The following is a 55,816-nucleotide window of genomic DNA, read 5'->3' as shown; positions in this document are numbered from 1 at the left end:
GGGGTCGACATCGATGTCAACGCCCTCGACCTCGAGGAGATGCGCCGGTTCCGTTGGGACAAGATCTCGATGGTCTTCCAGGGCGCGATGAACGCGCTCAACCCCGTCACCACCATCGGCGCCCAACTCGACGACGTCTTCCGGGTGCACCGCCCCGACCTGAGCCGGCGGGAGCGCCGGGCCGCGTGCGAGGAACTCCTGGAGCTGGTGGCCGTGGGCCGCGAGCGCATCCGCTCGTACCCGCACGAGCTCTCCGGCGGCATGCGCCAACGCGTGATGATCGCCATGGCGCTGGCACTCCGCCCGCAGCTGATGGTCATGGACGAACCGACCACCGCCCTGGACGTGTTGGTGCAGCGCGAGATCCTGCGCCAGATCTCCCAGCTGCGCCACGAATTCGGCTTCTCGGTGATCTTCATCACCCACGACCTGCCGCTGCTGCTGGAGATCAGCGACCGCATCGCGGTGATGCGTGAGGGCGAGATCATCGAACTCGCCCCCGCACGAGACCTCTGGGAACACCCGCAACACGAATACACCAAGACGCTGCTGGCGTCGTTTCCCCGCCTCACCGGCGAGAGGGGAGTGCTGGTCCGATGACCACGCTCGAGTTTGTCAACGTCTCCAAGCGCTACCGGGTGCGCGGCGCCTCGTCGATGCTCGCCCTCGACGACGTGAGCTTCACCCTGCACGACCGCGAGACCATCGCCCTGGTCGGCCAGTCCGGCAGCGGCAAGTCCACCATCGCCAAGATCCTCACCCAGCTGGAGACGCCCACCAGCGGGCAGGTGCTGCTGAACGGCCAGCCCATCCCGCGCCACGGCAAGGGCCTCCGCCGCTACCGGCAGACGCTGCGGATGATCTTCCAGGACCCGTTCGCGTCGCTGAACCCCTACCACTCCATCCGCTACCACCTCGAGCGTCCCCTGCAGCTCGACAACGTCGTGCCCAAAGCCCAGATCGAGGCCGAGGTGCGGCGACTGCTCGAACGGGTGCGCCTGGACCCGGGCGCGGTCATCGACCGGCGCCCGCACGAGCTCTCCGGCGGGCAGCGCCAACGCGTCGCCATCGCCCGCGCGCTGGCCTCCCGGCCGGCGCTGCTCGTCGCGGATGAGCCGGTGTCGATGCTCGACGTCTCCATCCGTCTCGGGGTGCTCACCCTGCTCGCCGATCTACAGCGCGAGGAGGGCCTGGGCGTGCTCTACATCACCCACGACCTCGCCACCGCCCGGCACTTCAGCGACCAGATCATGGTGCTGCACCACGGCCGGGTCGTCGAACACGGCCCCGCTGACGACGTCATCCTCAACCCCCAGCACGAATACACCCGGGAGCTCCGCGCGGCCTCGCCCGACCCGGAAAAGCACTTCGCCGCATCCGGCCGCCCCGAGGGAGGTGTCGCATGAAGATCCCGGTACGTTTCATCGCCAGCCGCACCGCGTTCTACCTGTTCACGGCGTTCGCGGCGATCACCATCAACTTCTTCCTGCCCCGCATGATGGCCGGCGACCCCGTCACCGCCTACATGCAGCGCAACGCCGGCCAGATCACCCCCGAGGCCGAACGCTCCCTGCGCATCCTCTTCGGCCTCGACGAGAACACCTCGGTCTGGGACCAGTACACGAGCTACTGGGGTCTCCTGTTCAGCGGAGACCTCGGCCGTTCCTTCTCCAACGGCCTCGCCCCGGTGGGGGAGGTCATCTCCTCGGCCCTGCCGTGGACCCTCGGCCTGGTCGGCATCGCCACCATCGTGTCGTTCCTGCTCGGCACCGCCACCGGTGCCCTGATCGGCTGGCGCCGCGGCAGCAAAGCCGACGTGATCGTGCCGATTTCCACGTTCTTCAGCACCGTGCCGTACTTCTGGCTCGGGCTGATCGCCATCGCCGTCTTTTCGTCGACCCTGGGCTGGTTCCCCGCCTCGCACGCCTACGACAAGGGCGCCTCACCCGAGCTCACCGCCGACTTCATCGGTCAGGTGATCGCCCACGGCGCGCTGCCCGCGATCACGATCGTGATCGCGTCGCTCGGCGGCTGGATCCTCGGCATGCGCAACATGATGCTCACCGTGCTCGACGAGGACTACATCACCGTGGCGCAGGCCAAGGGCATGCCCAACCGGCGGGTGCTCTGGAACTACGCCGCCCGCAACGCCATGCTGCCGCAGCTGTCCAGCTTCGCGCTGTCGATCGGTTTCATCGTGGGCGGCACCATCGTGATGGAGATGGTCTTCTCCTATCCCGGCATCGGCAAGCTGTTGCTGGATGCCACCAACGCCAAGGACTACCCGCTCATGCAGGGCGTCTTCCTCATCATCACGATGGCGGTGCTGTGTGCGAACATCCTCGCCGACGTCGCCTACGCCATCCTCGATCCCCGCACACGCCAGACGGAGGCCTGAGATGACCATCCCCACAATCCCCACCGGCCCGGCCAGTCTCGGCGCCCCCGAGACCTCCACAATGCGTGCCCCGGTGTCCCGCCAGGTGCCGCAGAAGAAGACCTTCTGGTCGCAGCTGCTTATGTCGTTCGCGATGTTCCGCAACCCCAAGTCGCTCACCGGCATCATCATCCTCGGCGTCTTCGTCGTCGTCGCGCTGCTCGGTGACGTGATCGCCCCCTACGGCGCACTGGAGAAGGACTTCACGGCGCTGCGACAGGCGCCGTCCCTCGCCCACCTGCTCGGCACCACCCACATGGGCGAAGACATCCTCAGCCAGATCATCTACGGCACCCGCGGTGTGCTCATCGTCGGCTTCCTGGCCGGCATCATCGGCACCGCCATCGCCGTGCTGATGGGCGTCGTCGCCGGGTACACCCGAGGCTGGCGCAGCGAATCGCTGTCCGCGATCACCAACGTGTTCCTCGTCATCCCCGGGCTGCCGCTGATCATCATCGTCGCCTCCCAGTTCGAGAACCCGCCGCTGATCCTCATCGCCGCTGTGCTGGCCGCCACAGGCTGGGCCTGGGGAGCCCGGGTGCTGCGCGCACAGACCATGTCGCTGCGCAACCGCGACTTCATCCAGGCCGCCCGGGCCAACGGCGAACCGCTGCACCGCATCATCCTGGTGGAGATGCTGCCCAACCTGATGGCGATCATCGCGTCAAGCTTCGTCGGCACCGTCACCGCGGCCGTGCTGGGCCTCACCACGCTCGCGTTCATCGGGGTGATCCCCATCACCAACCTCAACTGGGGAACGATCCTGTTCTGGGCGCAGCAGAACGGTGCCTTCCCCGACTTCTGGTGGTGGTACATCCCGGCCGGGCTCTGCATCGCCATCCTCGGGGTGGCGCTGTCGCTGATCAACTTCGGCATCGACGAGTACGTCAACCCCCGCCTGCGCTCGGCCGGCGAGCGCGCCCGCGCCATGAAGAAGAAGGGTCTCGACGTCAACGACGCGATGACCGCTGTGCGCACCCCCACACTTGAGACTGCACCCCAGAAGAAGGCACCACAGACACCATGAGGATTTCCCCCACCACCACCGCCACCTTCCTGTACCAGGATGCGTCCCGCCCGGTTCCCGAGCGCGTCGCCGACCTCCTCGGCCGGCTGTCGCTCGAGGAGAAGATCGGCCAGATGCTGCAGCTTGACGCGCGAGAGGAACTCGACGACCACGTGCTGCAGAAGCACGCCGGCTCCGTCCTGCACACCTCACCCGAACTCATCCGCCGGGCGAACGACCTCACCGCCCAGACCCGGTGGCGCATTCCGCTGCTCATCGCCGAGGACGCCATCCACGGGCACTCGTTCCACGAGGGCGCCACCATCTACCCGACGCAGCTCGGCATGGCCGCCTCCTGGGACGCCGAGCTGGTGGAGCGGGTCGCCCGGGCCACCGCGGTGGAGGTGGCGGCCACCGGCATTCACTGGACCTTCTCACCGGTGCTCTGCATCGCCCGCGACCTGCGCTGGGGGAGGGTGAACGAGACCTTCGGTGAAGACCCGTTCCTCATCGGCGAACTCGCCAGCGCCATGGTGCGCGGCTACCAGGGCGACGGCCTGGCCGATCCCACCGCGATCCTCGCCACCGCCAAGCACTTCGCCGGTTACTCCGAGACCCAGGGCGGCCGCGACGCCACCGAGGCCGACATCTCCCGGCGCAAGCTGCGCTCCTGGTTTCTGCCGCCATTCGAACGGGTGGCCCGGGAGGGCTGCCGGTCGTTCATGCTCGGCTACCAGAGCATGGACGGCGTGCCCATCACGGTGAACGACTGGCTGCTCAGCGACGTGCTGCGCGGCGAGTGGGGCTACACCGGCACCCTCATTACCGACTGGGACAACGTGGGCCGCATGGTGTGGGAGCAGAAGGTGCAACCCGACTACACCCACGCGGCGGCCGCGGCCGTGCGCGCCGGCAACGACATGATCATGACCACCCCCAAGTTCTTCGAAGGCGCCCAGGACGCCGTGCAGCAAGGTCTGCTCGAGGCGGATGCCTTCGACGCCGCCGTGGCCCGCATCCTCACCCTCAAGTTCGAGCTCGGCCTGTTCGAGAACCCGCGCGGGCCCCAGGCCGACCTGACCGGCACCGTGGGCACCACCGCGCACGCCGAGCTGAACCTCGAAATGGCCCGCCGCTCGATCGTGCTGCTCGAAAACGACGGGCTGCTGCCACTCTCCGCGGCCGCGCCCACCCGCGTGGCCGTCGTAGGGCCGCTGGCCGACGACGCGCAAACCCAGCTCGGCGACTGGGCCGGCGGCTCCGGCCAGGTGGGCTGGCTCGACGGGCAGCCCCGCGAGATGATCACCACCGTGCTCGACGGCCTCCGCGGCATCGCCCCCGACACCTTCACGATCACCCACGCCCGCGGCGCCGACATCCTCACCCTCGAGCCGGACCCCGCCGGCGCGACCTTCCCCGACGGCCAGCCCCGCCCGCCGCACGTGGTGCCGTGCGAGCCCGATCAGGCCCTGATCGACGAGGCCGTGGCCGCAGCCCAGAACGCGGATGTGGTGGTGGCCGTAGTCGGCGACCGGATCGAACTCGTCGGCGAGGGCCGTTCCACGGCCACGCTCGAGCTCATCGGCGGGCAGATCGCCCTGCTCGACGCCCTCATCGCCACGGGCAAGCCGGTGGTAGTGGTGCTGCTCGCCTCCAAGCCCCTCGTGCTGCCGGCTTCGGTGCAGCACGCCGCCGCCGTGCTCTGGTCGGCCAACCCAGGCATGCAGGGCGGCCGCGCCCTCGCCGAGATCCTCGTCGGAGCCGTGGAGCCGTCGGGCCGACTGCCCATCTCGTTCGCCCGCCACGTGGGCCAGCAGCCCACCTATTACAACCAGCTGCGCGGCCAGCACGGCGACCGCTACGCCGACCTCACCCAGTCGCCCGCCTGGGCGTTCGGCGAGGGCCGCAGCTACAGCACGGTGGAGTACGCCGACCTGGTACTCGAGCAGACGTCGCTCACGACAGCCGACACGATCGTGGCGCACGTGACCGTGCAGAACACCGGCACCCGCCCGGCATTGGAAACCGTGCAGGTCTACGTACGCGATGTCGTGACGTCGGTGAGCTGGACCGACAAGGAGCTCAAGGCCTACCGCCAGGTGTTGATGGCTCCGGGGGAGAGCGTGCGGGTGCGGCTCGACCTGCCCGTGGCCGACTGCAGCATCGTGGATACCGCAGGGCTCCGCGTGGTGGAACCGGGGGAGTTCGAGCTTCTGGTCGGCCCATCGTCACGGGACAGTGTGCTTCTCGAAAGCGCCTTCACGGTCACGGCATAGCTGTTTGGCGATCGGGTAACACTGTCGGGATAACCCCCGCCTTCTAGAGCGTCGGCGACCGAGATGCTGGGCTGCTTTCAGTGCGGACTCACGGAGCCCGGAGCCTCCGACGACCTGCGCACGGGCCCGCTCGGCCCCCGACAGGGGCTTATTAGGCATATGCGTGGCAGTGTTGGCTGGGAGTGATCCGGCCCAGCGCCAGACGGAGGATTCGCGATATTTCGCATCCGAAGTGGCGTCGCTGGGCAACGGAGTGGACGGTGAACGACGAGGTCCAGCAGATTGGTAACGGGCATGGTCTGGCGGCCATTGGCGAACCGATGGTTATGGAGTCCGTCCTCCAGCCGGAAGGCGTGTCTTCGCAGGAACTCGCGCTTCAAAGTTCAAACCGGCGATGTTCGCGCTCGGGAAGGCCGGTGCGTTCGCGGAGGGTGGCGGTCGGAGAGTGAGGCTTTCCATTATGGGACCCGCGGCTTCGCCTGGGTACGTCCCAATGGCTGCCAAAGTGCAGGCGGCTCTTACGACCCTTGACACCTCGAGGTCAGGACCTGATAAGCACGGTTCAGAAGGGCCTGATCCGTTACAGTCGAGGTGTGTGCCCGCGTCCGGGCGCGGAAGTTGAGGGTTGGCATTTGGCGACGGAGTCTTGGCTGTCGGCTGACGAAGTCGCTTCCGAGCTCGGTGTGCCAAAGACATGGTCTACGCCTTTACCGCGGACAAGGGCATGCCGCCTAAAAAGTTGGCCGCCGCTGCGAGTTTCAGGCGAGCGTGATGACTGGGTGGGCGGTGACATTGCGGCAGAGTCCAAGTGGGCACCTCTAAGGTGAGTCCGCCAAATTCGCTGCCTGCTCCCTCTATGAAGAAGATGAACGAAGGTACGCCATGGTGAAGCTCAACCTCAAAGCAGTCCAGGAGCGCGTAGCTCTTTTGGGCGGACGAGAGACCTACGATCGAGACTTCATCTTTGAACTACTCCTCGCCTACGGCCGGTCCCAGGGCAACGTCACGAGGCTCCGGAATGGTTCGCTCAACGTCGCTGAGGACAAGGCGACCGACGTTGCGCAGAAGAATGTTGTCTATTTCCACGAGACAACCGGTGATCCGCTGGCCTCGTTCGAATCACTGCGGACTTCGCCGGCCATAGTGCGCTTCAACACACGTTTTGTAATCGTCACCGACTACACCGAACTGATCGCCGTCGACACTAAGACTGGCGAGAACTTGATGATCTCGATACGGGACATCGACAAGCACTCCACGTTTTTCCTGCCTTGGGCCGGTATGGAGAAAGCACAATACGTTGCCGAGGCCCACGCCGACGTCAAAGCCGCCGAGCGAATGGGGAAGCTCTTCGACGAGCTGCTCAGCGCCAACCCGCACTTGCTGAACCAGACAAATGGGCGACACTCGCTGAACGTGTTCTTCACACGGTTGCTGTTCTGCTTCTTCGCTGAGGACACCGGGATTTTCGCTGAGGGACAATTCACTAATTCCGTGGGCTCCCATACCCAGTCCGACGGCTCCGACGTAGCCGGGTTCCTTACCACTGTCTTCACTGCGCTGGACACGGAGCATGCAAACGACAAGCCCGCTCACCTGGCAGCGTTCCCCTATGTGAACGGACGACTTTTCACAATGACAACAGATCATGTGGTTCCGGAGTTCACAAAAAAGTCGCGCGACCTGCTTATCGAGTCCGGCAAGCTGATCTGGCGAGAGATCAACCCAGACATCTTCGGGTCGATGTTCCAAGCGATCGTCACCCCAGGTAAGCGTTCGGATCTCGGACAGCACTACACCTCGGTGCCGAACATTCTAAAGACGATCGAGCCGCTTTTCCTGGATTCGCTCAAGGCGGAGTTCGACGGCGCGTACAACACGCCAAGAAAGCTCGAGTCGCTCCTCGATCGAATCGGGCAGATCAAGGTCTTCGATCCGGCGTGTGGATCGGGAAATTTTCTAGTCATTGCCTACAAGGAACTGCGCCGGCTAGAACACGCAATCCTCGAGCGTCTCACGGAGATCGATTCTAAGCATCAGGTACTGTTCGCTGACTCCAAGATCAAGATCGAGAACTTCTTTGGAATCGAGATCGACGATTTTGCGGTCGAGGTTGCAATACTTTCGCTTTGGATCGCGAAACATCAGATGAATCAAGAGTTCTTGGCGAAGTTCCGAGTCGATCTGCCGCTCATCCCGCTCAAGGAGACTGGGCAAATTCATCGCGGAAACGCAGCTCGCATCGATTGGCAGCAGGTTTGCGTCAACTCTGGAAACGAGGAGATCTACCTCATCGGGAACCCGCCATACAAGGGTGGGAAGACGCAAAACGCTGACATGAAGGCGGACTACCCGTTTGTATTTCAAGGACGCACTTTTTCGTCAGATCTCGACTACATCGCATTGTGGTTCGTCAAAGGTGCTGACTACATCGAAGGAAGTCGCGCAGAGCTTGCCTTCGTGAGCACTAATTCGATTACCCAGGGAGCGCAGGTGGAACTACTGTTCCCGATAATCTTCGCCAAGGATATCGAGATTGGATACGCGTACACCTCGTTCAAGTGGGTGAACAACGCCAAGCGGAACGCAGGTGTCACTGTCGTCGTTATCAACCTGCGTGCGGCTAGCTCCAGGCCGAAGCATATATACACTGACGAAATTCAGGTCGATGCTAACAACATCAATGGCTATTTAACGGACGCGCCCAACGTAATGCTGAGACGTAGTTCTAAGCCAATGTCGTCAGCCCTGCCGCCGATGACGCTTGGCTCATTCCCAAAAGATGGAGGGGCGCTCCTTCTCTCCGACGCTGAGAGGGAAGAGGCACTTACTAGCTATCCAGAAGTGGGCGCGTACATCAAGCGGTTCATGGGACCAGATGAGTTCATCAACGACAAGGCGCGGTATTGCCTCTGGATCCCTGACGAAGAGGTAGATAATGCACGGCGCATAGATTTTATTGCCAGCCGTCTCGATCGAGTTGCGCAGGTGCGTCGGGCGAGTAAGAAGGTTGCCACTCAGAACTACGCACGGATACCGCACCGTTTTGTGGAGATCCGCTATAGGCCGACGGATTCGATAATCATTCCGCGCGTCTCTTCCGAGCGGCGAGAGTATATGCCGATGGGATATCTCGATGCATCAATCGTCATCTCAGATGCGTTTGCCATTTACGACGCGGAGCCGTGGGTATTCGCCCTATTGACGTCGAGAATGCACATGACGTGGACTCGCGCCGTGGGCGGTCAGCTTGAGACCCGTCTTCGCTACTCAAACACCATCGTCTACAACAACTTCCCGGTTCCGCCGCTCTCGGAAGCACTAAGAGAGCGGCTTTCGGCTGCAGCGCTACGAGTGCTCGACGTGCGCGAGTACCACTGTCAGAAGACACTCGCCGAGTTGTACGACCCAGATTTTATGCCTGCGGATCTGAGTGCCGCGCATTCAGAAGTCGACTCATTGGTCGACGCGATCTTCTCCAAGCGCGGGTACGAAACGGACGAACAGCGGTTGTCGGACCTTTTCAGCATGTATGAACTGATGACTGCTGACGAAGCAATTATGGGGAGCTAAGAAATTGAACCAGCCGCTTAACATCGTTGACGTAACGTACGCCCGCACAGGTGCGTCGGTAAACACTGACGCCATGGGGATGCGCGAGATGCAACAGCGTGTCTTCGCGAAGCGCGACGCCCAGCATCTGCTGGTCAAGGCGCCGCCTGCATCGGGCAAGTCGCGAGCACTCATGTTCGTGGCACTTGACAAGCTTTACAACCAGGGCCGTAAGAAGGTCATTGTCGCAGTCCCGGAACGTTCGATCGGCGCATCGTTCTCTTCAACAGATCTGACCGCCCACGGGTTCTTTGCCGACTGGAATATCAAGGCCGAACACAACCTCTGCACGCCGGGAACTTCGGCGGGCAAGGTCGCTGCGTTCATCAAATTCCTGGAGGGTCCGGATGCGACTTTGGTCTGCACCCATGCCACTCTGCGGTTCGCCTTCGAGAAGATCGCGCCGGATGCCTTCAACGGGACGGTGCTCGCGATCGATGAGTTCCACCACGTCTCCGCCGACATCGGAGGGAACCGGCTCGGGGCGCTGCTTCGTGACGTTATGAATGGCTCGGACGTGCACATCGTGGCAATGACAGGCTCCTACTTCCGTGGCGACTCTGTGCCCGTGCTTTCCACTGAGGACGAGGCCAAATTCACCCCGGTCACGTTCAACTACTACGACCAGCTCAACGGGTATGAACATCTCAAATCGCTGGGCATCGGCCACCACTTTTACCAGGGGCGCTACACGGAAGCGATCGGCGAGGTTCTTGATCTCGATAAAAAGACCATTCTTCACATCCCCAACGTGAACTCGGGTGAATCCACCAAAGACAAGATCGAAGAAGTCGGATTCATCATCGATTCGATCGGCGAGGTCATCGACACGGAGGACACCGGCATCATCCGGATCCGCCGCAAAGACACCGGGCAGATCCTCCGCGTCGCGGACCTGGTTGATGACGCCGACCAGAAGAAACGCTCCGAGACCCAGCACTACCTTTCGACAGTCGCTTCAAAGGATCGCGATGGAGTGGACATCATCATCGCGCTTGGCATGGCGAAGGAAGGGTTCGACTGGCCGTTCGCCGAGCACGCCCTGACCGTCGGCTACCGCGCTTCACTGACCGAGGTCATCCAGATCATCGGTCGCGTTACCCGCGACAGCCCGGGCAAGCAGCACGCGCAATTCACCAACCTCATCGCCCAGCCTGACGCTGCGACTGACGAGGTGAAGTATTCGGTGAACAACATCCTCAAGGCGATCACCGCGTCCCTGCTCATGGAGCAGGTGCTGGCGCCGAACTTCGTATTCAAGACCAAGACAGGCAATGACGATGCACCGAAGCCCGGAGAACTGAGGATCAAGGGCTTCAAAGAGCCCTCCACTGCGAGGGTCCAGCAAATCGTCGCAACCGACCTGAATGAGCTCAAAGCCACAATCCTCCAGGACGACACCTTCACTAAAGCGGCCGCTGGCAGCCTGGACCCCGAGGTGACCAACAGGGTACTCATCCCGAAGATCATCCGCGAACGGTACCCCGACCTCGACGAGACTCAGGTTGAAGAGCTTCGCCAACAGGTCGTTGTGGACTCTGTCATCAAGAACGGTGAGGTCCGCGAGGTCGGCGACAAACGGTTCATCAGAATGGCCGACAAATTCGTCAATATCGACGAGATCGACATCAACTTAATCGACTCCGTAAACCCGTTCCAGCGGGCTTTCGAGGTTATGAGTAAGTCAGTCACGCCGAGCGTCCTGCGAATCATTTCCGACAGCATCACCGCGACGCGCATCGAGATCACTGAGGAAGAGGCCATCATTCTGTGGCCCAAGATCCAGGTCTGGGCGAAGGTCAATGCGCGTAAGCCCAACGTGCGCAGTGAGGACCCCACGGAGAAACGCTACGCCGAAGGACTGCTGTTCCTCCAGAGGAAGAAGCAACAGGTCCTCGCAGCCCAGCGAGCAACCGAGATGGTGGTTGAGTCATGAGCAGGGCCGATTCGAACAAGCGTATCGACGAGCCTGAGCCAGGCACAGACATGCAGTGGCTGATCGATTCCGACGTCGATGGGCTGTTGGACGCGGCAGTTAAGCCAAAGAAAGTCACTTCGAGCGATCGGTTGGAGCGAGCGTTCCTTGAAATCGTGGAGTTCCGTCGCATCCACGACAGGAACCCCAGTTCGACGACGCAGGAAATCGCCGAGCGAAAGCTAGGGGCTCGACTCGACGGGATCCTCGCGGCCGAGGAGAAGATCGCCGCGCTGAAGCACTTGGACGAGTTCGGTCTCTTAGAACTCGCAGACATTCCGGCATCGATCGACGAACTGCTCGGCAGCGATTATTTGGATCTTCTCGGCGACGATCTAGGGCTGTTGGACACCTCCGATCTGCCGGCCCGAGCTCGTCGCGTCGCGCCGGATAGGGTGGAGACGAGGCTGAAGTCCGAGGGCTTCGGCGAGTACGAGCACCTCTTCGTACAGAAGCATGATGAGTTACGGGCCGGCACATCAAAACTCGTGAGGTTCGCCGAGACGGGCGGGCAGCAGTCGATCCAAGAGGGTAAGTTCTTCGTCCTCTCAGGGGTCATGCTCTTTGTGGCGGAGATCACGGACCCTGAGCCGGCCCCCGGCGTGCGAACTCGATATAAGCCGCGCACGTTGACCATCTTTGAGAACGGGACCGAGTCACGCATGTTTCGGCGTTCACTCGCCGGTCAGCTCCTCGAACAGGACGGCCTTGCTGTGGTACACGCAGGTCCCGCGGAGATCTTCCCCGATGACGAAGCCACCGGGTACATCTATGTGTTGCGTTCCCTCAGTGAAGATCCTCAGATCGCGAACAGACAAGATCTGTACAAGATCGGCTTCACTCGCAGCTCCGTCGAGAAACGCATCGCGGGTGCGGAAAAGGACGCCACCTACTTGATGGCCCCAGTGGAAATCGTGTCCACTTATCGGACTTACAACCTTAGGGCCTCTGCGCTTGAGGACCTCTTGCATCGCGTCTTCGCCAAAGTGCGACTCGATATCAATCAAGTTGCCGGGAACGGACGCAGCTACGATCCCTCGGAATGGTTCGTCGTGCCAGTGAACATAATCGACCAGGCGATCAGCCTGATCATGTCCGGAGACATCATCGACTACGTCTATGACGCCCAGCTCACCAAACTCGTGGAGCGTGCCTGATGGGCGTCGAGATGGGGCTCTGGCGCGCGGATGGGGACAAGCTCACCCGCATCACCGCCACGGTCATCGGCCTCGAGGCGCAGCTGGAGTCGTACATCGAGTCAGACCCATCGATGTTGGGTGAGACGCTTCTGATCATCGGCCGCCAGGTAACCACCGCGCATGGCGGATATATCGATCTCCTCGCCATCGATGAGACCGCGGCGGTCCACGTGATTGAACTTAAGCGGGACAAGACGCCCCGAGATGTTACGGCCCAGACCCTCGACTACGGTTCTTGGATTGCGACGTTGGGACGCACCGAAATCACGAGCATCTTCGCTGGCTACCGGCCCGGAGTCGCGCTGGAGGAAGCCTTCGAGGAACAGTTCGGCGATACACTGCCGGACCTGGTCAACGCAACGCAGGTCTTTACCATCGTCGCTGCATCCGTTGACGCAGCCACTGAACGTATCGTGCGGTTCCTCAACGAAGACTTTGGCATCCCGATTAACGTCGTCTTCTTCCGTCATTTTCACGATAACGGGGCCGCTTACCTCGCTCGCACGTGGCTCGTTGAGCAGGACGCACAGATGGCACCTACGCCTGCGACTAAGCACAAGACAAAGTCTCGCGAGCCCTGGAACGGGCAGGATTGGTATGTCTCCTTTGGAGAATCGCCGGCCGGCAGGCACTGGGTTGATGGAATGACATACGGCTTCATCTCCGGTGGCGGCGACAAGTGGTTCTCTCGGACGCTGAAGAACCTCACCCCCGGATCGCGCGTCTTCGCCTGCATCCCTAAGGCTGGATATGTCGGCGTCGGAACGGTTCTCGACGAAGCGCAGCGGTTTGATGAGACATCGGTGCTGCACAATGGAGTTTCAACCGCATTGAACTCGCTCCCGCTGCAGGGGAAGTACCGCCATGAGGGGGATGAGGATGATGACATGGCTGAATGGTCAGTGCCTGTCGAGTGGACGCACGCCATCCCGCGTGAACAGGCCTTCTGGAAGCTCGGGATGTTCGCCAACCAAAATACGGCCGCGAAGATGCGCAACCAGTTCACCATCGACCAGGTCTCTGCGGCCTTCGGTCTCGACGATTAGACGATCATTTATTGGCGCTCTCTCATCTGTCAGTTGACACTTCCGGGCCGCTCAATTCCTGACGCCGATTGGTTCTGGCGATCGAGTTCCAGAACCCTGTTTGCGCTATCTACGCAAAGTGTAGGACGACGAATAGAGTGACAACAACGCCCTTGAAACGTACAGCAGCTGGTAACTGATGAGCCCTGCTGCGACGCCCGTGGTCCACGCGCTGGCTTTCGCTGCTCCCACGTTGATGGCAACACCAGCCAGAAATGCCGTACTGACGATTCCTGCAAATACCGTCCAGAGAAGTAATGTTTTCATGTCATCGAGGGTATTTCGACGTTTTTCGTCGAAAATCAAATCCGGGTCTGATCGTGCATCAAGGCTTCTTTCCCAGAACCGCATTGCCATTGTGAATACTAGGCCGGTCATGATCGATGTCGCGGTCAGCAACGAACCCATCGCGTCCGTCTCGATGCCCAATAGCCACACAGTCGCGGCGACTGCTGTGGCGATGAACACCAAGACGATGAAGACACCAAGCTTTCTTGGCCGTTCATTTTTGAACTGCGGAGATAACGCTAAATGGTCACGAACTACTTGCAGCGGTGTGATCTGGTTCATTCCAAACCACCTTCCAGTTAGGGGGACACACTACAGGTTCGTGACCGGCCGGAACGTAACAATCACTAACAGTGTTGAGTGGAATAGTAAAGCTACCGCTCACGTCTGACACTACTTCTCTGGCCACACGCAAGAAATCCTCAACTGATGGTCGATCGACGGATTCTTGCTGCACTCCCGTGCTGACGGTGTGGTGCGATGTGCTCTGCTCCGCCTCTAAGGCATAGACCAAAGCAGGTCCTTCTTGAACGCCAAGGGTGAATGTGCGGGTATTTCCCGAAGGCAGAGTTACGTTCAATTTGGCTTTGACTCCAAGCTCCTTCAAGTTGTCACCCGATCCGTTGAGACCCGCCGCGGTAAGTGCGGGATTCAGGACGCCGAACACTTCGGACGCGCTCAATTTCTCGCCGTCCTTACCGACATACCTCGACAGTTTTCGAGCCTTCCGGAATCTGTAGCGAAGCGAAAATATGCCATCCAGGCCCGATACGTCCATGAACTTGCCGTCAGGGTCCGTCTTGCTCGGGAACTCGAAATTCACGGCGTTCAGCAGGAGAGGGACATTGTCAAGATCTGCTGCGGTCACCAAAGCCGTATGTGAGAAGATTGAACCCTCAACAGCCGCTTGAATTGTGTCCTTCAGTAGCTTCTCGTTGAACGCCGCTATCCCCCTGCCGCCAATCCGCTCGGTCAGAAGCAGAGCGTAACTGGCGCCCTTCGGAAACAAGACTAAATTACGGAACTCGATGCTTTCCACGTGCTTGGTTTTGCGATCGAAGATCTCATCTTCGTCCGAAGCTCCGATTGAGGACTCAATCCCGCGGCTGCCGTGACTAACTGTGTAATAGATTGCGCTCTCTCCGACGCGGAGGCCGGAAACGTTGAAGGACACATCGTTCTTCTTCGGAAGTTGGAATGAGCGTGTGCCGATGGAAGCGGCTAGCGCATAGCTGACTAAGTCCAGGAGCCTTGTGCCCCTGCCATCCACGTCCTTCAACGGTCGGACGTCCCCCGCGGATCCCTTCGGCCGAATAAAGATCAAGTAGGGTGCCATCTGATACGTCGTCATTGTTGACTATTCATTCCTCATCGCTGAACCGCTTGTTCGAATCCTACTGATTGATCTTGTGGCTCGTTACAAGATCGCGACAGTCGAGGCGCTCAACCTTCGAATGGCTTCTCAGCGTTGAAAGTGCCGAGCATAAATGACGGGCATTCCGGATGGTGCTGGTACTGGACAGTGCCCGTTCTTGGAGCTGAGGCGCGGCGCCTTCGCCGCCAAGGGGAGGCTACCGGGGTCAGAGTGGGACGGTGGTCAGCACGAGTTCATGACCTGCGACGAGTTGGATTCAACATATTTGCGACTCCTCTCGCGCGCCCGGCTATAGAAGCACAGCGATTTTGGCCCTTCAGCCCGGCGGCTTCGGCAATAGGGAGCCCACAGGCGGATTCGACGGGCGAAGGCGGACGTGCCAATAGACCTCGCAACCTCTGCACGCATTCGTCTGCGGTTAGGCCACGGTGCCGCTCTTGATGATGATTTGCTCCGCAATGAATCTCATGAGGATTACTTCCGGTTCCAATGCCTTGTCATCCTTGAACGGAACGAATCGGCTTCTATCACCGTTCTTTCTGTGCACCAGCGCATTCCTCGTCTTATAGATGCGCTTAGTCAGCGCCAGCAAAACTGCTTCGTGGTTGTTGCTCCCCAAATCGAATACGTCGCCTTTTGAGAACGAGACATCGGAGTGCGAATAGTGCTCGACGAGTGTGTCGTCGAAAGAATCCAAGACGGCGCGAAGGTCGATCAGGTCCAAGTACAGCTTCAGAGTTAGGTGCAGCGCGGTCATCTCATTGATCACGAGTTCGTCATTTCGAGTTTGGATCTCACGGCTCACCATTCGGATGAGCTTGCGAAGGTCTTTCATGCGTTTATAGGAAAAGTCAGGCGAACTAATCACTGACTGAAGCTTCGCGGCAATGTCATTCTGAATAACCTCATCGAACCAATGCTCGGCCACGTGGTAGAACGAGAGGAATGCGAGCATCGGGCTGTCGGTCGACACCGCTAGTTGGTAGTTATGGACGAGGTCAGGGATATACCGGCGATGAGGGGCGTCAAGTTCTGCAGCGTTCGTCCGTCGAACGTTCTGAATCTTGGTGCTCCGTAACATTTCCTTAAGTGTCGGCTGAGGAATCACTGGGTAGTCCAGGTTGTACCCCACGTGGAAGTAGAAGGCGTCGGCGAGAGGCTGCCACGACGAAGCTGATAGCTGTCTTTCCGAACATATCTCAAGGGTCGTAATGCGTAGCGTGTCCACAAACATCTCGAGCACGGTCGATTCGGCCAGATCGAACAAGGGGCGCGCCGCCGCCGAAACGAACCGGAAGGGTCTCATGCCGGTTCGGGGCAATGATAGGAGTCGGTCCGTGATGAATATTGCGAAGGCGATTGATGGTTTTCCGAGCCGGTATGTCAGCATTTCGGTTGCATCGGTTAGCTCGACCACTGGTCGGAACCGCGCCGGGCGCGGGGGGCCAGAAAAGCTAACCAAGTACTCTGCAGAAGTCCCCCGTAATCGCGGTTGTTTCATCAACAGCAGACATCAACGAAACTGAGGCGGCGAGTTCCTCAATTTCCTTGACAGGCATCGTTGCCAACCACTCGACGTGAGTTCTTAGCGTGAAGTTGTATTGATCGCCAATCCTCTCAATCTTCATTCGAGTTACTTCACGCAAAATCTCGATCACTCGTTCGCTGTCCACAAATTCCTCATGTCTAAAATGGCCCTTGACCTGCCACAAATATGTATGAAGGCCTAAGCTACTGCATTGCCGAAGACGGTGCCGGTGGCCGAATTCAGGTCAGTGTGAGCCCTAGGAAGGACCAGCTTGACGCGTGAAGGCTCCTGGCTCTTAGGAAGCTGGCCCAGTGGGGTCGTCCGCCGAGTCTCAGCGAGGTCGACCTGCGCGAATTCGCACTGGCGAGGCGTCGACCTCGCGTAGCAGCTCTAGTAGGCGATGTCGTGGATAGTGGGGGTGCCGTTGGAGAGCAAGGCCGAACTGCCGGAGACCCCGAGGCGGTTCGCGCCGGCCTCGAACAAGGAGAGGGCCCCGGCAAAGCTGCGTACGCCACCCGACGCCTTCACCTGGGCCCGATCGCCCACGGTTTGCTTCATTAACCGAACGGCGTGCACGGTCGCGCCGCCGGCGGGGTGGAAGCCGGTGGACGTCTTGACAAAGTCGGCGCCCGCGGCCACGGCGGCCTTGCAGACGGCGACGATCTCGGCATCCGTCAGCGCTGCGGATTCGATGATCACCTTGAGCACCTTCGGGGCCGGGATGCTGGCGCGCACTGTGGCGATATCGGCCTGCACGTCGGCGAAGCGACCGGCCTTGGCGGCGCCGATGTCGATGACCATGTCGATCTCGTCGGCGCCTTGCGCGATGGCCAGGGCGGCTTCGGCGGCCTTGATGCTGCTGTGGTGCTTGCCGCTGGGGAAGCCGCAGACGACGGCGACCTTGAGGTCGGCGCCGGCGGGGATGGTCAGCGGCAGCATCGAGGGGGAGACGCAGACTGAGTAGGCGCCCAGCTCGATGGCCTCGGCGATGAGGGCGGTTACGTCGGCGGCGGTGGCCTCGGGCTTGAGCAGGGTGTGGTCGATCATGCGGGCCACGGTGGCGGCGTCGGGGGAGAGGGAAGTCATGGCGTGTGTCCTTAGTTGGTGACGAGCTCGGCGGTGCCGTGCGCTGCGGCGGGGGTACCGGTGGTTGTGGCGAGGGTGGTGTGGGCGGCGGCGAGGACCGCGTCGAGGTGAATGCCGCGTAGGCGCAGCACCTCGGGGCCGCTGCCGGATTCGCCGAACTCCTCGACGGAGACGACTTGGCCGTCAAGGCCCACCCAGCGGTACCAGGCGTCGCCGCGGCCGGCCTCGACGGCCACGCGGGCGCGGAGGCCCGCCGGCAGCACGGACTCGCGGTAGTCGGCGGTCTGCTCGGCGAACCACTCGACGCAGGGCATCGAGACCACGCGGACGTTGATGCCCTTGTCGGCAAGCCGGGTGGCGGCTTCGACGGCCAGGTGCACTTCGCTGCCGGTGGCGAGGATCGCCAAGTCGGCCCCGTCACCGTTCTGCCAGCGCACGTAGCCGCCGGCGGTCACCCCGGCGGGGGTGAGGTTGGTGCTTGCCAGCACGGGCAGGTCTTGCCGGCTGAGAATCAGGGCAACCGGGCGGTCGGGGGAGGCGAGGATGCGGCGCCAGGCGGCGACGACCTCGATGGAGTCGGCGGGGCGCACGACGTCGAGGCCCGGCACTGTGCGGAGCGACGCGATCTGCTCGACCGGCTGGTGGGTGGGGCCGTCTTCGCCGACGGCGACGGAGTCGTGGGTGTACACGTAGACCGCGCCGAGTCCCATTAGGGCGCCGAGGCGGATGCTCGGGCGCATGTAGTCGCTGAACACCAGGTAGGTGGAGGCGAACGGGCGCCACGGACCCTGCAGGGCGATGCCGTTGAGGATGGCGGCCATGGCGTGTTCGCGGATGCCGAAGCGGATGAACTCGCCGGCCGGGTTAGCGGCGGAGAACCGGTCGCCGTCGACCTCCACGGTGGTGGACCCGGCGAGGTCGGCCGAGCCGCCCCAGAGGGGAGCGGAGCCCTGCAGCGCGCGGAGCACGGCGCCGTTGGTTTTGCGGGTGGCGATCATGTCGCCGGGCTCACCGAGCTTCACCGTGTCGAGGGCGGCGGTGGAGAATTCGCCGCCGCGGAAGGCGCGCCAGCGGGCGGCGGCCTCGGGTTCCCGGGCGGCCCAGGCGGCGAGGTCCGCCTCCCAGGCGGTATGCATCCGTTCGCCGCGGGTGAGGGCGCTGCGGGTGTGCTCGAGAGTGTCGGGGGCGACAAGGTCGTGCAGGGGCGCGTCGGGCGCGAAGCCCAGCGTGGTCTTCACGAGGGCGAGCTCGTCGGCGCCGAAGCCGCCGGAATGCGCGGCGGAGGTACCGCCGAACTTGGCCGAGGGGGCACCGATCACGGTGCGGAGAGCCACCAGGGTGGGCCGGCCGGTGCGCTCGGCGGCCTCGCGTAGGGCGGCCTCGAGGGCGTCGAGGTCGGTGGGGGTGTCGATCTCGAGCACCCGCCATCCGTAGGCCCGGTACCGGGCGCGCACGTCCTCGCTGAAGGTCTCGTCGGTGCCGGAGTCGATGGTGATGTGATTGTCATCCCAGATCAGCACGAGGTTGTCGAGGCCGAGCGTGCCGGCCAGGCTCGACGCCTCGCCGGAGACGCCCTCCTGCAGGCAGCCGTCGCCGGCTAGCACCCAGGTGGTGTGGTCGAGCAGGGCGGAGCCGGGGGTGAACACGGCGCTCTCGTGCCGGGCGGCCATGGCCATGCCCACCGCGGAGGCGACGCCCTGGCCGAGCGGTCCGGTGCTCATCTCCACGCCCACGGTGTGGTGCACCTCGGGGTGGCCGGGCGTCTTGGAGCCGAGGGTGCGGCTCTTGGCCAGGTCGTCGAGGGTGAGGCCGTAGCCGGTGAGGAACAGCTGCGTGTAGAGCAGAAGGCTCGCGTGACCGGCCGAAAGAACGAAGCGGTCGCGGGCGGGCCAGTCGGGGTGGGCGGGGGAGTGCCGCAGCACTCGGGAGAACAACACGTGGGACACTGGTGCCAATGCCATGGCGGTGCCGCCGTGCCCATGTCCTTTGGCCTGCACCACGTGGGCGGCCAGGGCCTGGGCGCTTGCGACGGCGCGGGCGTCCAGTTCGGCGGACGTCGTCTGTGACGGGAACTTCTTCGTTTCGGTAGCCATGCGAGATACTTTGGTATACAAATGTACTTAAGTCAAACAATTGGTTATGCACCACCCGCAGGCCGGGCGGATGCGTTCGGAAGACGGGAATCCTATGGCACACGCTCTGTCCACCGGCTCGGGTGTGGTGCTTGACCTCATCCGGTCCGGCCGTGCCACCACCCGCACTGACCTCATCGAGCAGCTCGGCTGGTCGCGCATCACCCTGGCCCGCCGGCTCGACGAGCTGCTGCACGCCTCCATCGTGATGAGCGTGGGGCAGCTCGACTCCCGCGGCGGCCGCCCGCCCGAAGAATTCGCCGTGAACCCGGATGCCGGCCTGCTGCTGGCCGTGGACATCGGCGGCTCGCACACCCGCCTGGCCATCACCGACCTGGTCTCCACCATCCTCAGCGAAGACGAGGCCGACATCGGCCTGAGCGAGGGGCCCGCCGAGATCTTCGAGTGGGCCGGCCAGGTGTTCGACCACATGCTCGACCGGCTCGGCAAGACCCGCGCCGACGTGGTGGGCATCGGGGTGGGCGTGCCCGGCCCGGTCGACTTCGTCACCGGCCGGCTCGCCAGCCCGCAGGTAGACACCCAGTGGAACGACGTGCTGGTGAAGGAGTACTTCGCCGGCCGCTACGACCACGCCGTCTTCGCCGTGGACCGGGACGTGAACATCATGGCGCTCGCCGAGGCCCGCCGCGGCTGGACCGAGTACCGCGACGTCGTGGTGCTCAAGGCCGGCATCGGTGTGGGCCTGGCGTTCGTGCTCGACGGCTCGATCTACCACGGCTCCCGCGGCGGCGCCGGCGAGCTCAGCGCCGTGCGTGCCGGCGGGGAGCGCACCGTGCGACTGGAGTCGATCGCCAGCGGCGCGGTCATCCGCGGTGAACTGCTCAGTCTGGGCCGCCGGGTGCGCACCAGCAGCGACATCGTGGGCCTGGCCAACGACGGCGACCCCGCCGTGCTGCGGCTGCTCGCCGAGACCGGCACCGAGATCGGCCAGAGCCTGGCCCACGTGGTGGGGCTGCTCAACCCGCAGGCCGTCGTGGTCGGCGGCAACCTGGCGCAGGCCGGCGAGCCGTTCCTCGGTGCGATCCGGCAGGCGATCTTCGCCGGCGCCCGCGACTTCGCCCTGCAGGGCCTCGTGGTGGAGAAGTCCCGGCTCGGCCATATCGCCGGCGTCACCGGCGCTTCGCTCATCGCGCAGGACGCCCTCTTCGAGGCCGACCGCATCAGCCGGCTCACCCGCGGCGGCGGCATCGGCGTCTCGCTGCACACCCAGCCGGCATAGGCCGGCCCGTCACTACTCCGGCCCGACCGCGGTACTCCCGGCCGCCCAGTTTGGCGCGCCCGCTGTCGGCGACCCGGGAAGGGCATCCGAATTTACTTTGGTGCACTTGTAGACAAAAGGTCGCTTAGGCTAATACAGTCAAGCCAGTCGCCCTCGCGGGCCGGCTGCACCGGAAACAACAAAGGAGTTCATTCGTGGCACTGAACCTGGCCGAAGCGCTGTCGTCGATCGAGACCCAGGCGGAGGCCGCCGACTGGCGGGCCGCCATCCGTCTCGCGGGCGCAGGCCTGGTGGCCGGTGGAGCCACGACGGACGCCTACACCGACGAGATGATCGACGCGGTCGAGAAGCACGGCCCGTACATCGTCATCGCTCCCGGCGTCGCCCTCGCGCACTCCCGCCCGTCGCCCGCGGTTCTCACCGGGGGACTGAGCTGGGTTAGCCTGGCCACCCCCGTGGAGTTCGGCAACAAGGCCAACGACCCTGTCACCCTCGTGATCGGCCTGGCCGCCAAGGACCACGACGCGCACCTGCAGGTGATGCGGGCCCTGGCCGGCGTGCTCTCCGACGGCCCCGCGATGAAGCGCTTGACGGTGGCCCAGACCGCCGACGAGGTGCGCGCCGTGCTCGGCGACCTCGCCGCTGCTGCCGCGTAACGCGGCCCCTAAACATCCGTATTTCTCACACTCGTCTCACCCAATCGAAAGGCACCCCATGAAGATCGTCGCCGTCTGTGGAATGGGCATTGGAACCTCAGTGCTGCTCAAAATGAACGCCGAGAAGGTTCTCGCCAAGCTCGGCATCGATGCGGATGTTGAAGCCGCCGACATGGGCGTGGCCCGTGGCGCCGCGCAGACCGCCGAGATCGTGCTCACCTCGGAGGAACTGGCCGAGGAGCTCGGCGACGTGCCCGCCGAGGTCATCATCATCAACAACTTCTTCGATCTCGAGGAGATCACCGAGAAGCTCACCGCCGCCGTCGAGTAACCCCGTCACCGTCTCACTCTCACAGAATTAGGAGCTCCCACAATGGAGTGGCTTGTCGTCGTACTGAATTTCATCGGGCAGCAGATCCTCAACGTGCCCGCGTATCTGATCGGCATCATCACCGCGATCGGGCTGATGGCGCTCAAGCGCAACTCCGGGCAGGTGATCGGCGGTGCCCTCAAAGCGGCCCTCGGCTTCCTGATTCTCGGCGCCGGCGCCAACGTGGTGGTGGGCTCACTCGACCCGCTGGGCAACCTGATTCTCGCGGTGACCGGCGCGCAGGGCGTCATCCCCACCAACGAGGTCATCACCGCCATCGCGCAGGAGCAGTTCGGTGCGCAGAGCGCCTACGTGCTCACGCTCGGCTTCCTGGTGATGCTCGCGCTGGCGCGGTTCACTCCTCTTAAATATGTGTTCCTCACCGGGCACCACATGGTCTTCATGGCCACCATGCTCACCGTGGTGCTCTCCGTCGGCTTCGGCGACGGCGCCAGCTGGCTCGTCGTGCTCATCGGCGCGCTGCTGCTCGGCGTGATCATGGTCGTGATGCCCGCGTTCGTGCACCCGTGGACCAAGAAGATCACCGGCAACGACACCATCGCCATCGGCCACTTCGGCACCCTCGGCTACATCGCCGCCGGTGCAGCCGGCCAGGTCGTGGGCCGCAACAGCAAGTCCACCGAAGACATCAAGTTTCCGCAGGGCCTGAAGTTCCTGCGCGACTCGATGGTGGCCACGTCACTGTCGATGGTGCTCATCTACATGGTCTTCGCCGTGTGGGGCCTCATCGCCCTGCCGATGCAGGATGCGCTCGACATCTTCGGCTCCGCCGACGCCGGCGCGTTCATCATGGCCGCGTTCGCGCAGGCGCTGCAGTTCGGTGTGGGGGTCGCGGTCATCCTCTACGGTGTGCGCACCGTGCTCGGTGAGCTCGTGCCCGCGTTCCAGGGCATCGCCGAGAAGGTCGTCCCCGGAGCCCGCCCGGCCCTGGACATCCCGATCGTGTTCCCGTTCGGCGCCAACGCCGTGCTGATCGGCTTCCTCAGCTCCTTCGCCGGTGGCCTCATCGCCCTCGGTGTGCTCGCGGTGTGGCTGAACCCGGTGTTCGGTCTCGCGCTGATCCTGCCCGGCATGGTGCCGCACTTCTTCACCGGTGGTGGCGCCGGGGTCTACGGCAACGCGACCGGCGGACGCCTGGGCGCGATGATCGGTGGTTTCGTCAACGGCGTGATCATCACCATCCTGCCCGCCATTCTGCTGCTGGTGCTCGGCGACTTCGGCTTCGCCAACAGTACCTTCGGCGACGCGGACTTCGGCTGGTTCGGCACCCTGGTGGGTGTGAGCGTCGGAGTGGGCGGCGGCCTCGCCGTTGTTCTCGCGATCCTCATCGCCGTGGTGCTCGTCAGCGTCGCGATCGTCTACCAGATCCGCGTTGTGGACAAGGGCTGGGTGCCCGGTGCCAAGCGTGATCTGTGGATCGCCGAGGAGAAGGCGGCCGAGAAGGCCGTGCTCGACGCCGAGAAGGCGCGCCGCAAGGCGGAGAAGGAAGCGGCGGCCGAGGCCGTTTAGCTCCAGCTCGTCTCGCCAGAGGGCGGCTCCGCGGTGCGGGGTCGCCCTCTGGCGTTGTGCGGGCAACGCGCCGTTTCGCGGGAGGGATGCGGCCGGGATGTGCAGATGCGCTGGGCAGGCGCCGGTGCGCAGGTGGCGCGCCTCGCGCGGATCGGCGTGTGACCGGCGAACCGTTCCGACCGATGCCGTCATTCCCGCCGGTACATCACCATGCCGGCGTGATGCAGCACGTCGCCGCGAAACACGCCGTCTGCGGTGAACCCGATGTCGTCGCGGTAGAAGATCATCGAGCCCTCAACCCAGTACGCGCCGGTGTAGGCGGCCTCCCGAGTCCCGCGCGCTTCGACGTACCGTCCGTCCGGGAGCAGCCGCTGACGGATCTCGCCGTCGGCAGTGACCCAGACGCCGACATACGGATGCGTAGGTTCGGGCGATTCCGTCACAGCGCGGCCACCCGTCGGTTGATGTCGTCGCGGGAGCGGATGACGTCCTCCCGGAGGGAGTCGAGGTCTTCACCGACGAGTCGCCCGGCCCACTTGCGCGGGGTGCCGGCGACCAGCACGGCGTCGATGTTGCGGGCATCGGCGCCGAGAACGAGGGTGCCGATGGCGTCGTTGAGCGGCATGTTGTTGACGTCGTCGGCGCGCACGATGAGCAGGTCAGCTTGCTTGCCGGGGGTGAGCGAGCCGGTCACGTGCCCGAGCGCATTCGCCGTGGCGCCTTGCAGGGTGGCGAAGTCGAGCACGTCCCGGGTGGTGATGCGAGGTGCGGCCTCGGCACCCCGGTAGGCGGCGTTCGTTGCGCGCATCCGCTGAATGGCGTGCAGAGAGCGCATTTGCGTGAACATGTCGCTGGCGAGGGCGACCTCCACGTCGATGCTGAGACCGGGCCGGATACCCGCCGCGAGGGCCTCATCAACAGCCGGGATCGCCGACTCGAGCCCGATCTGCGCATCCGAGGTCGGAGCCAGTGAGACGGTGACACCGGCATCGCCCATTGCCGACCATGCCTCCTTCGTGAGGCCGGTCGCATGGATGAGGGTGAGAGTGGGATCGAGGATGCCCTGATCGGCCCAGCGCAGGATCGCCTCGGAAGAGGACTTCCCGAACACGGCGTCGATGGAGGTCCAGACGCCGAGGTCGCGGGCAACGGCAGCCAATTCGGGCCCGTAGGCGATGGCCGGTCCGGCGATCTCGTCGGTCGACAGCGCCGCCAGCCTGAAGGTGACGAGCGACTCATCGCCGCCACGGGAGCCATCCATCAGCCGGGTGAGGTCGGCCGGCCACTGGTGGTCCCACTCGCCGAAGTGGGGTGCCATGGATGCGTGCACGCCGCGGATACCCGTGTCGACGAGGGCGGCCACGGCCGCATCGGAGTGCGCGGCGGTGCGGGAGTTGTGCGAGAAGTCGAGCATGGTGGTGATGCCGGAGTCGAGTGCCGTCAGCGCGGCGAGTCGGGTGCCCACGTACATGTCGTGGGGTGTGTAGCTCGGGGCGATTCCGGCGAGAGTGGACATCACGTACTCGCCGAGGTCGGTGACGTCGGGGATGCTGCGGCGCAGCTGCGTCTCCCAGGCGTGGCGGTGGCTGTCGACGAAGCCGGGGCTGACGATGCAGCCGCGCGTGTCGAGGGTGAGCGCGGAGGCCGCGAGGGCGCCGTGCTCGGGATCGGACAGGAGGTCGGTGCCGACGGCGACGATGCGGGAGCCCACGAGGAGGACATCGCCGTGATCAAGATCGGGGACGGTGGGATCCATGGTGACGACGGCGCCGCCGGTGAGCAGAACGGGCTGCTCGGAGGCGCGAGCGGCCAGGAGATCGGCGAGAGAGGAGGTGGGCATGGGTGTCTTTCTCTAAGTGGCGTAGGTGATGTCAGTCGCGGAGGAACATGAGGCTGGGGTTTGCCGCGGCGAGATCAAGCTTCTCGGCAGCCGGAATTGTGGAACAGACCGTGGCGAACCGGGGTGCGTCACACCCTGCTTCAGCCCATTGAGGCAGGGTGTGGTGGTGCCTGCCAGAGCGCCCGCCGATCAACTACCGTCGTCTCATGACCAACACTGAGATGGGCGCGTTCCTCAAGGCACGCCGGGGACACGTGCAGCCGGACGATGTTGGAATCGGCACCCTTCCGGGCCGCCGTGTCACCGGCCTCCGCCGTGAAGAGGTCGCCATGCTGGCCGGCATCAGCGTGGACTACTACACCCGCCTCGAACAGGGTCGCGAACGCAACCCCTCTCCCGCGGTGCTGAACGCAATCGCCGGGGCCCTCGGCCTCGACGCCGACCGTCGGGAACACCTCTTCCGCCTGGCCGGTCTCATGCCGACGACCCGCACACCGGTGCGGGACGCCGTGGACGAGTCGCTTCAGGAGCTGCTCGAGGCGTGGCCGCACACTCCCGCGGTCATCATCAACCGCCAACTCGACATCCTCGCCACCAACGACCTGGCGGATGCCCTGTACTCCGGATTCGCCCGGTCCGACAATCTCGCCGTGATGACTTTCGTCGATCCGGCCGGAAAGGCATTCTTCACCGACTGGGAACGCGCGACCGAGACCTGCGTCGCCAACATCCGTCTCGCCCTCGGCCACGCCGGCAGTCACGAGCGCGTACGGGAGCTTGTCGCCACGCTCCACCGCGCCAGCGCCGAGTTCCGACTCCTGTGGGCGCGGCACGACGTGCGCGGCAAGACGAACGAGGCGAAGTCGTTTCGGCACCCCGACGTCGGCGACATCGAGCTCGACTACAACGCCTTCGACATCCGCTCCACGCCCGGCCAGCAACTGATCGTCTACAAGGCCGTCAGCGGAACCGCCAGCGCCGACAAGCTCCGCCTGCTGGAATCGCTGGCCGCGACCCGGGCAGGCACCGTCGCCGCTCGAGGCTGAGGCTTGCCGAACGGCCTCCGGATGGGCGCATGGCCCGTGCAGTGCTCGCCGGTTCCCGGCGGCTGAGTGGGTGCCGCGCGGCCGGTTCTTCGAGGGGCGCGAGCAAAGCGCCGCTTCGCCGGTGGCACGCCTGGTGCGCAACGGCGCCTGGCCCGCGAAACGTCGACCTCGCTCAGTCGAGCACGGCGTAGGCCTCCAGCTCCACGAGCACGTCGGGTTCGAAGAGGAAGTCCACCCCGATGACTGAGACCGGCGGCAGCGGCTGCGGTAGGCCCAGTTCCTCGGCGACGAGCTCGATGCCGGCCATGAAGGCCTCGACCCGACCCGGCGCGGATGCGTCGGTGAGGAAGAAACGCAACCGCACGACATCCGCGAAGGTGGCGCCGGCACCGGCCAGGCCAAGGGCGGTGTTGCGGAGCACCTGGGCGACCTGGCCGGTGAGGTCGCCGGTGGCGATGTGGGTGGCGTCGCCGTCGCGGGAGATCTGACCGGCGACGTGCACGTGGCGGGTGCCGGTGCCGATGGCGACGTGGTGATACGGCACGGGCTGCAACAGATTGGCGGGGGAGAAGGTTTCGACGCTCATGTGGGGCTGCTTTCGTTGAAGTCGGTAGGTGGTATCTCCTGTCTACCTAGTGCACGAAGGGAACTTCAACGAGACTAGGTGTCATGAATGACACCTCTCCGGCCGGTTCCGCGCTTCTCCAGGTGGATGCTCCGCACCGCGAATTGCTCGACCAGGTGCTCGATAAGTGGTCACTGCAGGTGCTCGATGTGCTCTGCGGCAAGGACCTGCGGTTCAACGAGCTGCGCCGGGCGATCCCGGCCATCGGGCAGAAGTCGCTCACCGCGTCGCTGCGCCGGCTCGAGCGCAACGGCATGATCGAGCGGGTGGTGCTGCAGACCCGTCCGGTGGCCGTGGAGTATCGGATCGCGCCGGTGGGCAATACCCTCAACGAACTCGTCGATGCGCTGCTGCGGTGGACCACCGAGAACATGCCCGAGGTAGAGCAGGCGCGGGAACGGTTCGACGCCGTAGAGGGGTAGCCGAGACCCAGGCTCATGTCGCGGTGCCGGTCCACTCCCAACACCGGTCAGGGGCCTTCAGCATCTGCGTCATGATGACAACATGAAGAAATTCGCTGTACCCATCGTTCTCACCATTGCTCTTGCCCTCACGGGGTGCAGCGCCACAGAGGCAACTACGTCTACAACTGCATCCGCACCCGTGGACTCGACGCCCACCGAAGAGGTGGCTCAGGCACCAGACCTGACCGGCACCTGGAAGCAAAGCAACTCCGCCAGTGAAGATGCGTATCAGCAGGCCACGATCACCGCAGACACGATCAGTGTCGACTGGGTCACCGACGGCGGGGACACCACGTCGGTCTACTGGGTCGGCACATTCGTCGCTCCGACCGACGCGAGCGAGCCCGTCACATGGACGTCACAGCGGGATGCAGCAGCCACGGATTCGGCCATGCTGGCGTCCTCGGACGACACCAAAGAGTTCACGTATGAGAGCGGCACCATTAGCTACAAGGTGAGCGCCCTCGGAACCACGACAACGGTGAAGCTGCAGAAGGAGTAGGGGAGTCGCCCGGCGAGCTGTGTGCTCGCCGGGGCGGCCACGCGGCCGAATCGAGGGATCCCGCCGCTTCGGTACCATTCAGCGTGGCCAGGAGAATGAAAACAGACCCGCTCTTTCTCCAAGAGCAACTGGCGGGCATATATAACCATCAGGTCGAGCGGATAAACAGGTTCGTGGACGACCTGCAGGCCAGCGTGCCGGGTTCGTTTGTGCCGTATGTGGCACCGCACTACAACGCCGAAGAGGCACTCATGCTGGTCGTCAGCTCCAACCCGGGGCCAGCGACGATCGTGGGCCAGGCGGCGGCGGATGCCGGCGTCACGTCGCACAAGCCTGTCGGTTTCTTGTCTATCGAGAATAACGACGAGACGGCCAAGCTGATGGGCCAGATCTGGGCATCCGTCGGTCTCACTGACCAGCAGACACTCCCATGGAACGCGTTCCCTTGGTACATCCACGACCTTCACGGCGGAGTAGTGCCTCCTGCTCTGCTCGAGAGAGGCCGGGCCTCGCTGATGACCGTCCTGTCAATGCATCCGTCGGTGAAGGCGATCATCGCGCACGGTAACGACGCGCACGAGCAGGTGCGTCGTTCGCTTGAAATTCCGGCATTCAAGAGCCTCATGACGACGCGTGATATTCGTGTGTGGAATGCCCGTCATACGAGCCCCAAGGCATATCAAATGTCGGCGCTTGCGAAACAGAAGGAACTAATCAATCAGCGTCGCTTCTATCGGGAGGCCATGAAACACGTGGGCCTCACGCCTCTGCCTGAGACAGTAGTCGTCGTTGGTGGTCTGAGTGTGCCGCAACTCGTTGAAGCGGACGACCGTATCGCGAACATCCTCACTGCAGTGCCGGGGCTGGGCAACGGTGATGCCGCGAGTCGCTATATCGACACGCTCTCAGACGCGGAAGCCAGAGGACTTCTTGTGCATGCGTTGACCGAACGGATCGACGCTGACTAGTGGTGCACGGCCTTGTCGATCTTCTTCGCGTTCTTCTTGCTCAGCTTGAGCAATTTGCTGCGCGCCTTCTTGAGCTTCGGGTCGTGCCAGGCCTGCTGCGCCCGGATGCGCACTCGTTCGAGGCGGCGTCTGTCGTGGCCGGTGCCGATCACGTAGAACACGACCGCGATCGCGGCGAGGGCGAGAAGTCGGGGAACGGTCATGGCGGCCTGCTTTCTGCGGGAGAGGAGGCGGTGCGCTGGGGTGCGGGGGGGACATGCCGACGGGTGCGCAGCGAGTGTAGCGCCGATGCGGGGTGTGGGGTCTCGAGAGGCTCGACCGGCGGTAGGGGCTCGACCGACGTCGGCGTGCGGGTGCAGACGGGTTCGGTGTGTGACCATCTATCTATGCCTGCAACCACAGACCATCCCGTCGCCGTGCGCGCGACAGGGTTCATCGGCGAATCGCGCTGGCGTCGCCGGCCGGCGAGCCGGGTGCGGTACGACGCCCTCTGGGCGGATGGCCGGGTCGAGTTCGACGTGAGCCTCACGGCCGCGATGTACCGGGGGTGGCCGGCAGACTTCCAGCCCATCGAGGAGAGCGTGCACGCCAATTGCCCCGAGGTGGGAACCGGCCGGTGGGTCAACGGGTTCGCCGCGGTCGTCGACGGCCCAGAGGTGGAGAACCCAAACCCACCCGGCCCCCGCAGCGGCTGGCCGGGCCGGAGCGGCGTCGCCCAACGAGAGCCCAGCCCCCGGGTGCGCCTGGCGTGGCGGCTGACTCGCGGGGTGGTGGCGCTCGGTGGCGGGATTCTGCTGCTCACCGGGCCAGCCGCCGACGGAGTTCTCGGCTTTGTCGGGGTCATTTTCGCCCTCGGCGGGGCGGCGACGCTGGCCGGCGCGGTGCCGCGCCGCTTCCGCTGGTGGTGATGCTGCCCAGCCTCGTCACGTCGATGTGGAGCAGCTCGCAGGGTTCGTGTTCGAAGCGGCTAGTTGCGGTTTGCCTGGCGCATCCAATCCGGCAGGAGGGAGTGCGCCACGCGCGCAATCTCGCCGGCGTCATCCTCACTTCGAGCACCCATCGATAACACGGCGTAGAGTCCCGCGGCAGCGTAGGTGATTTCGACCTCCGCTGTGGCCGAGTCGTCTCCGCTGTCCACCCAGACAATGCGGTTCTGCACGCGGATGATTTCAGCTATTCCGCGCAGGTCCGACCCGTTGTCGTAGCTATCAGCCAGGTGGAAAAGCTGCGGCTCGGCGCGCAGCAACTCGACGATTGTTCGAAGGTTCTCGATAGCGGCGACTGCCAGTTCGATTCCTTCATCCCGTCGCTCAAACGCTTGCGCGATGAGGTGATCGAAGCTGTCCAGGATGGCGAACCATGCTGCTTCCTCGAAGGTGTCGAAGTGGTTGTAGAACGTCGCTCTGGTTATACCGGCAGACTCGCTCAGCGACGAGATGCTGGTGAGCTCGCCTGCACGCGCCTGACTATGCATGGCGGCGAAAATCTGCTGACGAGATCTCTGCGACCGCGGGTCTGACGAAACAGGACGTGCACTCATTGGTTGGCTCTTTCGGTTTGTTGCTTAGCGTTTGGTGCACGCTGTGGACTCGCGCGACCGGCGCCGAAGGTTCTTCTAGGCCCAGCTCTTGTTGACGATCTCGAACTGGTTGCCGTCGAAGTCGGTGAAGTTGGCGGCGTAGTAGCCCTCGGCGAACTGCGGGCGAGGGCCGGGAGCGCCGTCGTCATTCCCGCCGGCGGCCAAGGCGCAAGCGTATGCCGCATCGACGGCATCCGTAGTGTCGGCGGCGATGCCCAGGTAGATGCCGTCGATGGAGTCCCTCGTGCTCGGGCGCAGCCAGATGCTGTTTGTTCCTTCGGCAAGGCCCCAGGTGTCGACGGGGGTTCCGGGCCCGCCGGAGCTGAACACGGCGAATTCCGCCCAACCGAGTGGCTGCAAGGCCGTGAGGAGGAACTTGTACGAGCGTTCGGGATTGCTGGCTGAGATATATACGTGATCGATCATGACGGTCTCCCTGTCGAAGGTTCGGCGTTCTTGCCGTGAGCTCGCGAAGCGGCTTGTGATCAGTGTCGCACTTCTTGGACGAATGTCAAATATCTTCTTTACAAATGTCTAAGACACACATAGCGTGATCAGCGCGCCGTCCGTAAGTGGACGTGCGCACAGTTGCGAGCGGCGCCGGGCAGACCCGGGTCGTCAACACCCCCGGAAGAAGCGACAATGCCCGTCACATTCATCATTGACTACACGATAGATCCGAGCAAAATGGCGGAGTTCGAGACCTACTCCGCCAGATGGATCGCACTCGTCGAGAGGGAGGGCGGGGTGCATCACGGGTATTACCTACCGTCGGAAGGCGCCAGCGACAAAGCTCTCGCGCTATTCACCTTTGACAGCCTCGCCGCTTACGAGGCCTACCGCGAGAACTTCGGTGTCGACCCCGACTTCATTGCTGCTGACCGACTGCGCACCGACACCGGATGCGTGCTGCGCTGGGACCGAACCCTCATGCGGCCGTTGCGCCACAATTCACGCCGTACCAGCGCGTGATCGCCGAGGCGCAGACGGGTGCCGGTCGGCAGGCCGAGCAGGCCGATGCCGCGGGCGGAGAAAGCCCAGCGAAATGCTGCTCAGGATGGGTCGTGCCGCGCCCTAGTCCTGGACGAGCTGCCCGAGCGCGCTCGCGCCGGACGGAGCCGCTGCGACCGGGAGGGCGTTGTCGATGAGCACGAGCGCGATGGCGGCGGCGGTGGCGAATGCATCCGTGTTGAGCACTCGGCCGCGGGCCGAGGCGCCGTCGAGGAGGAGCGCCAATTGCTCGCCGAGCCGTTCGGGGTCGGCTGCGCCGGCCTCGCGGGCCGTCGCAGCGAACCGGGCCGCCACGCCTTGTTTGTGGTCGCGGGCGAGGAGCCGTGCGGGGTGGCCCGGGTCCTGAAGTTCGACGGCGGCGCCGATGAACGGGCACAGGGGCGGGTGGATGTCGAAGACCGCGAGGAGACGCTCGCGAGGGGTGAGGTCGGTGCTGTCGAAGATTCCGGGCATGATCTCGGGATCGAATCGGCGGAGGTACTCGGCGATGAGCTCATCCTTGCCGCCGAAGTGTTGATAGAGCGTGCGCTTGGACACGCCGGCCACCGCGCAGATCTGGTCGATGCCGGTGGAGTTGATGCCTTGCTCGGGGAAGAGCTCTTGGGACGCGCTCAGGATGCGCTCGTGGGCGCCCCGGCCACGGCGAAGGCCTTGTGGACCCTTCTCCAACTGCGTCATGCCCCCAGCGTATCCCACTTGGGTACCGATCGGTGTGCTTAGCTTGCGCGCCCCACATCAGCCCGATACGGTAAGTACACAGGTCGGGGTGCATAACGTTACGAGCCCATGACTGCCTGATCCATCCAACAAAGGAAGACACGCCATGACCACCATCAGCATCATCGGCTCCGGCAACATGGCTACCGCCATCGGCACTCGGGCTGCAAAGCACGGCCACAGCGTCGAGCTCATGAGCCGCAACCCCGCCCAGGCTCAGGCGCTCGCCAATCAGATCGGCCACGGCGCCACCGCCGGCACCTACGGCGAACGGCCGGCAGGGGACATCGTCATCCTGGCCGTGTTGTACGCCGGTGCCATTGACGTGGTCGCGCACTTCGGCGACGCGCTGGCCGGCAAGATCCTCGTGGACATCACCAACCCGTTCAACGCCGACGGCAGTGGAGTCGTCACGACTCCAGGGAATTCGGCCACCCAGCAGATCGCCGCCGTAGCGCCTGAGGGCGCACGCGTTGTGAAGGCGTTCAACACGATCTTCGGCGGGGTCATCGCTGCAGACCAGCCGGTGGACCTGTTCTTCGCCGGCGACGGTGCGGAGGCGAAGGCGCAGGTCGCGACGTTCCTGGAGAGCTTGGGGATGCGGCCCCTGGACACCGGCGGGCTCGAGATGACCCACGCTCTGGAATGGGCCGGCATCCTGCTGGTGGGCGTGGCTCGCAATGGCGCCGGATTCGATATCGCCTTGAGCGCCGAAGCTGTTTGAGGACGGTCAGGTTCTGAGGTTGGGTCGCGGGGTCTCGACGGGCTCGACCGGCGTGGATGCGACGCGACAGCCTAGCTAGGACCGTCTGGGCGGGTTTACCGGGATGCCGCAGGGCTTTGGGGACTCTCGTAGGTATTCCGGTCGTTTGAGGGCGGCGCGGGAAACATTCCACCGGCGTCGGCGTTACCCCTTGGTATGAAAGCCATTGTATACAGCCAGACCGGTGACCCCTCCGTGCTTCAGCTCGTGGACCGGCCGGTGGCCGAACCCGGCGCCGGCGAGGTGCGGGTGCGCATCGTGGTGAGCGGGGTGAACCCCACCGACTGGAAGTCGCGCCAAGGCTCGGGTCCGGGTGAGAAGCTGGCGTTCGACGACGTGGTGCCCAACCAGGATGGTGCGGGCGTCGTGGACGCTGTCGGCGACGGCGTGCAGCACGTGTCCGTGGGCGACCGGGTGTGGCTGGCGCTCGCCGCGTACCAGCGGGCAAGCAGCGGGTCCGCCCAGGAGCTGGCGGTGCTGCCCGCGGAGCGGGTCTTCCCGCTGCCGGACAACGCGAGTTTCGACCAGGGCGCGAGCCTGGGGGTGCCGGCGATCACGGCGCATCGCGCGCTGACCGTGGCCGAGGACGGTCCGCGGCGGCTGCACCCCGGGGCGCTGGCCGGCACGACGGTGCTCGTGGCGGGCGGTGCCGGCGCGGTGGGGCACGCGGCGATTCAGCTGGCCCGGTGGGCCGGGGCATCCGTGATCACGACCGTGAGCTCACCGGAGAAGGCGGCGCTCGCTACGGCCGCCGGGGCGCAGCACGTGCTCACCTACACTGACCAGGACATCGTCGCCCAGATCCGGGCGATCGCCCCGGACGGGGTGGACCAGATCGTGGAGGTGGCGCCCGCGCAGAACGCGGAGCTGGACCTGGCCGTGATCCGCAATCGCGGGTCGATCGCGGTCTACGCCAACAACGGCGGCGATCAGATGACCCTCGACGTGCGCCGGCACTTCAGCCTCAACGTGCGCTACCAGTTCCTGCTGCTCTACACCGTGGGCATGGACGAGATCCGGGCCGCGGCCGAGGACATCAACGCGGCTCTCGCCGACGGCGCGCTCGCCGTGGGGGAGTCGGCCGGGTTGCCGCTGCACCGCACCGACCTCGCGCGCACGGCGGATGCGCACGCCCTCGTCGAGAGCGGTGTGGTGGGCAAGGTGCTCATCGACGTGTCAGCCGCGTAGCAAGCTGGCACGGGCGCAGATTGGGACCAGGGGCTCGGGTGTGGCCGCTTGCGCACGTGAGTACGCCCAGGGTAGCCCTGAACTGCGGGCTGCCCTGGGCGTCTGTACGGCTCCGGTGGATCGTCGGTCGGCCGATCACGTCATCTAGCTGGAGGGTTTGCTCGCCGACTGGCGGCCGCTGACGGCAGCGATGGTGAGGCACACGCCCGCGGAGATGAAGAAGCAAACGCTGATCCACCATCCGTCTGACTGCGACTGCCACGCGCTGAGGAGAGTGAAAACTGCCATGACGGCGAGCACTCCACCCAGGATCCACAGAACGAGCCTGAGGGGGCGAGGGACGGTTCCATTCATGAGCTGAGCCTTTCCATGGTCAGGGTTCTATTCGATCACAGGCACCAGAGGGAAATGAGCCACTTGTACATGCCACCGAGAGCGGCTTTCAGCCCGCCCGCTGCGGCAATGGCTGCTCCGACGGGACCGGTGAACAGTGCTGTCACCCCTCCGGCGGCAGCCACTAGAGTGCCCAACGCGATCTCGCCCTCCGCGTACTTGTTCAGGTACCAGCAGAAGTCACGCGTTGTCGTGGCGGCAGCGGCCGTCAATTTCTCGGTGGTTGAATCGGAGACCGCGACAGCGGGCTTGCCGCACAGGTCAGCGGGGTCGACCTTCTCACCATTGGTCCATGACGTCATCGTGTTGTCGGTGGCGTAGGCCACTTCCACGGTCGAAATCTGCGCGCCCTCGGTGTCGAAGTAGGCTCCGACAAAGGACCGAACTTCAGTCTGGGGCGAATCGAGTCCGACCGACACGAACGAGACCACACCGGGTATCTCCCAGCCCTCCACATCGGTGGTGTCGGTTGCGAGCCCGCTGGCGGACGCAGCCGGAATGTCTGCGGTGAGTAACAAGGTATCGGCCTGGGCATCGGTGAGGGTGACCTGCTCGCTCGAGGCGGCACCGTCCGCGGCGTTGGCCGGTACGGCGCCGAAAACAGCCACGAGACTGCCCAACGCGACCGCGCTGATCGACACAAGAGACAATCGTCGTTTGTTCTGTGTGATGTTCATGCCCCTGAGGTTAAGTAGATAGCCTGATTTGAGCCTCCGAAAACGAGACCATGTGTCTCAGGGGTGACTCGCCGCTGACCGGCACTTTTTTAGGCGTCGGTGGCCGCGTGCGCGGGGGCTTCGCAAGGGGGGAACAATGAATACAACGCCGGAAGCGCCGACTGCCAGTCGTCGAACGACTGCTGCCGAGGTGCGATGCCGCATGATTGAAGCCGCCGTCCGGCAAGTGAGTGACAGCGGCTTCACTATCGCGATGACACGATTGCAGATGGACGAGACCATCAAGGCGGCAGGAGTTCCCCGAGCGTCGGCGTATCGCGTCTGGGCAACCAAGGACGTTTTGTTCTCGCAGTGCTGGAACAGCTCGGGCGCACCAGCGCCGAAGGGTTGGCACCGGGCGCGGCGTTCGAGGTTTGCCTCTCAGTGGTAGCGGAGAACCGGCAACTTCTGGAGACCCAGGAGGGGCGCCGCACCGTGCTGGTGTCCCTGATCAAGGATGCGGTACAGCATAATCTGCGGGCCAGTATCGCATCTGCGGGGTGGAAACAGTATGTAGCGCTATCGATGTCTGTCACCGATGACATCCCGCAGGGAACCCGGGAGAGGCTGTGCGCCACATTGGACGCCGGGTCGCGGCAGATGACTCTGCACATGGCCACATTCCATCGGGCGTTCACGGAGCTTCTGGGCTACCGGATGAAGCCGTCCTACAAAGAGAGCTGGGAACTTTACGCGCTGCTTTGCTCATCCAGTATCGACGGGCTGGGTTTGCGCGCCCTCGCTACGTCGGACAGTCTCCAGGACGCGCACACTTGGCCCGAATCGCACGGCAAGGGTGGAACGGCTGCCGCCGTGGCTCAGCTGGCGCTTTTCGACGCGTTCATGGAACCGAACCCGGGTTACCGGGCCACCGCCGCGCTGGAAGCGATACGAGTGCCCGAGCATTGAACCCGGCCTGGGCTCAACCGGCCACGTGGCCCAAGCCGGCAGCGGAGGTGATTTCAGGCCGACGGCCCCGCCGTCACAATACAACCGACCCAGACGCCATCGCGGGCCCGGGTTACACCCACGAACAGTTCGCGGCGGTCGCGCTCGATGCGCTCGATCTCGGAATCCGTCCACCCGGGTTCGTCGGCATCCAGTGACATCAGACGCTCGGCGACCCAGGGCAGCAGTACCTGCTTGAACTCCAAGCCCTTGGCCCGCTTGATGGTACCGACCTTCACGGCATCCGTGGAGGAGCCGTTGTAGTCGGTGAGTTCGACGACCGGGATCCCTGCGGTGCGAAGCAGCCTGACCGCGTCACGCACCTGCCAGGTGGCGGCACAGAGCACGCCCACATCGCCCCAACCCACGCTGACGCTCTGCGTGGCGCGGCGAATCTGCTGGATGAGCTTGCCGTCATGCTCGGTTCGGGTGCGCGCCCGGGCGAAGAGGGGGCGTTCGCCGTGGCGCGGAGAGGTGATCGCGGTGGCGGTGGCGTTGGTTCCCTCAATGTCGACGTAGCTGGCATCGCGGACCACGTGGGAGGCCAGTGCCAGGATCTCCGCGGTGTTGCGGTAGTTGACGTCCATGATCACGCCGCGCCCCGCGACGGAGAGGCCGGCCTCGGCGAGCGTGTACCCGCCCGGGTAGATGGTCTGTTGGCCGTCTCCGATCAAGGTGAAGGCGTCCGCACCATCGCCCGCAACGGAGGCGAGCATGCTGATCATCGCGCACGACAGGTCCTGCGCTTCGTCGACGATGACGGCGGTGTACCCGACCATCGGCTCGTCGCGCAATGCCGCTCCGGCGAGCAGGATGAGGTCGGCGTAGTCGTGCACCTGGTGCGAACGCAGGAACGCCTCATAGCGCTGATACAGGGCCCAGACCGAGCGGCGCTGGTCGAGGGTGAGGCGGCGGCGCCGGCCGATGCGCGCGCAGTCGGCATACTCGTCGAAGGTCGTCAGACCGCGACCTTTGATCACGTGGTCGAGCTCTTCCCGCCAGTACCGGGAACTCGTGTCGATCGCAGTGAGAGGGCCGTTGGTGTTCTGCCAGGCGTCTTCGAAGGCCTGATCGGCCACCTTGGGTGCGACGCGCACGTCGATTCCGCGCTCGTCGAGGACTTTGCGGGCGAACTGGTGCACGCCGCTGAACTCCACGCGGTGGGCGACATCCGGTGCCATCCGGCCGAGCAGGTTGCTCAGAACGTCCGGCAGCGTGCGCACGAAGGTGGTCACGAGCACGCGGGCATCCGCCTGCGACCGGGCCAGGTAGGCCGCGCGGTGCAGCCCCACGACTGTCTTGCCGGTGCCGGCTGCCCCACGGATGCGGGATGGCCCGTTGAAGCTGCGGCGCACCAACTTGGCCTGGTCGGGATGCAGGAAGGTCATCCACTCCTCGATGGGAGGGGCGAGAAGTCCCTCGAGTATGGCGGCTTCGATGTCGCTCTCGGTGGGCAGATGGTCCATGTCTAGGGCGGGCTCCGGGCCGATGATCGGCTCGGGCAGGGTGACGTCAATCGGCGCCGGGGCGCCGATCAGGGGGAAGTGCTTGATGGCGGCGGCCAGAACCTGTTCGACGGCGGACGCGGTGAGCCGCTGACCGCGGCGGGCGATGTGGCGCACAATGTCACCTTCGCCGACGATCTCGACCCCGCCGACCGACGCGTTGACGCCCTTGTGCCCCGCGAAGACCACCACGGGACGCACCTCACCGGGGGCGAGACCGATCTCCGCCAGCGCCGCTTCGGTCTTCCAGGCCAGGTCGGCGAGGCCGTCGAACTCGTCGGTGACGTCGGCGTCGCCGCGGAACACCCGGCCAGCGGCGATAACCGGGTCTTTCCACGCCTTGGTGTCCACGATGAACAGGCCGCCCGGCCCGACAACGACCATGTCCACCTGAGCGCGGCGGCTACCGGGCCACTGGCGGTCGGGCAGGAAGTGATATCCGGCGGCAGCCAAGGGCGCGAGAACGTGAGCGATGCGCTTCTCGCTGTCGGCGGCGGCGAAGAAGTTGGCTGCCTTGGCCTGAGCCGACTCTGCTGCAAGCGTGTGGGCTTCCGAGAGCGCTAGCTGACGTGTTGCCTCACTCCACGCCGATCCGCCTGCTGACATTCGTCCCCCGAACCTAGATACCGTCCGATCATATTGTTCGTCTCTAGACGGTGGCGCAGGAAGCTCGGGCATCGTTTGGAGTCGCCCGGTGTTTACGGGGATCGGTCCCGAAGTGGGGGTGGGGAGCGGGTGCGCGCTTCGGCTGCGGCGTACCCACACGTACGATCTAGTCGGGCAGCTACGGTGGACCCATGATTCGAGACCTCACAGAACGTGAGCGCGACGTGCTGGCCTTCATGGTCGACAAAGCGCAAACCTTCCCCGGCGATCCGCCGGCGCTCGACGAAGACCGAGGCCGCTGGCGCGCCCAACTGGGCGAGGCCCGCGCGGGCGGTAGCTGCGGATGCGGGTCGTGCCCGTCCATCGAGATCGAGACCGGTCCTGACACCAACGTCGCCACCGCAACCGCCCATCGGATCGTGCTGACCACAGCGCACCCGGACGCCACGCTTCTGCTCTTCGTCGACGATGACCGGCTGAGTTATCTCGAGCTCGCGCCGCACGGTGACGAGGCGTTCGTCGAATTTCCGTTGGTGGACCAGCTCTCGGCCTGACGCGTAGGTGAGGCGAATAGGCCCGCGCAGGCGGCGAAATCGAGCATCTAGAGTTCAGCTATGAATCAAGAACGTTGGCAGAGAATCACCGGAGTCCCGCTCATGATCGCCGCCGTCGTCTTCCTCGTGGCCTACGCCTGGGAGGTCATCGGCAACCTCAGCGGCACTGCCGCCGCGGCAGCGGAACTTGTCATTACGGCCACGTGGGCGGCCTTCGTGCTCGACTACGCGGTCAACCTGCTCCTGGCACCGCGGCGATGGGTGTGGTTCCGTGGGCACATCTTCGACCTCCTGGTTGTGGTGCTTCCCCTCCTCCGGCCACTTCGCCTGCTGCGGCTGGTCACCTTGCTGAGCGTGCTGCAGAGAACGGCCGGCGCGGCCTTCCGCGAGCGGGTGGTCATGTACGTGATCGGGGCATCCGCCCTGCTCGTCTTCGTGGCCTCGCTGGCCGTGCTTGATGCCGAACGGTCGGCGCAGGGAGCATCGATCACGACCTTCTGGGACGCGCTGTGGTGGGCCTTCGTGTCGATCACCACCGTGGGGTACGGCGATTTCGCCCCGGTCACGGCGATGGGCCGGCTGATCGCGGGCGGGTTGATGCTCGGGGGAGTCGCGCTTCTTGGCGTGGTGACGGCGACACTTGCGTCCTGGATTGTGGAACAGGTGGCGAAACAAGAGGAAGACGCCCGGGTCGCTACCCGCGGTGAGATCCGGGCGCTGAGCCGCCAGATCGAGCAGCTGCAGGCGACCTTGGACAGCAAAGCCCCCTGAGGTGGAGATGTAAGGGGTGCCGGCGCCCTATCGGAGTCGGCCGGGCCCCGGATACCGTGCCGGTATGCGCGAGACACCGGATGCGGCGGTGGCGGATGACCGTCGGCGACGGGACGTGCCCACCGGGGTGGTCATGGTGGGTATGGCGGCGATCGCCTGGTGGCCGGCGTTCACCCTCGGCGCCTGGGGCGAGATCTTCTTCGACGACATCCTCGCGTTGTGGGCCGCATCCGCTGCTGCGCTGGTGTTCGTGCTCGTTGAACGTCGTCCATTGCGCGGGAGGCTCGGACGAGCGGCTCTGCTGTTGCTGCCCTCGGTTTGGCTGCTGCTCAGCTTCGTTGCCCACGATGCCGTGACGGACCTCGGCATCGCCCTCCTCGACTTGGCGGCGTTCGCGGCGGTGGTCATCGGCATCCCTTTCACGCTGTGGGTGCTGGTGCAGATCGTCTGGCCCGACTTCGCCGTCGGCACCCCGCGTCGGTCGAAGTGGCTCATCGTGGTCGTGGTGCTCGCTGTTGTGATCGCGTCATACCTCCTGGGCCTGAACCAGGCACGGTTCCTCACCTGCGAGGACTTCTCGATCAGCGGGAATGCACCACCGGCCGGGTGCAGCCCGGCGAACAACGGGTGACGGTTGAACGCATGGCAGCGCTTGTGCTGCAAGGCACGGGTGAGATGCCGACGGTTGCGCAGCGAGTGTGGCGCCGCATCCGTGGGGTGGTCCGGTCTGGACGGGCTCGACCGGCGGTGGGGCTCGACCGTCGCCGAGGTACGGGCGCAGACGAGCTCGGTGTGTGATCATCGACCTATGACCGCAACCACAGAGCATCCCGTCGCCATGCGCGCGACCGGGTTCATCGGCGAATCGCGCTGGCGTCGCCAGCCGGTGGCCCGGGTGCGGTACGACGCCTGCTGGGCGGATGACCGCGTCGAGTTCGACGTGAACCTCACGGATGTGATGTTGCGTGGGTGGCCGGCAGGCCTGAAGCCCATCGTCGACAGCGTGCACGCCAACTGCCCCGAGGTGGGAACCGGCCGGTGGGTGAACGGGTTCGCCGCGGTCGTCGACGGCCCGGAGGCGGAGAACCCGAACCCACCCGGCCCCCGCAGCGGCTGGCCCGGCCGGAGCGGTGTCGCCCGACACTGGCCCGGCCCTCGGGCGCGCTTGGCGTGGCGGCTAATCCTCGGGGTGGTGGCGCTCGGCGCCGGTCTTCTGCTGATCACCGGGCCAGTCCGCGATAGTGTTCTCGCCAGCGTCGGTGCGTTCTGCGCCGTCGGCGGGTTGGTGATACTGGCCGGCGCGGTGCCGCGCCGGTTCCGCTGGTGGTGAGGGAAGCGGTCCCACCTCGCGAGGGCGCTTCCGGCGAGGCGAGAGTTGAGACCAGCTGGGCGCGCTCCAAGGAGTGCGCAGAGACGTGATCGCATGTCCTGGTGCGGGGATGTCTCAGCACCTTGTCTGGAGCGTGACAGCCTTAGGGGCTCGACGGGGTGATCGGGTCGCTGACTGGTGTCGGGAGCGGTTGCACCTGCCCAAGCTGCAGTGTCGTGCTGTCCGCCACCGTCAGTGCGGCGAGAGCATCCCGCACACCGGGCTTTGTCTTGTGGCAGGCGTCGACGGGGTAATGCGCGTTGATTGCCCGGCCGGCAGCGTCGACAAGCCAGAGCGGTGGCACCAGTTCCAGGTTCTCCGTGCACGCGACGTTCGAGTCCTCATCGTCGGGCTCGGCCAGGGCGGCGAGAAGGGGAGCGAGGTCGCCCGCGAAAGTCACCGCGGTGACGCTGAACCCCTGGCCGTCGCCGATGTCGGCCGTCACGTCGCAGCGCACGGCCGTGGCGGGCGAGAAGCCCTCTGGCACACGGCCGGCTTTCGGCGCGTATGGATGCTCCGGGTCGGGCGTGCTCCTGGAGTGACGCGGGAGCGCCCAATCAATCAGATTCGGGGCCAGGCAGTCGTGGGAGTCGACGATCTGCGCGGGATCCGCCTCTTTGGCGTTGCCGCCCGGAATACTGGCGCATCCGCTCACCAGCACGCACACTGCGGCGGCGCCGAGCAGCGCAGCGGCGTGGGCGGAGACTCGGGCTGTTCGGGGCATGAACCGCATGGCACCATCTTGCCCGAGGTGGAAGGGTCCGGGGCCTGCAGGCCGTGACTGCACCTCCTGTAGGCGACTGCGCCCGCTATAGCGGGCGCGGTCGCCGTTAAGAGGTGCAGTGAGAGAAGCGCGGCGTACTGAGCGCTTCGCTGAGGGCGGCCCTGTTTTTCGGCGCGGGCTGAGGGCCTCGCAGCAGGCCACTTGGTGCGTCGGCGCGGGGCGTTAGCGAGTCCGCGCGGGCGCGCGCCTGCCACCGCGCGTTTCTCTCGCGGGCGGTCGTAATCCGGGATTGCTCGTTCCGGGCCGCCATCCGTGAATGAGGATTTCTCTTGACTCCCCGAACCTTAACCGGTTTAGTTGAGGCATGACGAACAACGATGTCCGATCAAGTCCCTGTCCATCCACTCACTCGCGGGCGGGCCGGCTCGCCCTGGCCGCGACCCTGTCGGTCGCCCTGGTGGGCACCGGCGCGCTGGGGCTGGCCCCCGCGTCGGCGGTCACCAGCACCGCGAGCACACCCGCGTCGGGGGTGCCGGCGGCCGACGCATCCGCCCCTCTGACTAATCTCAGCCACCTCAACTTTCTGCTCGACGAGGTGCCGCTGCCGGTGATCGACGGGCACACCACCTACCAGGCCGCGGAGAACCCCGTGGTGGAAGCGCCCTGGACCTACGCCGACAAGAACGATGACGGCAGCTACACGCCGATCGGTGGCGGCGACCTCGACCCGGTCACCGGGTATTACACGCAGGGCGCGTTCAACGCCGACGACACGGCCCGCGCGGCCGTGGTCTACCTGCGGCACTGGCAGCAGACCGGCGATACCTCGAGCCGCGACCACGCGTTCCAGACGCTGCGCTCGCTCACCTACCTGCAGACCACCGAGGGGCCCAACGCCGGCAATGTGGTGCTCTGGCAGCAGATCGACGGCACGCTCAACCCCAGCGCCGAACCGGTGGAGCTGCCCGACCCCAGCGACTCGGCCGAGTCCTACTGGCTGGCCCGCACGGTGTGGGCGCTCGGTGAGGGCTACGCCGCGTTCGCCGACGAGGACCCGGCATTCGCCGCGTTCCTGCAGGACCGCCTGACCCTCAGCCTGGCCGCCCTCAACGCCGGTTCGCTCGGCGACTATCCGAGTTACGACGTCGCGGACGGCGATCAGGTGCCCGGCTGGCTGATCGCCGACGGGGCGGATGCGTCGGCCGAGGCCGTGCTCGGCCTCGCCGCGTACGTGCAGGCCGGCCCGACCGGACCCACGGCTGACACCGCCGAGACCGCGCTGGCCCAGCTCAGCGAGGGCATCGCGGCGATGTCCACGGTCGAGGGCGCCAGCGGCGACTGGCCGTTCGGCGCGATCATGCCCTGGACGCACTCGCCCAGCCTGTGGCACGCCTGGGGCGGGATGGCCCCGGCGGCTGTCGCGGTCGCATCCGAGGTTCTCGACGACCCGGCCCTGCTCACCGCCGCGGTGCAGGACACCGCCCAGTTCACCCCGCAGCTGCTCGCCGCGGGCGGACCGGACAACGCCTGGTCGCCGACCCCCGGCGAGGCACAGATCGCGTACGGCGTCGACTCCCGGCTGCAGAGCCTGGTGGCCACCGCTGACGTGGCCGACGCTCCCGGGCTGCTCAACGTGGCGGCGATCACCGCCGGCTGGTACTTCGGTGCCAACCGCAGCGGCCAGCCCGCCTACGACCCGGCCACGGGAACCGCGATCGACGGCATCGAACGCGACGGCCGGGTGAACACCAACTCCGGTGCCGAATCGACCATCCACGCGCTGCTGTCGATGATCACGCTCGACGCCCACCCTGACCTCAAGGCCGCGGCCCTGGGCGTCACCAGCACCGTGGCCACCCACGGGCTGAGCGTGGTCGAGGCGGAGTCGGGCTCGATCACGGGCGGCACCGTCGTTACGCCGGAGTCCTCGTGGACCGGCGAGGCCAACTGGTCCGGCGGCGCGTATGTCGACCTCGCTGCGGGCGGCACGCTGCGCATCACCGTGCCGGCCGATGACCAGGCCCGCCGGGTGCATCCGATCGTGAACCAGGTCGTCGACCCGTCCGGGACCACCACCTGGACCACCGGCACCGGCAAGCCGGGCAAGGGCCCGGGCAAGTCCGGCACCGGCAAGCCCGGCCACGGCGCTGTTACGCTCGGCACCACCGCCAACGGTGGCGCCGGCGAGCAGGGCGTCACCGAGGCGCCCGGTCAGCTGCTGCCGCTCCCGCTGACGAGCACGCTGCCGGGCAAGGCGACCCAGGTGATCGGCACGACGGATGCCGCGGCGCAGCTCGACGCGCTGCTCATCCAGCCGCTCATCTCCACGGTGGCCGTGACCGGGCCCGCCGGTGACTCGGCGCTCTTCGTGAGCGCCGACACGGCCGATGCGCAGCGCCGCATCGACGTGCCCCGTGGGCAGCAGCTCGTGCAGGAGGCGTTCGACGCCACCGGCCAGCCGGTCGCGGACTCGCACAAGGGCAAGGGCGACGCCCGCAGCGGCAAGGTGTTCATCGCCGCCGGCGGGTTCACCCAGGTGTGGTTCGAGGCCAAGAAGTAGGCATGTGCCGACGAGGTGCCCCGGGTCGCGCGGTTCGCGCACCCGGGGCATTTTCGTCGTTGCGGCGCTCGGGCTCGGGCTCGGGCGCGGGCTCGGAGTTGCGATGCGCGGGTCAGGCGCCGCTTCGCGGGCGGCGGGCCACTCGCGAAGCGGCGCGCTGCCCGCGGAACGCCCGAAACAGGCGCGGGGCACCCCTTCGGCGGGCCCAATCACGCAGGATAGAAGGCATGGCTCACCGTCAACACGCATCCGCCTCATCTGGCCCCGACGGCGACCGGGCCGACAAGACCTGCGCCTCGTGCGGCCGGCGCATCGAGTGGCGTGCGAAATGGGCCAAGAACTGGGCGGCCGTGAAGTACTGCTCCGACGCGTGCCGCGCCCACCGGGTCGACGACACCGACCTGCGGCTGGAAGAGACCATCGAGACCCTGCTCGCAGCGCGGGCGGCGGATGCCACGATCTGCCCGTCCGACGCCGCCCGAGCGATCGGCGGTGACGAGTGGCGCGACCTGATGGAGCCGGCCCGCCGCGCCGCCCGCCGCATGGTCGCCCGCGGTGACCTGCAGATCACCCAGGGCGGCTCGGTGGTGGACCCCTCGACAGCCAAGGGCCCGATCCGGTTGCGCCGGCCGCGTTAGGGCGCATCCGGCTGGGCTGTCGCCGCGCGACGGTACCGACTGAGTCAGCCGATCCTCCAATGGCTGGATGCGCCCGCCATGTCGAGCACATCCAGCCACCAGGGGTGTACTGAGTCTGGGTCGCGCCGGGAGATGGCGCGGTCTCGGGAGCTGCCTGAGCTGCCGCCCGTTGGCCCCGCCGCGCTAGATGCCGGCGCGGTCGAACGCCTGCAACAGCGGGCCGACGATTGTGTCGTCCCGCGGCCCGTACCCGGAGCCCGGAGCTATGATTTCGCCATGAGTTCGTCAGGCAGCATTATCGACGCGCGGGCCCGAGCTGGTCTCTCGCAGAGCCAGCTGGCCCGGCGTGCCGGTGTGCCGCAGCCCAACCTCTCCGCCTGTGAGGCCGGCCGGGTTCAGCCGCGGCCCGAGACCCTCGCTCGCATCCTCGCCGCGACGGTGCCGTTGTGAGCGACCGGAGCCAGGGGAGCGACACCCGATGACCCACGAATTCGACCGCACGGATGCGCTGCTGGCCGACATCCGGGACCTCGTGCGCCACGCCAACCTCATCACCGCGCGCGGCCGGGACGTGTTCTTCGACCGAGGCGACCGCACCCAACAGCTGGCCGCGAAGGCCATTGTGATCGATCTGCAGACCGCCGTGGAGCGGTTGCCCGAGGGGTACCGGGACCTGCACCCGGAGGTGGCCTGGAACGAGCTGCGCGCTATGGGTGACTACCTCGCGCGCGACGCGAACACGGACTACCAGATCGTGTGGAACGCCCTCGTCGCGGACCTTCCCAGGCTTCTGGTGCAACTTGGCATCGCTTAGAGAAGCAGCCAGTGAAATGGCGTGCGGGCCATAGAGTGACGAATGCCCATTCGTTCGGATGCGGTGAAGCCTGAACCAAAGGATCCCCATGGAAACCGCTGCCATCACGACTTGGACTTTTGTTTCGGAAATTCCGATCCCGGCCGACGTCGAACCGATGCTCGTTCCCGGGGAAAGGGCGGTCGCCGCGTACAAGACCTTCCGCGACAGTGCGGTCTTCACAACCAAGCGCCTCATCGTGCGCGATGCCCAGGGGATCACCGGTAAGAAGGTCGAGATGTACTCGCTGCCCTACTCCAGCGTGAACATGTGGTCGTCGGAGAACGCCGGAACGCTTGACATCAACGCCGAGATCGAGTTGTGGACCCGCGCCGGTCACATCAAGATCAAGGTCGGCAAGGCCGTCGACGTCCGGGCACTTGATCGCCTCATCACCCACGCCGTGCTTGGGGCTGAGCTGGCAACCGTCTAGACACCGGGCAATCGCACCGCGCCTCTTACCGTGGCCACGTCGCTCCGTTCGACGGCTCACGAGTGTTGCCGCGGCTTGGGTGCGCCTCGGGTGGCTGGATGATGCCGCTATAGGGGGCTCATCCAGCCACAGGCGATGCACCCAGGCCCCGCCCCCAGCCCATTCAGGCCGCGGCCCGCCCGAAAGTTAGAGGTCGTGCTCCGAACGCCTCGGGCGTACCGTTAAGGCATGGCTGAGATCGCAGAGCCTGAGTCGCCGGTCGCACAGGACGACCACCGATTCTTCGGTCAGCCGCGGGCGCTGGCCAGCATCTTCGGTGTCGAGATGTGGGAGCGCTTCTCGTTCTACGGGATGCAGGGCATCCTGCTGCTCTACCTGTACTACTCGGCCCAAGAGGGCGGTCTTGGCATCCCGCAGGCCACGGCGGCGGGCGTCGTGGGCGCGTACGGGGGAGCGGTGTACCTCTCCACGATTCTCGGCGCCTGGATCGCCGACCGGCTGGCCGGCTCCGAGCGGGTGCTCTTCTTCAGCGCCGTCATCATCATGTGCGGGCACATCGCCCTCGCCCTGATTCCGGATGTCGCGGGCGTCGTGGTTGGCCTCATCCTGGTGGCGTTCGGCAGTGGCGGTCTCAAGGCCAATGCCACCTCCGTGGTGGGCACGCTGTACCGGAAGGACGATCCCCGGCGCGACGCTGGGTTCTCGCTGTTCTACCTCGGCATCAACCTGGGCGCGTTCTTCGGCCCACTGCTCACCGGGCTGCTGCAGACCACCCTCGGCTTCCACTACGGCTTCGGCCTGGCCGCCGTGGGCATGGCGATCGGCCTCACCCAGTACTCCTTCGGCCGCAAGCGGCTGCCGGCCGTGTCCCGCGAGGTGCCCGACCCGCTGCCGCACCGCCGGTACCTGCCGTACTCCGCCATCGCGGCCGGCGGCATCCTGCTCATCGTGGTGCTCGTGGCCACCGGGGTGATCACCGCGTCGAACCTGGTGACCATCGTCATCGGGGTGACGATCGTGGCCTCCGTCACGTACTTCGTCGTGATCCTCAGCAACCGGCACATCTCCACGGTGGAGCGGCACCGGGTGTACGCGTTCATCCCGCTGTTCATCGCGAGTGCGGCGTTCTGGTCGCTGTACCAGCAGCAGTTCACCGTGGTGACGATCTACTCGGACGAGCGACTGAACCGCAACCTGTTCGGCTGGGAGATGCCGGTGCCCTGGGTGCAGTCGATCAACCCGGTCTTCATCATCGTTCTGTCGGGGGTGTTCGCCGCGCTCTGGACCCGTTGGGGTGCGAAGCAGCCCTCCACGCCGGTGAAGTTCGCCTTCGGCACGGGCATCATGGGCGTGGCGTTCCTGTTGTTCCTGCCGTTCGCCGGGGAGCGGCGAATTCCACCCCGTTGCTCGCACTGATCGGCATCCTGCTGGTCTTCACGATCGCCGAGCTGCTGCTGTCGCCGGTGGGCCTGTCGGTGTCGACCAAGCTCGCACCCGAGCTGTTCAAAACGCAGATGGTGGCGTTGTTCTTCCTCTCGGTGGCCCTCGGCACCGCGGTCTCCGGGGTGCTGGCCGAGTGGTACGCCACGGCGCCCGAGCAGCTGTACTTCGGTGTTCTCGGCGGCATCGCCATCGTGCTGGGCGTCATCCTGGGGGTGTTCACCCGGCCGATTCTGCGGCTGATGAGCGGGGTTCGGTAGACGCGATCGGGCGTCTCGGCGGTGGGCGAGTGCAATTCGAAGGGAGCCCAGCGGAGTAACGTCGAAACAATGACAAAGATCGCGGTGCCTGATCCGGGCAAAATCCAGGACGACCACCGCTTCTTCGGACAGCCTCGGGCGCTGGCCAGCATCTTCGGCGTGGAGATGTGGGAGCGCTTCTCCTTCTACGGGATGCAGGGCATCCTGCTGTTGTACTTGTACTACTCGGCAGCGGATGGCGGCCTGGATATCCCGCAGACCACGGCGGCGGGCATCGTCGGCGCGTACGGCGGCGCGGTGTACCTCTCCACCATCCTGGGCGCCTGGGTCGCCGACCGGCTGGCCGGCTCCGAGCGGGTGCTCTACGCCAGCGCGGTGATCATCATGATCGGGCACATCGCCCTTGCGCTGATCCCCGGCGTCGCCGGAGTCGTCGTCGGCCTTATCCTGATCGCGCTGGGCAGCGGTGGCCTCAAGGCCAACGCCACCTCCGTGGTCGGCTCGCTGTACCGCAAGGACGATCCCCGGCGCGACGCCGGCTTCTCTCTGTTCTACCTCGGCATCAACCTGGGCGCGTTCTTCGGCCCGATCCTCACCGGGCTGCTGCAGTCCACCATCGGCTTCCACTTCGGATTCGGTCTGGCCGCCGTGGGCATGGCGATCGGTCTGGTGCAGTACTCGTTCGGGCGCAAGGGTCTGCCCGACTCGTCCCGCGAGGTGCCCGACCCGCTGCCGCGCAGCGAGTACCGGCGTTACCTGCTGATCGCCGCCGCGGCCATCGTGCTCATCGTGGTGCTGGTGCTCACCGGTGTCATCACCGCGGCGAACCTGGTGACCATCGTCATCGGCGTGACGATTGTGGCATCCGTGGCTTACTTCATCGTGATCCTTCGCAACCGGCAGATCTCCACGGTGGAACGCAAGCGCGTCTACGCGTTCATCCCGCTGTTCATCGCCAGTGTGGCGTTCTGGTCGCTCTACCAGCAGCAGTTCACCGTCGTGACGATCTACTCCGACGTGCGCCTGGACCGGGGACTCTTCGGCTGGGAGATGCCGGTGTCCTGGGTGCAGTCGATCAACCCGATCTTCATCATCGTGCTGTCGGGCGTGTTCGCCATGCTCTGGACCAAGTGGGGCGCCAAGCAGCCTTCCACCCCGGTGAAGTTCGCGTTTGGCACTGCGATCATGGGCCTCGCCTTCCTGGCGTTCCTGCCGTTCGCCGGGGGAGCAGCGAACTCGACGCCGCTGCTGGCGATGGTGGCGATTTTGCTGGTCTTCACCGTGGCCGAGCTGCTGCTCTCGCCGGTGGGGCTGTCGGTGTCCACGAAGCTGGCGCCCGAGCTGTTCAAGACCCAGATGGTGGCCCTGTTCTTCCTCTCGGTGGCCCTCGGATCCGCCATCTCCGGTCTGCTGGCGCAGTGGTACGCCGTCGCTCCCGAGCAGCTCTACTTCGGCGTGCTCGGCGGCATCGCGATCGTGCTCGGGCTGGTCCTGGCGGTCTTCGCCAAGCCGATTCTGCGGCTGATGGACGGCGTGCGCTAGCGCGAGCACAACACCTGCATTTCGGGGCGGCGGCCGGCGGATGCCGCGCCATTCCGGGCATCCGCTGGTCGCGACCTGAACATTGCAGGAGTTATGCCCTGACCGGGGCTATGAGCGGGATCGGCAGGGTGCCGGGGCGGTCGGCGGAGCTGTGAGACTTCACAGGAAAGCCCAACTGTGCCAGACTGGGCGACCTCTCGTCCCCCAATTGGGGGCATAGCTGTGCCCGAACGCCGGGAATCCGACCTTAAGGACTCAATGACTGATCAGACTTTTCAGCTTGTCGCGATTGTTTTGTACTTCGCCGGGATGCTCGCCATCGGCTACTTCGCCTTCAGGCAGACCAAGGATCTCGACGACTACATGCTCGCCGGCCGTGGCCTCAAGCCCGGCACCGCGGCGCTGAGCGCCGGCGCCTCCGACATGTCCGGCTGGCTGCTGCTGGGCCTGCCCGGCGCCATCTACGTGTCCGGCCTCGTGGAGGCCTGGATCGCCATCGGCCTGACCATCGGCGCCTGGCTGAACTGGAAGTTCGTCGCCCCGCGGCTGCGCTCGTACACCCACGTGTCGAACAACTCCATCACCCTGCCGAGCTTCTTCGAGAACCGGCTCAAGGACTCGTCGCGGCTGCTGCGCGTGGTCTCGGGCCTGATCATCCTTGTGTTCTTCACGTTCTACGTCTCCTCCGGCATGGTCGCCGGCGGGGTGTTCTTCGAGAACTCGTTCGGCTCCACCTTCCTCGTCGGCATGCTCATCGTCGCCGGCGTCACCCTGCTCTACACACTCTTCGGCGGCTTCCTCGGCGCCACCCTCACCGATGTCGCGCAAGGCCTGCTCATGCTCGCCGCGCTCATCGTGGTGCCCGTGGTCGCCCTCACCAAGACCGGTGGCCTCGGCGCCACCATCGATTCGATCCGCGAGGTCAACCCCGACCTGCTCTCGCTCACCGCCGGCGGTTCCGTCCTCGGCGTCATCTCCGCCGCCGCGTGGGGCCTGGGCTACGTGGGCCAGCCGCACATCCTCGTGCGCTTCATGGCGCTGCGCAGCCCGCAAGATGCCAAGGCCGGCCGCCGCATCGGCATCGGCTGGATGATCCTCACCGCGCTCGGCGCCGTCGCCACCGCGCTGATCGGCATCGCGTACTTCCAGCAGAACCCCGACGTCACCCTGAACAACCCGGAGACCGTGTTCCTGCTGCTCTCGCAGATCCTGTTCCACCCGTTCGTTGCCGGTCTGGTGCTGGCCGCGGTGCTCGCCGCCATCATGAGCACCATCTCGTCGCAGCTGATCGTGTGCTCGTCGGCGCTGGTGGAGGACCTCTACAAGATCGTCGGCAAGAAGGATGCGAGCCCCAAGCAGATGGTGATGCTCGGCCGCCTCGGCGTGCTGCTCGTGGCCCTCGTGGCCGGGCTGATCGCGCTCAACCGCGACGCCACCATCCTCGAGCTCGTCGGCTTCGCCTGGGCCGGCTTCGGCGCGGCCTTCGGTCCCGTCGTGCTGCTCTCGCTGTACTGGAAGAAGCTCTCCACCTGGGGTGCCCTGGCCGGTATGGTCACCGGTGCGGTCGTCGTGTTCATCTGGGGCAACTCCCCGCTCAGCGCCACGATGTACGAGATCGTGCCCGGCTTCGCGGCCAGCCTGCTCGTGACGGTGGTGGTCTCCCTGTTCACCTACAAGCCGTCCACCGAGATCGAGACCGAGTTCGACGCCGCCGCGGCGCAGGCCCGGCAGGACTACACCGAGCCCGAGAAGGCCGCGGTCTAGTCCCAACTGCGTGCCCGGGCGCCGCGTCCCCGTGCGCGTCGCTCGGTGACGGATGCGTGGCCCGGGTCCGCGCGGAATGCGCGGGCCCGGCCGAAGCTGGACGGGATACGCGGGCCGGGCGCCGCTGAGCTGGTGGCACGCCACCAGCTCAGCGGCGCCTGACCCGCGCGCCGTGAAAACGCGGGTTACGCGGCAGCCTGATCCTGGTCATCCGTGGCGCGCAGCGGCTCAAGCGCCTTCGACCAGGCGACGACCTGGTCGAGCATGGTGTCGACCTGGGGGAGCAGGTAGTCGCTCGGCTTGAAGACCGAGTAGTTCTCGAACTCCGTGGCCAGCGAAATGGCCACCTGGCCGCGCACGGTCGCCAGCTGCAGCTCGGAGGCGACGAGCCGCAGGTGCTCCACGGCCCGGGCCCCGCCGACGCCGCCGTAGCTCACGAACGCGGCGGCCTTGTTGTTCCACTCCGTGTAGAGGTAGTCCAGCGCGTTCTTCAGCACCCCGGAGGTGGAGTGGTTGTACTCGGGCGTCACGAAGACGTAACCGTCGAACTCGGCGATCTTGGCCGACCACGCCTTGGTGTGGTCGTTCGAGTAGACACCCATCGCCGGCGACCCCGGCTCGTCGAAGTGCGGCAGCGGGAAGTCGGCGAGGTCGACGAGCTCGAATTCGGCGTCGCTGCGGCGTGCGGCGATGCCCTGCACCCACTTGGCGACGGCTTCACCGTTGCGTCCGGGGCGGGTGCTGCCGAGAATGATGGCGATCTTGGTCACGGGTTCTTCTCCTTGGGAACTATTTGTGCGTAACGCACGTTGGCAGTACTGGGAAGCGGTTCTGCCGCGGTTTTAGTCCCGCACCGAGTCCCGCACTTTGAGGTGCGTGACGCACACGAAGGGAAGAAATCCGGGATGACAGCGCTGCCCGCTGAAACCAATTTCACGCTCGACCCCGATGCGGATGCCCTGTGCCGGGAACCGAGTTCCCGCGCCCTGGTGCGAGACGTCTTCTCACTGACCAGCGACAAGTGGTCCATGAGTGTGATCCGCGCCCTCGCTGCGGGACCGGTGCGGTTCACCCACCTCATGGCAGACATCCCGGGCATTTCGCACCGGATGCTGACGCGCACGCTGCGCGCGTTGGAGCGCGACGGTCTGGTCTCGCGCACGAGCTATCCCGAATCGCCGCCGCGGGTGGAATACGAGCTCACCACGCTGGGCACCACCCTGAGCGAACCCGTGCGGGCGTTCATCGACTGGACGCAGCGGCACCGGGCCGAGATCGAAGAGAGCCGCGCTCGATTCGACGGCTGAGCGCCTCCGGCCGGCTCGTACCAGGTCGGTCGACGGCGCACGGGCATTTCGGCTTCGTTGGATTCGTCGATAGGTTGGCCCCATGTACAGCGTATTGGGGATACTTATCTACCTGCTCGTCGTCGCGCTTGCCGCATTTGCTCTGTTCTGGGTGATCAGGCTCGGTGTGCGTTTCGGCATGCGGGATCACGCCAAGTGGGCGCAAGCCGGGGCGGCCCGCCCGCCCGAGTAACCACGACCGAGTCCACGGTCGGGGCCGCTGACGTCAGCGCAGCGAGCGTTTGGTCCACTCCACGACCAGGGCGAACACCGGCGTCGCGAACACCGCGAACACGATGAGGTTCACGACCACGCTGCCCCAGAAGGCCCGCCGGAAGCTGACCTTCTGCGTCTTGTGCCGCAGGGTTTGCTGGGCGACGATGGCGCCCGGCCAGCCGCCCACGACGCCCCAGAGGAGCAGCGTCGTCTCCGAGATGCGCCAGCGGCCCGCGCCGGCGGCGGACTTGTCGGCCGCGTAGAAGACGAAACAGACGATGCTCGCCACGAGGTAGATGCCGGCCACCCACAGCGGGATCGGCCACAGTGCGTTGACCACGAGATAGCCCAGCACGAAGAGCAGAATCGGCAGGTACAGGGCGGCGCCAGACCGCTTGCGCGAGGCCGGGCGCTGCGCGGACGACGGCATCCGCTGACCGGCGGGGCGCCCCCGCTGGCCGGTCGGCTGCTCGCGCTGGCCCGCCGGACGCACCCGTGTGGCCTTGCTCTTGCCGCCGGGCTCGTGTTCGACCTCGAAGGTGAGCGCCTCACCGAGCTGCGGCCGGGTCGGCCGGGCCGGGAAGGCCTTGATGTGCACGAAGGTCTTGCCGGTGCCCTCGCTGGGGGTGATGAAGCCGAAGCCTCGATCGTCGTCCCAGGACGTCAGCGTGCCGTGCATGCGCGCAGTTCGGGAACCCATGGATCGAGCGTAACCGTCGCAGGCGCCCGGCCCTTGCCCTCGGGACCGGACTGGGTATCAATCGGTTACATCGGTGCGGGATTCGAAGACGACGAGGTCGGGAGCTACACATGGTGGGAAAAGGCACACAGGAGGCGGCGAAAGGTCGCGGCGGCGCGGAACAACGGCGGGCCTCGGCGTCGGGCGCACCCGCGAGCGACCCGGCGAAGATTCGCAACGTGGCGCTGGTGGGCCGGTCGGGCGCCGGCAAGACCCTGCTCACCGAAGCACTGCTCATGGCCACCGGCGCCATCACCCGACTGGGCTCGATCGAGGCCGGCAGCACGGTGAGCGACTCGGACCCGTCCGAGGTGCGCCAGCAGCGCTCGGTGGCCCTTTCGGTCGTGCCGCTGACGGTGGGCGACCTGAAGGTGAACCTGCTCGACACCCCGGGCTACGCCGACTTCATCGGCGAGATGCGGGCCGGGTTGCGGGCGGCGGATGCGGCGCTGTTCGTGGTCTCCGCGGTGGACGGTGTCGACGCGGCCACCACGGCCCTCTGGGCGGAGTGCGAGCGGATCGGGATGCCGCGGGCCGTCGTGATCAGCCGGGTGGACCATCCGCGGGCCGGGTACGACGCGGTGCTCGCGGCCTGCCGGGAGAACTTCGGCACCGGGGTGTTGCCCCTGTATGTGCCGGTGCGAAGCGGCGGTGCCATCACCGGGCTGCTGGGGCTGCTGAGCGGCACCGTCTCGGAGGCCGGGGCCGCGGCCGCCCCGCGCCCGGCGACGGAGGCCGAGCTCCTCGACTCGGAGGCGGCGCGGTCGACCCTGATCGAGGGCATCATCGCCGAGAGCGAAGACGAGACCCTGCTCGACCGGTACCTCGGCGGCGCCGACATCGCCCTCGACACCCTGACTGCCGACCTGGAGATCGCGGTGGCCCGCGGCTCGTTCTATCCGGTGCTGGCAACCTCCGCCGAGACCGGGGTGGGCCTGGCCGAACTGCTGGAGCTGCTCACCGGGGCGTTCCCGTCGCCGCTGGAACGCTTGCTGCCGCCGGTGACCGGGCTGGCCGGCGAGCTCGTGGGGCCGCTGGCTTGCGACCCGGCCGGCCCGCTGGTGGGCGAGGTGGTGCGCACCACCATCGACTCGTTCCTCGGCCGGGTCTGCCTGGTGCGCCTCTTCTCCGGCACCCTGCGGGAAGACAGCATCGTGCACATCGGCGGGCACGGGCTCGCCGACCGCGGGCATCAGGACCACGACAGCGACGAACGGGTCACACACCTGCAGTCCCCGCTCGGGGCGACCCTGCGGCCGGTGCCGTTCAGCGTGGCGGGCGACATCTGCGCGCTCACCCGGCTCACGGATGCCGAGACCGGCGACACGGTCTCCGACCGGGAGCATCCGTTGCTCGTGCAGGCGTGGGAGATGCCGGAGCCGCTGATGCCCGTGGCCGTGCAGGGCGAGGCGCACAGCGACGAGGATGCGCTCGCCAAGAACCTCGGCAAGGTCGCCGCTGTCGACCCGACCCTCCGGGTGGAGCGGAACGCCGAAACCCATCAGCTGGTGCTCTGGTGCATGGGCGAGGCGCACGCCGAGGTGGTGCTCGACCGACTGCGCGCCCAGGGTGTGCATGTGCAGACGGTGGACGTGATCACGCCGCTGCGGGAGACCTTCGCCACGCCGGTCGCCGCCCGCGGCCGGTATGTGAAGCAGTCCGGCGGGCACGGCCAGTTCGGCATCTGCGACATCGAGGTGGAGCCGCTCGAGCGCGGCGCCGGCTTCGAGTTCGTGAACAAGGTGGTCGGCGGGGTGGTGCCCGGCCACTACATCGAATCGGTGGAGAAGGGTGTGCGGGCGCAGATGGCCCGCGGCGTTGCGGCGGCGTTCCCGGTTGTGGACATCCGGGTGACCCTGGTGGGCGGCAAGGCGCACAGCGTCGACTCGTCGGATGCGGCGTTCCAGTCCGCCGGAGCCCTCGCGTTGCGGGAGGCCGCCG

At 65.6% G+C, this 55,816-nt stretch carries 55 protein-coding genes and 1 pseudogene (2 of these 56 cut by a window edge); 37 read left to right on the top strand and 19 right to left on the bottom strand.

Features of this window, described 5'->3' with window-relative positions; translation table 11 throughout:
- The 9 genes from PA27867_RS13150 to PA27867_RS13110 all read left to right on the top strand — a co-directional run.
- Positions 1–600, top strand: partial view of an ABC transporter ATP-binding protein gene (locus PA27867_RS13150; protein ID WP_066597049.1) — the 3' portion only. Its footprint begins 225 nt before the window's first position; only the last 600 of its 825 coding nucleotides appear in the window; the start codon falls outside the window, past its left edge; the stop codon is at positions 598–600.
- Positions 597–1,406 carry an ABC transporter ATP-binding protein gene (locus tag PA27867_RS13145; RefSeq protein WP_066597047.1) on the top strand — a complete coding sequence of 270 codons (810 nt, stop codon included), beginning with the start codon at positions 597–599 and terminating at the stop codon, positions 1,404–1,406. Before PA27867_RS13150 ends, PA27867_RS13145 begins: the two co-directional genes overlap by 4 nt.
- On the top strand, positions 1,403–2,398 hold the full coding sequence (locus PA27867_RS13140; protein ID WP_066597045.1) for an ABC transporter permease: 996 nt from the start codon (positions 1,403–1,405) through the stop codon (positions 2,396–2,398). The genes PA27867_RS13145 and PA27867_RS13140 overlap by 4 nt, the downstream gene beginning before the upstream one ends.
- 1 nt (position 2,399) lies before the next feature.
- Positions 2,400–3,464 (top strand): ABC transporter permease, encoded by a 1,065-nt coding sequence (locus PA27867_RS13135; protein WP_066597043.1) that lies wholly within the window; start codon positions 2,400–2,402, stop codon positions 3,462–3,464.
- Entirely contained in the window at positions 3,461–5,719 is a 2,259-nt protein-coding gene (locus PA27867_RS13130) for a glycoside hydrolase family 3 N-terminal domain-containing protein (protein WP_208857259.1), read from the top strand. The genes PA27867_RS13135 and PA27867_RS13130 overlap by 4 nt, the downstream gene beginning before the upstream one ends.
- Before the next feature lie 882 nt (positions 5,720–6,601).
- Complete coding sequence (locus PA27867_RS13125) at positions 6,602–9,292, top strand: DNA methyltransferase (RefSeq protein ID WP_066597042.1); 2,691 nt, start codon at positions 6,602–6,604, stop codon at positions 9,290–9,292.
- 73 nt (positions 9,293–9,365) lie between these two features.
- Positions 9,366–11,267 (top strand): DEAD/DEAH box helicase, encoded by a 1,902-nt coding sequence (locus tag PA27867_RS13120; protein WP_236900707.1) that lies wholly within the window; start codon positions 9,366–9,368, stop codon positions 11,265–11,267.
- Entirely contained in the window at positions 11,264–12,463 is a 1,200-nt protein-coding gene (locus tag PA27867_RS13115) for a GIY-YIG nuclease family protein (protein ID WP_066597037.1), read from the top strand. The genes PA27867_RS13120 and PA27867_RS13115 overlap by 4 nt, the downstream gene beginning before the upstream one ends.
- A complete protein-coding gene (locus PA27867_RS13110) occupies positions 12,463–13,551 on the top strand; it encodes an endonuclease NucS domain-containing protein (RefSeq protein WP_066597034.1) in 1,089 nt (362 codons plus the stop codon). The genes PA27867_RS13115 and PA27867_RS13110 overlap by 1 nt, the downstream gene beginning before the upstream one ends.
- Positions 13,552–13,656: 105 nt before the next feature.
- Here the strand turns inward: PA27867_RS13110 and PA27867_RS20690 are convergent, their stop codons facing one another.
- The 6 genes from PA27867_RS20690 to tkt form a co-directional block, all read right to left on the bottom strand.
- Complete coding sequence (locus tag PA27867_RS20690) at positions 13,657–14,160, bottom strand: hypothetical protein (RefSeq protein ID WP_157109226.1); 504 nt, start codon at positions 14,158–14,160, stop codon at positions 13,657–13,659.
- A complete protein-coding gene (locus PA27867_RS20685) occupies positions 14,126–15,052 on the bottom strand; it encodes a hypothetical protein (protein WP_157109225.1) in 927 nt (308 codons plus the stop codon). The genes PA27867_RS20690 and PA27867_RS20685 overlap by 35 nt, the downstream gene beginning before the upstream one ends.
- Positions 15,053–15,671: 619 nt before the next feature.
- A complete protein-coding gene (locus tag PA27867_RS13105) occupies positions 15,672–16,559 on the bottom strand; it encodes a hypothetical protein (protein ID WP_066597033.1) in 888 nt (295 codons plus the stop codon).
- Between the two features lie 148 nt (positions 16,560–16,707).
- Entirely contained in the window at positions 16,708–16,926 is a 219-nt protein-coding gene (locus PA27867_RS20680) for a hypothetical protein (protein WP_157109223.1), read from the bottom strand.
- Positions 16,927–17,171: 245 nt separating this feature from the next.
- Complete coding sequence (gene deoC / locus PA27867_RS13100; RefSeq protein WP_066597029.1) at positions 17,172–17,867, bottom strand: deoxyribose-phosphate aldolase; 696 nt, start codon at positions 17,865–17,867, stop codon at positions 17,172–17,174.
- Positions 17,868–17,878: 11 nt separating this feature from the next.
- Complete coding sequence (gene tkt / locus PA27867_RS13095) at positions 17,879–19,960, bottom strand: transketolase (RefSeq protein WP_066597027.1); 2,082 nt, start codon at positions 19,958–19,960, stop codon at positions 17,879–17,881.
- 94 nt (positions 19,961–20,054) lie between these two features.
- Here tkt and PA27867_RS13090 point away from each other — a divergent pair, with 94 nt between their 5' ends.
- The 4 genes from PA27867_RS13090 to PA27867_RS13075 all read left to right on the top strand — a co-directional run bounded on the left by PA27867_RS13090 (position 20,055) and on the right by PA27867_RS13075 (position 23,795).
- Positions 20,055–21,239: an ROK family transcriptional regulator gene (locus tag PA27867_RS13090; RefSeq protein ID WP_066597025.1), complete on the top strand. Its 1,185-nt coding sequence runs from the start codon at positions 20,055–20,057 to the stop codon at positions 21,237–21,239.
- Positions 21,240–21,433: 194 nt separating this feature from the next.
- Entirely contained in the window at positions 21,434–21,895 is a 462-nt protein-coding gene (locus PA27867_RS13085; RefSeq protein WP_066597023.1) for a PTS sugar transporter subunit IIA, read from the top strand.
- Positions 21,896–21,953: 58 nt separating this feature from the next.
- A complete protein-coding gene (locus tag PA27867_RS13080) occupies positions 21,954–22,226 on the top strand; it encodes a PTS sugar transporter subunit IIB (protein ID WP_066597021.1) in 273 nt (90 codons plus the stop codon).
- 42 nt (positions 22,227–22,268) lie between these two features.
- Positions 22,269–23,795 carry a PTS ascorbate transporter subunit IIC gene (locus tag PA27867_RS13075; RefSeq protein WP_066597020.1) on the top strand — a complete coding sequence of 509 codons (1,527 nt, stop codon included), beginning with the start codon at positions 22,269–22,271 and terminating at the stop codon, positions 23,793–23,795.
- 188 nt (positions 23,796–23,983) lie between these two features.
- On the opposite strand, the gene PA27867_RS13070 is transcribed toward PA27867_RS13075, so the two are convergent.
- Positions 23,984–24,238, bottom strand: coding sequence for an Atu4866 domain-containing protein (locus tag PA27867_RS13070; RefSeq protein ID WP_066597016.1), 255 nt, complete (start codon positions 24,236–24,238; stop codon positions 23,984–23,986).
- Positions 24,235–25,635 (bottom strand): amidohydrolase family protein, encoded by a 1,401-nt coding sequence (locus tag PA27867_RS13065; protein WP_066597014.1) that lies wholly within the window; start codon positions 25,633–25,635, stop codon positions 24,235–24,237. Before PA27867_RS13065 ends, PA27867_RS13070 begins: the two co-directional genes overlap by 4 nt.
- A 206-nt stretch (positions 25,636–25,841) precedes the next feature.
- On the opposite strand from PA27867_RS13065, the gene PA27867_RS13060 reads away from it, so the two are divergent.
- Positions 25,842–26,681: a helix-turn-helix domain-containing protein gene (locus PA27867_RS13060; protein WP_066597012.1), complete on the top strand. Its 840-nt coding sequence runs from the start codon at positions 25,842–25,844 to the stop codon at positions 26,679–26,681.
- Between the two features lie 172 nt (positions 26,682–26,853).
- On the opposite strand, the gene PA27867_RS13055 is transcribed toward PA27867_RS13060, so the two are convergent.
- Positions 26,854–27,267 carry a RidA family protein gene (locus tag PA27867_RS13055; protein ID WP_066597010.1) on the bottom strand — a complete coding sequence of 138 codons (414 nt, stop codon included), beginning with the start codon at positions 27,265–27,267 and terminating at the stop codon, positions 26,854–26,856.
- Between the two features lie 83 nt (positions 27,268–27,350).
- Here PA27867_RS13055 and PA27867_RS13050 point away from each other — a divergent pair, with 83 nt between their 5' ends.
- The 3 genes from PA27867_RS13050 (at position 27,351) to PA27867_RS13040 (ending at position 29,240) form a co-directional block, all read left to right on the top strand.
- Positions 27,351–27,728, top strand: coding sequence for a winged helix-turn-helix transcriptional regulator (locus PA27867_RS13050; RefSeq protein ID WP_066597008.1), 378 nt, complete (start codon positions 27,351–27,353; stop codon positions 27,726–27,728).
- A gap of 82 nt (positions 27,729–27,810) precedes the next feature.
- Complete coding sequence (locus PA27867_RS13045) at positions 27,811–28,272, top strand: hypothetical protein (protein ID WP_066597004.1); 462 nt, start codon at positions 27,811–27,813, stop codon at positions 28,270–28,272.
- A gap of 95 nt (positions 28,273–28,367) precedes the next feature.
- Positions 28,368–29,240: a hypothetical protein gene (locus tag PA27867_RS13040; protein ID WP_066597001.1), complete on the top strand. Its 873-nt coding sequence runs from the start codon at positions 28,368–28,370 to the stop codon at positions 29,238–29,240.
- Here the strand turns inward: PA27867_RS13040 and PA27867_RS13035 are convergent.
- Positions 29,237–29,443 carry a hypothetical protein gene (locus PA27867_RS13035; RefSeq protein WP_066596999.1) on the bottom strand — a complete coding sequence of 69 codons (207 nt, stop codon included), beginning with the start codon at positions 29,441–29,443 and terminating at the stop codon, positions 29,237–29,239. The two genes, PA27867_RS13040 and PA27867_RS13035, sit on opposite strands and share 4 nt — an antisense overlap.
- Before the next feature lie 183 nt (positions 29,444–29,626).
- Between PA27867_RS13035 and PA27867_RS13030 the strand changes: the two genes are divergently transcribed.
- A complete protein-coding gene (locus PA27867_RS13030) occupies positions 29,627–30,148 on the top strand; it encodes a hypothetical protein (RefSeq protein ID WP_157109222.1) in 522 nt (173 codons plus the stop codon).
- Between the two features lie 59 nt (positions 30,149–30,207).
- Here the strand turns inward: PA27867_RS13030 and PA27867_RS13025 are convergent, their stop codons facing one another.
- Positions 30,208–30,780: a TetR/AcrR family transcriptional regulator gene (locus tag PA27867_RS13025; protein WP_157109221.1), complete on the bottom strand. Its 573-nt coding sequence runs from the start codon at positions 30,778–30,780 to the stop codon at positions 30,208–30,210.
- A 75-nt stretch (positions 30,781–30,855) separates the two neighbouring features.
- Positions 30,856–31,245, bottom strand: coding sequence for a VOC family protein (locus tag PA27867_RS13020; protein ID WP_066596990.1), 390 nt, complete (start codon positions 31,243–31,245; stop codon positions 30,856–30,858).
- Positions 31,246–31,461: 216 nt separating this feature from the next.
- Here PA27867_RS13020 and PA27867_RS13015 point away from each other — a divergent pair, with 216 nt between their 5' ends.
- On the top strand, positions 31,462–31,791 hold the full coding sequence (locus PA27867_RS13015) for an NIPSNAP family protein (RefSeq protein WP_066596988.1): 330 nt from the start codon (positions 31,462–31,464) through the stop codon (positions 31,789–31,791).
- A gap of 102 nt (positions 31,792–31,893) precedes the next feature.
- Here the strand turns inward: PA27867_RS13015 and PA27867_RS13010 are convergent, their stop codons facing one another.
- Positions 31,894–32,508 (bottom strand): TetR/AcrR family transcriptional regulator, encoded by a 615-nt coding sequence (locus PA27867_RS13010; RefSeq protein ID WP_066596983.1) that lies wholly within the window; start codon positions 32,506–32,508, stop codon positions 31,894–31,896.
- Between the two features lie 145 nt (positions 32,509–32,653).
- On the opposite strand from PA27867_RS13010, the gene PA27867_RS13005 reads away from it, so the two are divergent.
- Together PA27867_RS13005 and PA27867_RS13000 are read left to right on the top strand one after the other, a co-directional pair.
- Complete coding sequence (locus tag PA27867_RS13005; RefSeq protein WP_066596980.1) at positions 32,654–33,271, top strand: NADPH-dependent F420 reductase; 618 nt, start codon at positions 32,654–32,656, stop codon at positions 33,269–33,271.
- 195 nt (positions 33,272–33,466) lie between these two features.
- A complete protein-coding gene (locus PA27867_RS13000; protein WP_066596978.1) occupies positions 33,467–34,498 on the top strand; it encodes an NADPH:quinone reductase in 1,032 nt (343 codons plus the stop codon).
- Between the two features lie 144 nt (positions 34,499–34,642).
- Here PA27867_RS13000 and PA27867_RS12995 read toward each other — a convergent pair whose 3' ends face one another.
- Positions 34,643–34,852 carry a hypothetical protein gene (locus PA27867_RS12995; RefSeq protein ID WP_066596976.1) on the bottom strand — a complete coding sequence of 70 codons (210 nt, stop codon included), beginning with the start codon at positions 34,850–34,852 and terminating at the stop codon, positions 34,643–34,645.
- Positions 34,853–34,887: 35 nt separating this feature from the next.
- Complete coding sequence (locus PA27867_RS12990; RefSeq protein WP_157109220.1) at positions 34,888–35,568, bottom strand: hypothetical protein; 681 nt, start codon at positions 35,566–35,568, stop codon at positions 34,888–34,890.
- A 351-nt stretch (positions 35,569–35,919) separates the two neighbouring features.
- On the opposite strand from PA27867_RS12990, the gene PA27867_RS12985 reads away from it, so the two are divergent.
- Entirely contained in the window at positions 35,920–36,516 is a 597-nt protein-coding gene (locus tag PA27867_RS12985) for a hypothetical protein (RefSeq protein ID WP_066596973.1), read from the top strand.
- A gap of 53 nt (positions 36,517–36,569) precedes the next feature.
- Here the strand turns inward: PA27867_RS12985 and PA27867_RS12980 are convergent, their stop codons facing one another.
- Complete coding sequence (locus PA27867_RS12980) at positions 36,570–38,666, bottom strand: nuclease-related domain-containing DEAD/DEAH box helicase (RefSeq protein ID WP_066596971.1); 2,097 nt, start codon at positions 38,664–38,666, stop codon at positions 36,570–36,572.
- A 191-nt stretch (positions 38,667–38,857) separates the two neighbouring features.
- Between PA27867_RS12980 and PA27867_RS12975 the strand changes: the two genes are divergently transcribed.
- The 4 genes from PA27867_RS12975 to PA27867_RS12960 all read left to right on the top strand — a co-directional run bounded on the left by PA27867_RS12975 (position 38,858) and on the right by PA27867_RS12960 (position 41,321).
- Positions 38,858–39,220, top strand: coding sequence for a hypothetical protein (locus PA27867_RS12975; RefSeq protein ID WP_066596970.1), 363 nt, complete (start codon positions 38,858–38,860; stop codon positions 39,218–39,220).
- 60 nt (positions 39,221–39,280) lie between these two features.
- Entirely contained in the window at positions 39,281–39,991 is a 711-nt protein-coding gene (locus PA27867_RS12970; RefSeq protein WP_066596969.1) for a potassium channel family protein, read from the top strand.
- A 64-nt stretch (positions 39,992–40,055) separates the two neighbouring features.
- A complete protein-coding gene (locus PA27867_RS12965) occupies positions 40,056–40,622 on the top strand; it encodes a hypothetical protein (RefSeq protein ID WP_084021128.1) in 567 nt (188 codons plus the stop codon).
- Between the two features lie 177 nt (positions 40,623–40,799).
- On the top strand, positions 40,800–41,321 hold the full coding sequence (locus PA27867_RS12960) for a hypothetical protein (protein ID WP_066596968.1): 522 nt from the start codon (positions 40,800–40,802) through the stop codon (positions 41,319–41,321).
- A 142-nt stretch (positions 41,322–41,463) separates the two neighbouring features.
- Here the strand turns inward: PA27867_RS12960 and PA27867_RS12955 are convergent, their stop codons facing one another.
- Complete coding sequence (locus tag PA27867_RS12955) at positions 41,464–42,084, bottom strand: hypothetical protein (protein WP_157109219.1); 621 nt, start codon at positions 42,082–42,084, stop codon at positions 41,464–41,466.
- A 364-nt stretch (positions 42,085–42,448) separates the two neighbouring features.
- Between PA27867_RS12955 and PA27867_RS12950 the strand changes: the two genes are divergently transcribed.
- The 8 genes and pseudogenes from PA27867_RS12950 (at position 42,449) to putP (ending at position 51,574) form a co-directional block, all read left to right on the top strand.
- Positions 42,449–44,644, top strand: a complete 2,196-nt coding sequence (locus PA27867_RS12950) for a hypothetical protein (RefSeq protein WP_208857257.1) — start codon at positions 42,449–42,451, stop codon at positions 44,642–44,644.
- A gap of 227 nt (positions 44,645–44,871) precedes the next feature.
- A complete protein-coding gene (locus PA27867_RS12945) occupies positions 44,872–45,282 on the top strand; it encodes a DUF2256 and DUF3253 domain-containing protein (protein ID WP_066596966.1) in 411 nt (136 codons plus the stop codon).
- Between the two features lie 276 nt (positions 45,283–45,558).
- On the top strand, positions 45,559–45,732 hold the full coding sequence (locus PA27867_RS20280; RefSeq protein WP_084021424.1) for a helix-turn-helix domain-containing protein: 174 nt from the start codon (positions 45,559–45,561) through the stop codon (positions 45,730–45,732).
- A 28-nt stretch (positions 45,733–45,760) separates the two neighbouring features.
- On the top strand, positions 45,761–46,096 hold the full coding sequence (locus tag PA27867_RS12935; protein WP_066596964.1) for a DUF86 domain-containing protein: 336 nt from the start codon (positions 45,761–45,763) through the stop codon (positions 46,094–46,096).
- 88 nt (positions 46,097–46,184) lie between these two features.
- On the top strand, positions 46,185–46,568 hold the full coding sequence (locus PA27867_RS12930; protein ID WP_066596960.1) for a PH domain-containing protein: 384 nt from the start codon (positions 46,185–46,187) through the stop codon (positions 46,566–46,568).
- A 228-nt stretch (positions 46,569–46,796) separates the two neighbouring features.
- Positions 46,797–48,268, top strand: a pseudogene (locus PA27867_RS12925) (peptide MFS transporter).
- Positions 48,269–48,337: 69 nt separating this feature from the next.
- Entirely contained in the window at positions 48,338–49,810 is a 1,473-nt protein-coding gene (locus PA27867_RS12920) for a peptide MFS transporter (protein ID WP_066596956.1), read from the top strand.
- A 258-nt stretch (positions 49,811–50,068) separates the two neighbouring features.
- Positions 50,069–51,574 (top strand): sodium/proline symporter PutP, encoded by a 1,506-nt coding sequence (gene putP / locus PA27867_RS12915; RefSeq protein WP_066596955.1) that lies wholly within the window; start codon positions 50,069–50,071, stop codon positions 51,572–51,574.
- Between the two features lie 185 nt (positions 51,575–51,759).
- On the opposite strand, the gene PA27867_RS12910 is transcribed toward putP, so the two are convergent.
- Positions 51,760–52,344: an NADPH-dependent FMN reductase gene (locus tag PA27867_RS12910; protein ID WP_066596954.1), complete on the bottom strand. Its 585-nt coding sequence runs from the start codon at positions 52,342–52,344 to the stop codon at positions 51,760–51,762.
- 135 nt (positions 52,345–52,479) lie between these two features.
- On the opposite strand from PA27867_RS12910, the gene PA27867_RS12905 reads away from it, so the two are divergent.
- Positions 52,480–52,881, top strand: a complete 402-nt coding sequence (locus PA27867_RS12905; protein WP_084021126.1) for a winged helix-turn-helix transcriptional regulator — start codon at positions 52,480–52,482, stop codon at positions 52,879–52,881.
- An 82-nt stretch (positions 52,882–52,963) separates the two neighbouring features.
- Positions 52,964–53,113 (top strand): hypothetical protein, encoded by a 150-nt coding sequence (locus tag PA27867_RS20675; protein ID WP_157109218.1) that lies wholly within the window; start codon positions 52,964–52,966, stop codon positions 53,111–53,113.
- Positions 53,114–53,146: 33 nt separating this feature from the next.
- Here PA27867_RS20675 and PA27867_RS12900 read toward each other — a convergent pair whose 3' ends face one another.
- Positions 53,147–53,836 (bottom strand): DUF1294 domain-containing protein, encoded by a 690-nt coding sequence (locus PA27867_RS12900; RefSeq protein WP_066596953.1) that lies wholly within the window; start codon positions 53,834–53,836, stop codon positions 53,147–53,149.
- 110 nt (positions 53,837–53,946) lie between these two features.
- Here PA27867_RS12900 and PA27867_RS12895 point away from each other — a divergent pair, with 110 nt between their 5' ends.
- On the top strand, positions 53,947–55,816 hold the 5' portion of the coding sequence (locus PA27867_RS12895; RefSeq protein ID WP_084021124.1) for an elongation factor G-like protein EF-G2. Its footprint extends 317 nt past the window's final position; only the first 1,870 of its 2,187 coding nucleotides appear in the window; it begins with the start codon at positions 53,947–53,949; its stop codon lies beyond the right edge, outside the window.

This window comes from Cryobacterium arcticum (assembly GCF_001679725.1).
GTDB classification, from domain to species: domain Bacteria; phylum Actinomycetota; class Actinomycetes; order Actinomycetales; family Microbacteriaceae; genus Cryobacterium; species Cryobacterium arcticum_A.
This window is presented reverse-complemented; position numbering and strand designations above follow the sequence as displayed.

Bases quoted from the DNA above. Each gene is read 5' to 3' on its own strand.
- PA27867_RS13015 (WP_066596988.1), top strand. From the start codon at position 31,462: ATGCCCGTCACATTCATCATTGACTACACGATAGATCCGAGCAAAATG.
- PA27867_RS12950 (WP_208857257.1), top strand. From the start codon at position 42,449: ATGACGAACAACGATGTCCGATCAAGTCCCTGTCCATCCACTCACTCG.
- PA27867_RS12945 (WP_066596966.1), top strand. From the start codon at position 44,872: ATGGCTCACCGTCAACACGCATCCGCCTCATCTGGCCCCGACGGCGAC.
- PA27867_RS12900 (WP_066596953.1), bottom strand. From the start codon at position 53,836: ATGGGTTCCCGAACTGCGCGCATGCACGGCACGCTGACGTCCTGGGAC.
- PA27867_RS13000 (WP_066596978.1), top strand. From the start codon at position 33,467: ATGAAAGCCATTGTATACAGCCAGACCGGTGACCCCTCCGTGCTTCAG.
- PA27867_RS20690 (WP_157109226.1), bottom strand. From the start codon at position 14,160: ATGAACCAGATCACACCGCTGCAAGTAGTTCGTGACCATTTAGCGTTA.
- PA27867_RS12970 (WP_066596969.1), top strand. From the start codon at position 39,281: ATGAATCAAGAACGTTGGCAGAGAATCACCGGAGTCCCGCTCATGATC.
- PA27867_RS13130 (WP_208857259.1), top strand. From the start codon at position 3,461: ATGAGGATTTCCCCCACCACCACCGCCACCTTCCTGTACCAGGATGCG.
- deoC (WP_066597029.1), bottom strand. From the start codon at position 17,867: ATGACTTCCCTCTCCCCCGACGCCGCCACCGTGGCCCGCATGATCGAC.
- PA27867_RS13065 (WP_066597014.1), bottom strand. From the start codon at position 25,635: ATGCCCACCTCCTCTCTCGCCGATCTCCTGGCCGCTCGCGCCTCCGAG.
- PA27867_RS12920 (WP_066596956.1), top strand. From the start codon at position 48,338: ATGACAAAGATCGCGGTGCCTGATCCGGGCAAAATCCAGGACGACCAC.
- PA27867_RS13080 (WP_066597021.1), top strand. From the start codon at position 21,954: ATGAAGATCGTCGCCGTCTGTGGAATGGGCATTGGAACCTCAGTGCTG.
- PA27867_RS12955 (WP_157109219.1), bottom strand. From the start codon at position 42,084: ATGCCCCGAACAGCCCGAGTCTCCGCCCACGCCGCTGCGCTGCTCGGC.
- PA27867_RS13050 (WP_066597008.1), top strand. From the start codon at position 27,351: ATGAATGACACCTCTCCGGCCGGTTCCGCGCTTCTCCAGGTGGATGCT.
- PA27867_RS13125 (WP_066597042.1), top strand. From the start codon at position 6,602: ATGGTGAAGCTCAACCTCAAAGCAGTCCAGGAGCGCGTAGCTCTTTTG.
- PA27867_RS12995 (WP_066596976.1), bottom strand. From the start codon at position 34,852: ATGAATGGAACCGTCCCTCGCCCCCTCAGGCTCGTTCTGTGGATCCTG.
- PA27867_RS20280 (WP_084021424.1), top strand. From the start codon at position 45,559: ATGAGTTCGTCAGGCAGCATTATCGACGCGCGGGCCCGAGCTGGTCTC.
- PA27867_RS13060 (WP_066597012.1), top strand. From the start codon at position 25,842: ATGACCAACACTGAGATGGGCGCGTTCCTCAAGGCACGCCGGGGACAC.
- PA27867_RS13030 (WP_157109222.1), top strand. From the start codon at position 29,627: ATGCCTGCAACCACAGACCATCCCGTCGCCGTGCGCGCGACAGGGTTC.
- PA27867_RS20675 (WP_157109218.1), top strand. From the start codon at position 52,964: ATGTACAGCGTATTGGGGATACTTATCTACCTGCTCGTCGTCGCGCTT.
- PA27867_RS12965 (WP_084021128.1), top strand. From the start codon at position 40,056: ATGCGCGAGACACCGGATGCGGCGGTGGCGGATGACCGTCGGCGACGG.
- PA27867_RS13010 (WP_066596983.1), bottom strand. From the start codon at position 32,508: ATGACGCAGTTGGAGAAGGGTCCACAAGGCCTTCGCCGTGGCCGGGGC.
- putP (WP_066596955.1), top strand. From the start codon at position 50,069: ATGACTGATCAGACTTTTCAGCTTGTCGCGATTGTTTTGTACTTCGCC.
- PA27867_RS13115 (WP_066597037.1), top strand. From the start codon at position 11,264: ATGAGCAGGGCCGATTCGAACAAGCGTATCGACGAGCCTGAGCCAGGC.
- PA27867_RS13045 (WP_066597004.1), top strand. From the start codon at position 27,811: ATGAAGAAATTCGCTGTACCCATCGTTCTCACCATTGCTCTTGCCCTC.
- tkt (WP_066597027.1), bottom strand. From the start codon at position 19,960: ATGGCTACCGAAACGAAGAAGTTCCCGTCACAGACGACGTCCGCCGAA.
- PA27867_RS12905 (WP_084021126.1), top strand. From the start codon at position 52,480: ATGACAGCGCTGCCCGCTGAAACCAATTTCACGCTCGACCCCGATGCG.
- PA27867_RS12990 (WP_157109220.1), bottom strand. From the start codon at position 35,568: ATGAACATCACACAGAACAAACGACGATTGTCTCTTGTGTCGATCAGC.
- PA27867_RS13110 (WP_066597034.1), top strand. From the start codon at position 12,463: ATGGGCGTCGAGATGGGGCTCTGGCGCGCGGATGGGGACAAGCTCACC.
- PA27867_RS13090 (WP_066597025.1), top strand. From the start codon at position 20,055: ATGGCACACGCTCTGTCCACCGGCTCGGGTGTGGTGCTTGACCTCATC.
- PA27867_RS13120 (WP_236900707.1), top strand. From the start codon at position 9,366: ATGGGGATGCGCGAGATGCAACAGCGTGTCTTCGCGAAGCGCGACGCC.
- PA27867_RS13145 (WP_066597047.1), top strand. From the start codon at position 597: ATGACCACGCTCGAGTTTGTCAACGTCTCCAAGCGCTACCGGGTGCGC.
- PA27867_RS13075 (WP_066597020.1), top strand. From the start codon at position 22,269: ATGGAGTGGCTTGTCGTCGTACTGAATTTCATCGGGCAGCAGATCCTC.
- PA27867_RS12960 (WP_066596968.1), top strand. From the start codon at position 40,800: ATGACCGCAACCACAGAGCATCCCGTCGCCATGCGCGCGACCGGGTTC.
- PA27867_RS13020 (WP_066596990.1), bottom strand. From the start codon at position 31,245: ATGATCGATCACGTATATATCTCAGCCAGCAATCCCGAACGCTCGTAC.
- PA27867_RS12935 (WP_066596964.1), top strand. From the start codon at position 45,761: ATGACCCACGAATTCGACCGCACGGATGCGCTGCTGGCCGACATCCGG.
- PA27867_RS13005 (WP_066596980.1), top strand. From the start codon at position 32,654: ATGACCACCATCAGCATCATCGGCTCCGGCAACATGGCTACCGCCATC.
- PA27867_RS13140 (WP_066597045.1), top strand. From the start codon at position 1,403: ATGAAGATCCCGGTACGTTTCATCGCCAGCCGCACCGCGTTCTACCTG.
- PA27867_RS13105 (WP_066597033.1), bottom strand. From the start codon at position 16,559: ATGAGACCCTTCCGGTTCGTTTCGGCGGCGGCGCGCCCCTTGTTCGAT.
- PA27867_RS12975 (WP_066596970.1), top strand. From the start codon at position 38,858: ATGATTCGAGACCTCACAGAACGTGAGCGCGACGTGCTGGCCTTCATG.
- PA27867_RS13025 (WP_157109221.1), bottom strand. From the start codon at position 30,780: ATGAGTGCACGTCCTGTTTCGTCAGACCCGCGGTCGCAGAGATCTCGT.
- PA27867_RS13040 (WP_066597001.1), top strand. From the start codon at position 28,368: ATGAAAACAGACCCGCTCTTTCTCCAAGAGCAACTGGCGGGCATATAT.
- PA27867_RS13055 (WP_066597010.1), bottom strand. From the start codon at position 27,267: ATGAGCGTCGAAACCTTCTCCCCCGCCAATCTGTTGCAGCCCGTGCCG.
- PA27867_RS12980 (WP_066596971.1), bottom strand. From the start codon at position 38,666: ATGTCAGCAGGCGGATCGGCGTGGAGTGAGGCAACACGTCAGCTAGCG.
- PA27867_RS13135 (WP_066597043.1), top strand. From the start codon at position 2,400: ATGACCATCCCCACAATCCCCACCGGCCCGGCCAGTCTCGGCGCCCCC.
- PA27867_RS12930 (WP_066596960.1), top strand. From the start codon at position 46,185: ATGGAAACCGCTGCCATCACGACTTGGACTTTTGTTTCGGAAATTCCG.
- PA27867_RS13035 (WP_066596999.1), bottom strand. From the start codon at position 29,443: ATGACCGTTCCCCGACTTCTCGCCCTCGCCGCGATCGCGGTCGTGTTC.